Annotated in this window: 50 protein-coding genes (2 of these 50 only partly in view); 23 read left to right on the forward strand and 27 right to left on the reverse strand. The window is 74.4% G+C overall.

The window, feature by feature from the left end:
* Positions 1-1906: the 5' portion of a M15 family metallopeptidase gene (locus AC4H2H_RS00500; protein ID WP_494368851.1), read on the reverse strand. 116 nt of this gene lie to the left of the window's left edge; the window shows 1906 of its 2022 coding nt (coding positions 1-1906); its start codon is at positions 1904-1906; its stop codon lies off the left edge, out of view.
* 190 nt (positions 1907-2096) lie between these two features.
* On the opposite strand from AC4H2H_RS00500, the gene AC4H2H_RS00505 reads away from it, so the two are divergent.
* A complete protein-coding gene (locus AC4H2H_RS00505) occupies positions 2097-2615 on the forward strand; it encodes a hypothetical protein (protein WP_494368852.1) in 519 nt (172 codons plus the stop codon).
* A gap of 37 nt (positions 2616-2652) precedes the next feature.
* Here the strand turns inward: AC4H2H_RS00505 and AC4H2H_RS00510 are convergent, their stop codons facing one another.
* The 3 genes from AC4H2H_RS00510 to AC4H2H_RS00520 form a co-directional block, all read right to left on the reverse strand.
* Positions 2653-3435, reverse strand: a complete 783-nt coding sequence (locus AC4H2H_RS00510; RefSeq protein ID WP_494368853.1) for a tetratricopeptide repeat protein — start codon at positions 3433-3435, stop codon at positions 2653-2655.
* A 141-nt stretch (positions 3436-3576) separates the two neighbouring features.
* The gene (locus AC4H2H_RS00515; RefSeq protein ID WP_494368854.1) at positions 3577-4944 is read right to left on the reverse strand and encodes a sensor histidine kinase; all 1368 of its coding nucleotides are present in this window, start codon (positions 4942-4944) and stop codon (positions 3577-3579) included.
* Positions 4945-4960: 16 nt separating this feature from the next.
* Positions 4961-5650, reverse strand: coding sequence for a response regulator transcription factor (locus AC4H2H_RS00520; protein WP_494368855.1), 690 nt, complete (start codon positions 5648-5650; stop codon positions 4961-4963).
* 94 nt (positions 5651-5744) lie between these two features.
* Between AC4H2H_RS00520 and AC4H2H_RS00525 the strand changes: the two genes are divergently transcribed.
* Genes AC4H2H_RS00525 through AC4H2H_RS00535 form a run of 3 tightly spaced genes read left to right on the forward strand, consistent with a single transcriptional unit; the run spans position 5745 to position 8831 of the window.
* A complete protein-coding gene (locus AC4H2H_RS00525) occupies positions 5745-7010 on the forward strand; it encodes a LolA family protein (protein ID WP_494368856.1) in 1266 nt (421 codons plus the stop codon).
* Positions 7007-7966 carry an ABC transporter ATP-binding protein gene (locus AC4H2H_RS00530; RefSeq protein WP_494368857.1) on the forward strand — a complete coding sequence of 320 codons (960 nt, stop codon included), beginning with the start codon at positions 7007-7009 and terminating at the stop codon, positions 7964-7966. Before AC4H2H_RS00525 ends, AC4H2H_RS00530 begins: the two co-directional genes overlap by 4 nt.
* Entirely contained in the window at positions 7953-8831 is an 879-nt protein-coding gene (locus AC4H2H_RS00535) for a DUF2705 family protein (RefSeq protein ID WP_494368858.1), read from the forward strand. Before AC4H2H_RS00530 ends, AC4H2H_RS00535 begins: the two co-directional genes overlap by 14 nt.
* Here AC4H2H_RS00535 and AC4H2H_RS00540 read toward each other — a convergent pair.
* Positions 8806-9207 (reverse strand): DoxX family protein, encoded by a 402-nt coding sequence (locus tag AC4H2H_RS00540; RefSeq protein WP_494368859.1) that lies wholly within the window; start codon positions 9205-9207, stop codon positions 8806-8808. The two genes, AC4H2H_RS00535 and AC4H2H_RS00540, sit on opposite strands and share 26 nt — an antisense overlap.
* 52 nt (positions 9208-9259) lie before the next feature.
* Complete coding sequence (locus AC4H2H_RS00545; protein WP_494368860.1) at positions 9260-9700, reverse strand: MarR family winged helix-turn-helix transcriptional regulator; 441 nt, start codon at positions 9698-9700, stop codon at positions 9260-9262.
* Positions 9701-9794: 94 nt separating this feature from the next.
* On the opposite strand from AC4H2H_RS00545, the gene AC4H2H_RS00550 reads away from it, so the two are divergent.
* Both AC4H2H_RS00550 and AC4H2H_RS00555 read left to right on the forward strand, forming a co-directional pair.
* Positions 9795-10472 carry a maleylpyruvate isomerase family mycothiol-dependent enzyme gene (locus AC4H2H_RS00550; RefSeq protein WP_494368861.1) on the forward strand — a complete coding sequence of 226 codons (678 nt, stop codon included), beginning with the start codon at positions 9795-9797 and terminating at the stop codon, positions 10470-10472.
* Between the two features lie 35 nt (positions 10473-10507).
* Positions 10508-10846 carry a DUF1304 domain-containing protein gene (locus AC4H2H_RS00555; protein WP_494368862.1) on the forward strand — a complete coding sequence of 113 codons (339 nt, stop codon included), beginning with the start codon at positions 10508-10510 and terminating at the stop codon, positions 10844-10846.
* Positions 10847-11026: 180 nt separating this feature from the next.
* On the opposite strand, the gene AC4H2H_RS00560 is transcribed toward AC4H2H_RS00555, so the two are convergent.
* The gene (locus AC4H2H_RS00560) at positions 11027-11836 is read right to left on the reverse strand and encodes an NAD(P)H-binding protein (protein ID WP_494368863.1); all 810 of its coding nucleotides are present in this window, start codon (positions 11834-11836) and stop codon (positions 11027-11029) included.
* Between the two features lie 59 nt (positions 11837-11895).
* On the opposite strand from AC4H2H_RS00560, the gene AC4H2H_RS00565 reads away from it, so the two are divergent.
* The gene (locus tag AC4H2H_RS00565; RefSeq protein WP_494368864.1) at positions 11896-12564 is read left to right on the forward strand and encodes a helix-turn-helix domain-containing protein; all 669 of its coding nucleotides are present in this window, start codon (positions 11896-11898) and stop codon (positions 12562-12564) included.
* 470 nt (positions 12565-13034) lie between these two features.
* On the opposite strand, the gene AC4H2H_RS00570 is transcribed toward AC4H2H_RS00565, so the two are convergent.
* From AC4H2H_RS00570 to AC4H2H_RS00580, 3 genes are all read right to left on the reverse strand, one after another.
* Complete coding sequence (locus AC4H2H_RS00570) at positions 13035-15419, reverse strand: ATP-binding cassette domain-containing protein (RefSeq protein ID WP_494368865.1); 2385 nt, start codon at positions 15417-15419, stop codon at positions 13035-13037.
* 218 nt (positions 15420-15637) lie between these two features.
* Positions 15638-16048 carry a VOC family protein gene (locus AC4H2H_RS00575; RefSeq protein WP_494368866.1) on the reverse strand — a complete coding sequence of 137 codons (411 nt, stop codon included), beginning with the start codon at positions 16046-16048 and terminating at the stop codon, positions 15638-15640.
* Between the two features lie 10 nt (positions 16049-16058).
* Complete coding sequence (locus AC4H2H_RS00580; protein ID WP_494368867.1) at positions 16059-16511, reverse strand: helix-turn-helix transcriptional regulator; 453 nt, start codon at positions 16509-16511, stop codon at positions 16059-16061.
* 317 nt (positions 16512-16828) lie between these two features.
* Here AC4H2H_RS00580 and AC4H2H_RS00585 point away from each other — a divergent pair, with 317 nt between their 5' ends.
* The 6 genes from AC4H2H_RS00585 to AC4H2H_RS00610 all read left to right on the forward strand — a co-directional run bounded on the left by AC4H2H_RS00585 (position 16829) and on the right by AC4H2H_RS00610 (position 21888).
* Entirely contained in the window at positions 16829-17800 is a 972-nt protein-coding gene (locus AC4H2H_RS00585) for a metal ABC transporter substrate-binding protein (RefSeq protein WP_494368868.1), read from the forward strand.
* Positions 17797-18549: a metal ABC transporter ATP-binding protein gene (locus AC4H2H_RS00590; RefSeq protein ID WP_494368869.1), complete on the forward strand. Its 753-nt coding sequence runs from the start codon at positions 17797-17799 to the stop codon at positions 18547-18549. The genes AC4H2H_RS00585 and AC4H2H_RS00590 overlap by 4 nt, the downstream gene beginning before the upstream one ends.
* Positions 18546-19418 carry a metal ABC transporter permease gene (locus AC4H2H_RS00595; protein WP_494368870.1) on the forward strand — a complete coding sequence of 291 codons (873 nt, stop codon included), beginning with the start codon at positions 18546-18548 and terminating at the stop codon, positions 19416-19418. Before AC4H2H_RS00590 ends, AC4H2H_RS00595 begins: the two co-directional genes overlap by 4 nt.
* Positions 19419-19540: 122 nt before the next feature.
* Positions 19541-20041, forward strand: coding sequence for a hypothetical protein (locus tag AC4H2H_RS00600; protein WP_494368871.1), 501 nt, complete (start codon positions 19541-19543; stop codon positions 20039-20041).
* A 245-nt stretch (positions 20042-20286) separates the two neighbouring features.
* Positions 20287-20589 (forward strand): hypothetical protein, encoded by a 303-nt coding sequence (locus AC4H2H_RS00605; RefSeq protein WP_494368872.1) that lies wholly within the window; start codon positions 20287-20289, stop codon positions 20587-20589.
* Between the two features lie 201 nt (positions 20590-20790).
* Positions 20791-21888, forward strand: coding sequence for an LLM class flavin-dependent oxidoreductase (locus AC4H2H_RS00610; RefSeq protein ID WP_494368873.1), 1098 nt, complete (start codon positions 20791-20793; stop codon positions 21886-21888).
* A 168-nt stretch (positions 21889-22056) separates the two neighbouring features.
* Here AC4H2H_RS00610 and AC4H2H_RS00615 read toward each other — a convergent pair whose 3' ends face one another.
* On the reverse strand, positions 22057-23124 hold the full coding sequence (locus AC4H2H_RS00615; protein WP_494368874.1) for an NAD-dependent epimerase/dehydratase family protein: 1068 nt from the start codon (positions 23122-23124) through the stop codon (positions 22057-22059).
* Between the two features lie 111 nt (positions 23125-23235).
* Between AC4H2H_RS00615 and AC4H2H_RS00620 the strand changes: the two genes are divergently transcribed.
* Both AC4H2H_RS00620 and AC4H2H_RS00625 read left to right on the forward strand, forming a co-directional pair.
* Positions 23236-23490 carry a type II toxin-antitoxin system Phd/YefM family antitoxin gene (locus AC4H2H_RS00620; protein WP_494368875.1) on the forward strand — a complete coding sequence of 85 codons (255 nt, stop codon included), beginning with the start codon at positions 23236-23238 and terminating at the stop codon, positions 23488-23490.
* A complete protein-coding gene (locus AC4H2H_RS00625) occupies positions 23487-23879 on the forward strand; it encodes a type II toxin-antitoxin system VapC family toxin (RefSeq protein ID WP_494368876.1) in 393 nt (130 codons plus the stop codon). The genes AC4H2H_RS00620 and AC4H2H_RS00625 overlap by 4 nt, the downstream gene beginning before the upstream one ends.
* A gap of 20 nt (positions 23880-23899) precedes the next feature.
* Here the strand turns inward: AC4H2H_RS00625 and AC4H2H_RS00630 are convergent, their stop codons facing one another.
* From AC4H2H_RS00630 to AC4H2H_RS00665, 8 genes are all read right to left on the reverse strand, one after another.
* Positions 23900-24673: an IS5 family transposase gene (locus tag AC4H2H_RS00630; RefSeq protein ID WP_494368877.1), complete on the reverse strand. Its 774-nt coding sequence runs from the start codon at positions 24671-24673 to the stop codon at positions 23900-23902.
* Between the two features lie 246 nt (positions 24674-24919).
* Positions 24920-25564 (reverse strand): response regulator, encoded by a 645-nt coding sequence (locus AC4H2H_RS00635; RefSeq protein ID WP_494368878.1) that lies wholly within the window; start codon positions 25562-25564, stop codon positions 24920-24922.
* A complete protein-coding gene (locus AC4H2H_RS00640) occupies positions 25561-28008 on the reverse strand; it encodes an ATP-binding protein (protein ID WP_494368879.1) in 2448 nt (815 codons plus the stop codon). Before AC4H2H_RS00640 ends, AC4H2H_RS00635 begins: the two co-directional genes overlap by 4 nt.
* A gap of 47 nt (positions 28009-28055) precedes the next feature.
* The gene (locus AC4H2H_RS00645) at positions 28056-29162 is read right to left on the reverse strand and encodes a nitroreductase/quinone reductase family protein (RefSeq protein WP_494368880.1); all 1107 of its coding nucleotides are present in this window, start codon (positions 29160-29162) and stop codon (positions 28056-28058) included.
* Positions 29163-29210: 48 nt separating this feature from the next.
* Positions 29211-31433: a multicopper oxidase family protein gene (locus AC4H2H_RS00650; protein ID WP_494368881.1), complete on the reverse strand. Its 2223-nt coding sequence runs from the start codon at positions 31431-31433 to the stop codon at positions 29211-29213.
* Positions 31434-31454: 21 nt separating this feature from the next.
* The gene (locus tag AC4H2H_RS00655) at positions 31455-31910 is read right to left on the reverse strand and encodes a DUF6220 domain-containing protein (RefSeq protein ID WP_494368882.1); all 456 of its coding nucleotides are present in this window, start codon (positions 31908-31910) and stop codon (positions 31455-31457) included.
* A 189-nt stretch (positions 31911-32099) separates the two neighbouring features.
* On the reverse strand, positions 32100-33011 hold the full coding sequence (locus tag AC4H2H_RS00660) for a siderophore-interacting protein (protein ID WP_494368883.1): 912 nt from the start codon (positions 33009-33011) through the stop codon (positions 32100-32102).
* Between the two features lie 93 nt (positions 33012-33104).
* Positions 33105-33986: an aldo/keto reductase gene (locus tag AC4H2H_RS00665; RefSeq protein ID WP_494368884.1), complete on the reverse strand. Its 882-nt coding sequence runs from the start codon at positions 33984-33986 to the stop codon at positions 33105-33107.
* Between the two features lie 42 nt (positions 33987-34028).
* On the opposite strand from AC4H2H_RS00665, the gene AC4H2H_RS00670 reads away from it, so the two are divergent.
* Both AC4H2H_RS00670 and AC4H2H_RS00675 read left to right on the forward strand, forming a co-directional pair.
* A complete protein-coding gene (locus tag AC4H2H_RS00670) occupies positions 34029-34457 on the forward strand; it encodes a MerR family transcriptional regulator (RefSeq protein WP_494368885.1) in 429 nt (142 codons plus the stop codon).
* Between the two features lie 339 nt (positions 34458-34796).
* Positions 34797-35360, forward strand: a complete 564-nt coding sequence (locus tag AC4H2H_RS00675) for a GNAT family N-acetyltransferase (RefSeq protein WP_494368886.1) — start codon at positions 34797-34799, stop codon at positions 35358-35360.
* 81 nt (positions 35361-35441) lie between these two features.
* On the opposite strand, the gene AC4H2H_RS00680 is transcribed toward AC4H2H_RS00675, so the two are convergent.
* The 3 genes from AC4H2H_RS00680 to AC4H2H_RS00690 form a co-directional block, all read right to left on the reverse strand.
* The gene (locus AC4H2H_RS00680; protein ID WP_494368887.1) at positions 35442-37721 is read right to left on the reverse strand and encodes a carbohydrate-binding protein; all 2280 of its coding nucleotides are present in this window, start codon (positions 37719-37721) and stop codon (positions 35442-35444) included.
* Positions 37722-37980: 259 nt separating this feature from the next.
* A complete protein-coding gene (locus AC4H2H_RS00685; protein ID WP_494368888.1) occupies positions 37981-38409 on the reverse strand; it encodes a type II toxin-antitoxin system VapC family toxin in 429 nt (142 codons plus the stop codon).
* On the reverse strand, positions 38406-38705 hold the full coding sequence (locus AC4H2H_RS00690) for a FitA-like ribbon-helix-helix domain-containing protein (protein WP_494368889.1): 300 nt from the start codon (positions 38703-38705) through the stop codon (positions 38406-38408). The genes AC4H2H_RS00685 and AC4H2H_RS00690 overlap by 4 nt, the downstream gene beginning before the upstream one ends.
* A 322-nt stretch (positions 38706-39027) precedes the next feature.
* On the opposite strand from AC4H2H_RS00690, the gene hrpA reads away from it, so the two are divergent.
* The gene (gene hrpA, locus AC4H2H_RS00695; RefSeq protein WP_494369113.1) at positions 39028-43944 is read left to right on the forward strand and encodes an ATP-dependent RNA helicase HrpA; all 4917 of its coding nucleotides are present in this window, start codon (positions 39028-39030) and stop codon (positions 43942-43944) included.
* Between the two features lie 45 nt (positions 43945-43989).
* Here the strand turns inward: hrpA and AC4H2H_RS00700 are convergent, their stop codons facing one another.
* The gene (locus AC4H2H_RS00700) at positions 43990-44724 is read right to left on the reverse strand and encodes a hypothetical protein (protein WP_494368890.1); all 735 of its coding nucleotides are present in this window, start codon (positions 44722-44724) and stop codon (positions 43990-43992) included.
* 153 nt (positions 44725-44877) lie between these two features.
* Here AC4H2H_RS00700 and AC4H2H_RS00705 point away from each other — a divergent pair, with 153 nt between their 5' ends.
* Both AC4H2H_RS00705 and AC4H2H_RS00710 read left to right on the forward strand, forming a co-directional pair.
* Complete coding sequence (locus AC4H2H_RS00705; RefSeq protein WP_494368891.1) at positions 44878-46086, forward strand: beta-ketoacyl-[acyl-carrier-protein] synthase family protein; 1209 nt, start codon at positions 44878-44880, stop codon at positions 46084-46086.
* A 101-nt stretch (positions 46087-46187) separates the two neighbouring features.
* Positions 46188-46397: a PspC domain-containing protein gene (locus tag AC4H2H_RS00710; RefSeq protein WP_494368892.1), complete on the forward strand. Its 210-nt coding sequence runs from the start codon at positions 46188-46190 to the stop codon at positions 46395-46397.
* A 219-nt stretch (positions 46398-46616) separates the two neighbouring features.
* Here the strand turns inward: AC4H2H_RS00710 and AC4H2H_RS00715 are convergent, their stop codons facing one another.
* On the reverse strand, positions 46617-49631 hold the full coding sequence (locus AC4H2H_RS00715; RefSeq protein ID WP_494368893.1) for an esterase-like activity of phytase family protein: 3015 nt from the start codon (positions 49629-49631) through the stop codon (positions 46617-46619).
* A gap of 402 nt (positions 49632-50033) precedes the next feature.
* On the opposite strand from AC4H2H_RS00715, the gene AC4H2H_RS00720 reads away from it, so the two are divergent.
* From AC4H2H_RS00720 to AC4H2H_RS00730, 3 genes are all read left to right on the forward strand, one after another.
* Entirely contained in the window at positions 50034-52214 is a 2181-nt protein-coding gene (locus AC4H2H_RS00720) for a hypothetical protein (protein WP_494368894.1), read from the forward strand.
* A 211-nt stretch (positions 52215-52425) separates the two neighbouring features.
* Positions 52426-52923 (forward strand): helix-turn-helix domain-containing protein, encoded by a 498-nt coding sequence (locus AC4H2H_RS00725; RefSeq protein ID WP_494368895.1) that lies wholly within the window; start codon positions 52426-52428, stop codon positions 52921-52923.
* A gap of 154 nt (positions 52924-53077) precedes the next feature.
* Positions 53078-53401, forward strand: a complete 324-nt coding sequence (locus AC4H2H_RS00730) for a VapC50 family PIN domain-containing toxin (protein WP_494368896.1) — start codon at positions 53078-53080, stop codon at positions 53399-53401.
* Between the two features lie 52 nt (positions 53402-53453).
* Here AC4H2H_RS00730 and AC4H2H_RS00735 read toward each other — a convergent pair whose 3' ends face one another.
* The 3 genes in view from AC4H2H_RS00735 to AC4H2H_RS00745 are tightly spaced (each overlapping or abutting the next) and all read right to left on the reverse strand, a layout consistent with a single transcriptional unit that may run on beyond the window.
* Complete coding sequence (locus tag AC4H2H_RS00735) at positions 53454-54302, reverse strand: energy-coupling factor transporter transmembrane component T family protein (RefSeq protein ID WP_494368897.1); 849 nt, start codon at positions 54300-54302, stop codon at positions 53454-53456.
* Positions 54299-56080 (reverse strand): ABC transporter ATP-binding protein, encoded by a 1782-nt coding sequence (locus AC4H2H_RS00740; protein ID WP_494368898.1) that lies wholly within the window; start codon positions 56078-56080, stop codon positions 54299-54301. Before AC4H2H_RS00740 ends, AC4H2H_RS00735 begins: the two co-directional genes overlap by 4 nt.
* Positions 56080-56794, reverse strand: partial view of a DUF8171 family membrane protein gene (locus AC4H2H_RS00745; RefSeq protein ID WP_494368899.1) — the 3' portion only. The gene runs 266 nt beyond the window's last position; the window shows 715 of its 981 coding nt (coding positions 267-981); the start codon falls outside the window, past its right edge; it ends in the stop codon at positions 56080-56082. The genes AC4H2H_RS00740 and AC4H2H_RS00745 overlap by 1 nt, the downstream gene beginning before the upstream one ends.

The following is a 56794-nucleotide window of genomic DNA, read 5'->3' on the forward strand; positions in this document are numbered from 1 at the left end:
CAGGCGGGTCCGTCGGGTCCGTCGGCGGGTCCGTCGGATCGGTCGGCGGGTCCGTCGGGTCCGTCGGCGGGTCCGTCGGGTCCGTCGGCGGGTCCGTCGGGTCCGTCGGCGGGTCCGTCGGATCGGTCGGCGGGTCCGTCGGATCCGTCGTCGGCGGCGGGTCCGTCGGGGTCGTGGGCGGATCCGTCGGGGTCGGCGTGGGGGTCGGCGTCGGGGTCGGGGTGGGCTTCGGTGCCGGGGCGGGCGTCGAGGGGGTCGGCGCGACCGGACCGCCCGGCGTCGTCGGTGCCGTCGGCGTCGTGGGCTCGCCCGGCGTGTAGCGGTCGGGCATCTTGCCCGCGCCGAAGAACTCGAAGTGCCACGGCTCCGGCTTGGACCCGTTCGGCCGCGCCCAGCCCGGGTTGTCCCACCCGTAGTCGGGGGCGTGCATACGCAGCCACACATACTCGGCCGACGTCCCCGACGGCACGTTCCCGCCGATGTCGATCGCGAGGCCCCACCCGTGCTGCGAGGTGCCCGGCACGGCGGCGAGGTACGGCTTGATGGCCTTGAGGCGCACCTGGTCGTCGTACGGCCGGTACGCGTCCGTGATCTTCAGCGCGTAGCCGAACTCCTTCTGGAACTCCGCCGCGAGCGCCTCAAGCTGCTCCGCGGCGTCGCAGCGCAGCGACTTCCCGGGGGCGAAGTCGAGCTCGCACAGCGCCTCGGGCGGGATGCGCCCGTTCTCGTAGCTCGCCGTGGAGTCCGCGTACTTCGCGACGACCTCGGCGAGCCGCTCCGCGAGCGTCGTGCCCGCGAGCGGAGCGGTGGCACCGGTGCCACCAGCGGGGACGACTCCGACGGGGAGGATGTCAGAACCGAGCAGCTCCGCGAGGCGCGTCGCGGCGCCGATCACGGTCTCGAGCGTGACGGAACCGTGCCCGTGGTCGTCGTCGGCGTGCTCGTCGGCCTCGTCGTGAGATCCCTCGTCGGCGGTGCCGTCGAGCTCGCCGGGGGCGACGCCGTCCGGCGCCGGGACCGCGTCCTCGGGCAGCGTGCGGTCGCCCGGTGCGGTCGCCCCGCCCGGGTCGGACGGCGTCGCCCCGTCCTGCGCGGCCGGGCCCGGCCCGGGAAGGGTGGGCGACGGGCTCGGCGACGTCGGGGACGGCGACGGGCTCGGCGACGTCGGGGACGGCGACGGGCTCGGAGAAGCTGACGGGGCGGGCGCGGGCGACGGTGTCGACGACGTGTGCGCGGCACCGGCGGTGCTCGCCGCAGGGTCGCCCGCGGCGTCCACGGACGACGGCTCCCCGCCCGTCCGCGGGTCGTCGGTCCCCGTATCGTCGGGCACCGTGTCGTCGGGCACCGTGGGGCCGGTCGCCGGGTCGTCGCTGCCGGGCGTGCCGTCCTCGTCCTCCGTCGTCCCGCCGGTGCTGCCACCGGGCTCGGCGGGGGCCGGGATCTCGGGCACCTCGGCGCCGTCGAGCGACTCCCCCAGGTCGAGGTCGTCCTCGGGCACGACCTGGACGGGTATGCGGCGCGCGGCGTCCTGCTGCGCGAGGTACGTCGCGAGGAGCAAGCCGAGCTCGGAGCGGGCCTGCTCGACCGGGACGGTGACCTGGTCGGACTCGAGCGCGTTCGCGGTCGCGAGCACCTCGATCGCGCCCTCGAGCTGCTGGTCCTCGTCGAGCCCGGCGCCGAGGCCGCTCGAGAGGGCGGACACGGGGGTGGCGTCGGACACGCCGCCGGCGAAGAAGGATGCCCCCGCCTGCGGTTGCGCGCTGCCCGCGAGGGCTGCGACGAGCGCGATGCCGAGCGCCGACGAGATGAGGACCTGCGAGACGGTCCGGGCCCGCCTCCCGACGGGATCGGGCGTCGCGGGCACGTTGTCTCCCGTGCCCTCGTGGTCCGCCGTCGACGTGCTCACCGATGCTCCCGTGCGTCGTTCCGTCTCGCGGGCTCCGCGGTGCCGACGCGCACCGGTCCGGCGCGTCGTCGTGCATGACGCGGCCTCGGATCGGTGTGCCGTGCGCCACACTGCCCTCGTCCCGCCTACCGTAACACCGTGTCCACGAGCCTCTCACCTCGTCCACAGGAGCCCGATGGACAATGGCCCCATGAGTGCATCCACGCGTCGTCGCAGGTCAACGTCCCACGTCCTCGCCCTCTCGACGGCCGTCGTCGTAGCCGCCGTCCTCGCCGGCTGCGCCGAGGACGGTTCGGTGAGCGTGCCGGAGTTCACCCTCACGGGCGACGGCGTCGAGCAGCTCCTCGACGACGCCCGGTCCCAGGCGGAGACGATCGGCGACGACGTCCGCTCGCTCACCGACGACCTCGGGTCGCTCTCGGGCGACGCGCGGACCCGCGCCGAGGACGCCGTCACGGCGGCGCAGGAGGCGGCGGACGAGGCCCGGGCAGCGGCGGACGAGGCCGCGGCGGCCACCGAGGACACCCGCGCCGAGGCCGAGCAGCGGCTCGCCGACGCGGAGGCTGCGCTCGAGGACGCCTCCACGGAGCTGGAGGACGTCGCGGGCTCGCTCCCGGACACGGACGCGACGGTCCGCGACGGGATCGAAGACCTGCGCACGCAGGTCGACGAGCTGCGCGCGAGCCTGGACGAGTCGACCGGCTCCTGAGGCGGCCGGCACCCACGGGGCCGCGCCCCGTCCCACCTCACCCGAACCGGTCGAGCAGCTCCGCCGCCTGAAGGTCACCCTGGGTGGCGGCGTCGCGCCACAGCGCCATCGCCTCGGCGACCCGCCCTGCGCGCAGGTGCAGGACGCCGAGGCTCGTGCGGGCGCCCGCGTCGCCCACGAGCGCGGCCTGCTCCAGCAGGTCCTCGGCGTCCGGCCCGCGCCCCGCCCGGACGTAGAGGTCCGCGAGCGCCGACGCGACCCGCACCTCGCCCGCCTCGGCCCAGCTCTCGAGGAGCGCGACGGCGCCGTCGGGTCCCAGCGAGCCGGAGAGCGCGTGCTCGACGGCGGCCTCCCAGCTCTCCGTCGCCGCCATGGCGGCGACGCCCGCAGCGGCGTCCGGTTCGCCCAGGGCGGCCAGGACGCGGGCGAGCCGCACGGGCGCGCCCTCGACCCCCTGCGCGAGCTCGTACCAGCGGCGGGCGGCGTGCAGGTCGCCGCGCTCCTCGGCGACCTGCGCCGCCATGAACGCGCCGTGCTCGTCGCCCGCGAGCCCCGCGAGCTCGAAGCACCGGAACGCCTGGGCGTCGTCGCCCGTGCCGAGGTGCGCCACGCCGAGCCGGTAGACCGCGCCCGGCACGCCGTGCTCCACGGCGGCCTCGTAGAACGGGACGGCGGCCGCGGGGCTGCCGAGCACGCACAGGTCGTCGCCGATCGCGACGAGCTCGGCCGGGTCGTCCGGGTGCAGGTGCCCGACGGCGGTCCGCAGGTCCGCCAGCGCGCGCAGCACCTCCTGGTCGGCAGTCTGGTCCGTGGTCGGCATGCGGCAGCACGTCCTTCCGGCCCCTGCGTCGAATGTGGACGCACGATAGCGCACCGCGGTGTCGTCCAGGTCACACCCGCGGCCTCGTCGGCTCGCGCTGCTCGTCCCGCTGCACCGGACCCGGCGAGGACGAGGGCCGGTTCAGGGCTGCGCGAAGCGCACCTCGGCGCGCAGGCCACCGAGCGGGGACTCCCCCAGGACCACGTCGTCGCCGTGCTCGCGGGCCGTCTCGCGCGCGATCGCCAGGCCGAGGCCCGTGCCGCCCGCGTCGCGCTCGCGCGCCTCGTCGAGGCGGGTGAAGCGCTCGAAGACGCGTTCGCGGTCGGCCGCCTCGATGCCCGGTCCGTCGTCGTCGACGACGAGGCTCCCGGCCCCGGCCGTCACGCGGACGCGGGACGTGGCGTGCCGGACGGCGTTGTCGACCAGGTTGCGCAGGATCCGGGCGACGGCGGCCCGGTCGCCCCGGGCCGTGGCCGTGCCGTCCACGACGACCGCCACCGCGACCGGGCGCTTCGCCGACCCCTCCCCGGAGGCGGCGACGACCTCGTGCGCCAGCGCGCCGAGGTCGAGGTCCTCGTCGACGACGGGCAGCGCGCCGAGCCTCGCGAGGACGAGGAGGTCGTCGACGAGGGCCTGCAGGCGCCGGACCTCGTCCTCGAGCTCGACGGCGAGCTCGTTCCCGGGGTACGCCGCGGGGTGCAGCCGTGCGACCTCGATGCTCGTGCGCAGCGCCGCCAGGGGCGAGCGCAGCTCGTGCGCCGCGTCGGCGACGAACGACCTCTGCCGCGCTGCGGCCGCCTGCAGGCTGTCGAGCATCGCGTTGAGAGTGCGGGCGAGCGCCCCGAGCTCGTCGTCGGCGCGCGGCACGGGGAGCACGCCCGGTCCCCCCGACCGGGCGATGGCGTCGGCGCCCCGCCGCAGCTCCTCGACGGGGGACAGCGCCCGTCCCAGCACCGACCAGATCACCCCCGCCGCCACCAGCGTGAGCAGCGGGACGACGACGGCGAGCGAGACGCGCAGCGCCCGGACCACCCCCTCGACCTCCCGCAGCGGCATGCTCGCGACGGCGGTGACCCCGTCCGACCCTGCGACCGGGACGACCGCGACCCGCGCCGCGGCGTCGTAGGCGCTGCGGTCCGTGCCGACCACGTGCACGTCGTCCTCCGCGACGGCCTCGGCGCGCAGGGCCGAGAGCTCGTCGGCGGGCAGGACCGGCAGGGTCCGGCTCGCCGACGCCGAGGACGCCAGGACGTCGCCCGCCGGGCCGACGAGCTGCACGACCTCTCCCGGCTCGGAGACCGGCAGCACGTCCGGCACCTGGTCGCTCGCCGCGAGCCGGGCGACCAGCTGCGCCCGCTCGCGCGCGATGTCGTCCAGCGCGGCGACCCGTCCGCCCGACACGACCGAGGACAGGGCCAGGGCGCCGACGACGAGCGCCGCCGCGAGGAGCACCGATGCCAGGACCGTGAGCCGGGCGCGCAACGACCACGTCGCCCGCGCGGCCCTCACCGGGCCCCCGGGCAGGTCACGACGTCACGGGCACGGGTCCCGCGGACGTCGGGGCCACCGCCAGCCGGTAGCCGGCGCCGCGCACGGTCTCGATGACGCCCTGGCCGAACTTGCGCCGCAGGTAGCCGACGTAGACCTCGACGACGTTGAGGCCGTCCCCCGCCGCGTCCCACACGTGGTCGCGCAGCTCGCCCTTGCTCAGCACCTGTCCCGGCCGGCGCATGAAGTACTCGAGGAGCGCGAACTCGCGCGCGGTGGTCACGACCTCGTACCCGCGCTGGGTCACGACGCGCGTCGCCGGGTCCAGGGAGAGCTCGCCGACCGTGAGGACCGCCGGCCGCGGCTGCGGTCCGCGCCGCACCAGGGCCCGCACCCGCGCCACGAGCTCGACGAACGAGAACGGCTTGGTGAGGTAGTCGTCGGCGCCGAGGTCGAGACCGTCGGCGATGTCGTACTCCCCGTCCTTGGCGCTGAGGATCAGCACGGGCGTCCAGACCCGGAGCTCACGGAGCCGGGCGACCACGTCGTACCCGTTGAGGCCGGGCAGCATGATGTCGACGAGGACGGCGTCGAACTCGCCCGACGCGGCCAGCTCGAGACCCCGCCGCCCGTCGAGCGCGACGTCGACGGCGAACCCCTCGGCCAGCAGGCCGCGTCGCAGCGCCTTCGCGACACCCCGCTCGTCCTCGACCACCAGCACCCGCACGTCGACAGCATGGCACCCCACGGCCGCCGCGCGCCGGAGATGGCGAGCACGTCCTCTCAGCGTGGCCTCAGGTGCGGTGTGCGACGGTGTGGCCATGGCCTCCGAACCCGTCACCCCGTCACCCCGCGAGCCCGCCGTCGGACGCTCGCGCCGCGCCCGCTGGGCGGTGCCGGCCGTGGTCGCCGCCGTCGTCGCCGGCGCGTTCGCCGCGCCCACGCTCGTCGCCTCCGCCAGCTCGGACCTCCCCGAGCTCACGCCCGCAGAGCTCCTGGCGAGGGTCGCGGAGGCTGACCCCGTCCCGCTGTCCGGGACGGTGGTCCACACCGCACGGCTCGGGCTGCCCGACCTGCCGCTCGAGGAGCTGCAGGGCGCGAGCCCGCTCGACCTGCTGGGCGGCAGCTCGACGGTCCGGCTCTGGACCGACGGCGAGGACCGCTCGCGCGCCGCGCTGCTCGGCGACCTGTCCGAGTTCTCCGTCGTGCGGGACGGCCCGGAGGCGTGGACGTACTCGAGCCGGGACGACGAGGTCGTGCACTACACGATCGCGCCGGACGACCTCGCGGCGTACGAGGAGCTCGACGACGCCGCACGCACCGGCGCCGCACCGGACGTCGCGGGCGACCTGCCGACGCCGGCGCAGGCCGCGGACGCGCTCGTCGCCTACGCCGCGCTCTCCACGGACCTGTCGGTCGGCACCGTCACCGAGGTCGCGGGCCGCGACGCCTACCAGCTCGGTCTCGTGCCGCGCACCGACGGCACGCTCGTCGAGCGCGTCCTCGTCGCGGTCGACGCCGAGACGTCCACGCCCCTGCGTGTCCAGGTCTGGAGCACGCAGGACGCGCAGACGCCCGCGCTCGAGATCGGCTTCACCGACATCTCCTTCGCGACGCCGGACGACGCCGTCTTCGACTTCGCCGCGCCGGCCGGGGCGTCGACGAGCGAGGTCGAGGTCCCGCTGCCCGACCCGGCCGACCATCAGGCGCCGGACCCCGAGGCGCTGACGACGGCGCCCGAGGGCGTCTCGGTGAGCGGCACCGGCTGGGAGACGGTCGTGTCGGTGGAGGACGTCGACGTCGCCGGCCTGCTCGCCGGCGACCCCGCCTCGGCGACGGCGCTCCCCGGGATGGAGCGGGAGCTCGGCTCCGCCGGTGCCCAGGACCTCTACGGCGAGATCGTCGGTGAGGACGGGCAAGCACCCGGGCTGCCGGAGATCGACGCGTCGGCGCTCTACGAGCAGCTGACGCAGGAGGTCCCGGAGGGCCGGCTGCTGTCCTCGGCGCTGCTGTCCGTCCTCGTGACCGACGACGGTCGCGTCCTCGTCGGGTCCGTGCCCGCCGAGGTGCTGCGCGACCTCGCATGACGGGCACGACCGTCGAGCGGGACCTCGCGGTGCGCACCCGCGGCCTGACCAAGCGCTTCCGCTCCGGTCAGGTCGCGGTCGACGGCGTCGACCTCGAGGTCCCTCGGGGCGCCGTCTACGGCTTCCTCGGTCCGAACGGCTCCGGGAAGACGACGACGCTGCGCATGGTGCTGGGCCTGGTCGCCCCGACGTCCGGCACGGCCACGCTCCTCGGGGAGGCGATGCCCGCGGCCGGGTCGCGCGTGCTGCCCCGGGTCGGCGCGCTCGTCGAGGGCCCGGGGTTCCACCCCTACCTGTCGGGGCGCGCGAACCTCGAACGGCTCGACGCCGTCGACGCGACCGCCGACCCCCGGACCCGGGACCGCCGGACCGGCGCGGCCCTCGACCGGGTAGGGCTCACGGCGGCGGCCCGCAAGCCGTTCCGCCAGTACTCGCTCGGCATGAAGCAGCGCCTCGGCCTCGCCGCGGCCCTGCTGCGACCGCGCGAGCTGCTCGTCCTCGACGAACCGACGAACGGCCTGGACCCCCAGGGCACGCGCGAGGTGCGCCACCTCCTGCGCGAGCAGGCCGACGCCGGCACGACCGTCCTCGTCTCCTCGCACCTCCTGGGCGAGGTCGAGCAGGTGTGCACGCACGTGGGCGTCATGAGCCGCGGGAGGCTCCTCGTCCAGGGCCTGCCACAGCAGCTCGCCGCCGACGCGGAGCCGACCGTCGTCGTCACCACCACCCGCGCGGGCGTCGACGGCGCGGCACGGCTCCTCGGGGACCTCGGCCTGGTCGACGTCCAGGTCGAGGGGACGGCGTTGTCCGCGCGTCTGGGCCTCGTCGCGCCGGAGAAGATCTCGGCCGCCATGGTCGGCGCCGGTCTCGACCTCGTCGGTCTCGAGGTCCGCCGGCCGAGCCTGGAGAACCTGTTCGTCGAGCTCACCGGGGAGGGCTTCGATGTCGCTCGCTGACGTGGACACCGGTGCGGGGCCGACGACGTCACCCGCCCCGACCCGGGGCGCCTTCGCGAGGCTGCTCGCCAGCGAGCTCCGCCTGGTCCTGGGCCGCCGTCGCAACCTCGTCCTGCTCGCCGGGCTCGCCCTGGTGCCCGTCCTCATCGGCACCGTCCTCTTCGTCACCCAGGACACCGCGGTCGGCGCCGGAGGACCGCCGTTCCTCGACCGCGTGACCGGCAACGGCCTGTTCCTCGTGCTCACCGCGCTCGTCGCGTGCCTGCCCCTGCTGCTGCCGCTGGTGGTCGGCATCGTCGCGGGCGACGCCGTCGCCGGCGAGGCGCAGGCCGGCACGCTGCGCTACCTCCTGCTCGTCCCCGTGCCCCGGACCACGCTCCTCGCCGCGAAAGCGCTCGCGGTGCTCGTCTTCGCCGCCTGCACCGTCCTCGCGATCGCCCTGTCCGGGCTGATCACCGGCGCGGCGTACTTCGGCATCGGCGAGGTGACCCTGCTGTCGGGCGACACGGTGTCCGCGGCGGAGGGCGTGGCCCGCACCGCGGGCATCGTCGCGTACGTCGGGCTGTCGCTCACCGGGCTCGTCGCGGTCGGGCTGTTCTTCTCGACGCTCACCGAGGTCCCGGTGGCGGCGATGGCGGCGACCGTCGTCGTCGCGATCGTGGCCGGCGTTCTCGACGCCCTCCCGCAGCTGTCCGCCGTGCACGGCGCGCTCCTGACGCACCACTGGCTCGACGTCGGCGAGCTGTTGCGCGCCCAGATCGACGTCGGCGTGCTCGGCGAGGGTCTCGCCGTCCAGGCGGCGTGGGCGGCCGTCTTCGGCGCCCTCGCCTGGAGCCGCTTCACGACGGCGGACGTGTCGTCCTGACCTCCGGGTCCCGCGCGACGGAGAGCGCCCAGGCCACCAACGGGACCTGGAGCGGGAGCCGGCCCCACGCCACCGCCGGCCGACGGGCCCAGGCGCGCGCACCGCGCCGCGAGTCGAGGGCCATCTTCACGTTGCCGGGGAACACGCCCACGAGCAGCGCGGCGCTCGCCGCTCCCCCGAGGCGGCGCGTCGGCGGCAGCACGAGCGCGACCGCGCACGCGAGCTCGGCCACCCCGCTGCCCACGACCCAGGCCCGCGCGGAGCCGAGCGCCTGCGGGATCAGCGGCTCGAAGACCTGCGGGCGGACGAGGTGCAGCACACCGGACGACCCGAGGAGCGTGGCGAGACCGACGGCCGAGAGAGTACGAGGTCGCATCGGTCGACGGTACGGGCGCCGGCACCTCGCCGCGAGGTGAGGTTCTCGCCCACTAGGCCCAGGGATCGGTGATCTCCCGCAGGCGCACGAGCTGGCGTCGCAGGGACGCCATGCCACGCGCCCCGAGGTGCGAGGTCCACTCCTCCTCGACACGGGCGAGCTCCGCCGCAGCGACGCGGGACGCGGCCTCGCCGCGGGCCGTGACGCGCACGAGACGCGCCCGCCGGTCGGCGGGGTCGGGGACGCGCTCGACGTACCCGGCGGCCTCGAGCTGGTCGACGAGGAAGCCCGCGGTCTGCTTGGTGATCTCCGCCGCCTCCGCGAGCCCGGTGAGCCGCGTGCCGTGCGGCCCGATCCGCTGGAACACCCGGAGCTGCGCGGGCGTCGCGTCGTCGAAGCCCGCGTCCCGGACGGCGGTGTAGACGCGTAGCTCGAGCGCGCGGTAGGGGATGAACAGGAGCAGCCCGGTGTTGAGCTCGTCCTGTCCGGTCACGAGCGCCTCCGCGGGGTCGCCAAAGGGGTTGACATGACGTCAGTCAAACTGACTAAAATAGTCAGATCATCGTATCAGTTCTGGAGGCGCTCCGATGAGTGCACCTGACTACTGGATGACCGACGACGAGGTGTGGGCGGCCGTCGCGCGGGTCAGGACCACCTTCACGGGCCTCGTCGCTGCGCTCGACCCGGCCGACTGGGAGAGCCCGAGCCTCTGCGCGGGGTGGCGCGTGCACGACGTCGCCGCGCACCTCACCCTCGCGCCCACCTCGACGCGGGCCGAGCTCGTCCGGGGGCTCGTCCGTGCCCACGGCAGCTTCGACGGGATGATGGACCTCCTCACGCGCGAGGCCGGGACGCGCCCGCGCGAGGAGGTCCTTGCCGCTCTCCATGCGGCCATCGGATCCAGCCGCCTCGCGCCGGGGACCAGCCCGCGCGTCGCGCTCGTCGACGCGCTCGTCCACACGCAGGACGTCGCCGTCGCACTCGGGGTCGACGCCCCTGCCCCGCCCGTCGCCGCTCGCGAGGCGGCCGAGCGCGTGTGGGCCGTGTCGTTCCCGTTCCGCGCGCGGAGGAGGCTCGCCAGCTTCCGGCTCGTCGCGGACGACGCGCCCTGGCAACGCGGCGAGGGCCAGCAGGTGACCGGCTCCATGACCGCGCTGCTCCTGCTGCTCACCGGGCGCCCCGCGGCCCTCGCCCGCCTGGACGGGGACGGCGTCGGCCGCCTCGCCCGCTCGTTCGCGCCGCACGACCGGGAGGAGCTCCTCTGAGCACGCTCGCCCAGATCCTCGCCGTCGCCGCCGGCGTGCTGCACGTCGGCGTCGGGGTCGTCGAGGCCTTCTTCTTCCACCGCCCGTGGGCCCAGCAGTTCCTGCTGCGCAAGAGATCGTCGCCGCGTGAGGTCACGCTGTGGGCGTTCAACGTCGCGTTCTACAACATGTTCCTCGGCGCCGGAACGATGTTCGGCGTCGTCCTTGCCGCGCAGGGCCTGGTGGACGAGGGCAGGACCCTCGTGCTGTACACCGCCGGGTTCATGACGCTCGGCGGCATCGTCCTGTGGATCTCCGACCACCGGCTGTGGACGGGGACCCTGGGCCAGTCGGGGTTCGGACTGGCGACGCTGGTGGCGACGCTCGCGTCCTGACCCGCCCGCCGCACCGGCCGTCGACGCGCGTTGCTACGGTCGAGAGGTGACCCGCGCCGAGCGGCCCTTCGCCCAGGCCTCGCCCTCCGCCTCCCGACCCCGACCCTCCGGGCCTAGGATCTCTCGCGCGACATCGCGATCCGCGGCCGGAGACAGACGCTGGCGGACTTGTCGAGGAGATCAGAACGCGGACCGGTGCTCGAGCACCCAGTCGGCGAAGGACAGTGGCGGGCGGCCGAGGACCAGCTCCACATGGTCGGTCAGGACCGCGTATCGCCCGGCGGCCTGCCGCGCCATCCCAGCGAGCGCCTCGTCGGCCGCGCCCGACGCCATGCCCGCGGCGAGCATCGTGGTCCTGACCTCGTCGAGCGGCACGTCCCGTATCCCCACGGTCAATCCGAGCACGCGTTCCAGCACCGCCACCTGTTCGGGCACATTCAGCAGCTCCGGTCCGGTGAGGGTCCAGATGCGGCCGGAGTGGCCCTCCTCGGTCAGGGCAGCGGACGCCACGGCGGCGATGTCGCGCGGGTCGACGACGCCCGTCCGGCCGTTCCCGGTCGGGTTCGGCACCGGCGCGCCAGCGGCAATCATCGGCGCGTAGGCCAGTACGTTCGATGCGAAGCTCGTCGGGCGCAGCACCGTCCAGTCCAAGCCGCTGGTCCGCGTCGGCTCCTCGGCGAGGTGGTGCCAGGTACCGCTCTCGTCGCCGCTCATCGCGCCGAGCTTGACGATCCGCTCGACGCCGGCGGTTCGCGCCGCCCGCACCAGCGCCTCGTCGTGGTCGACGACGGGGTTGGGCGGCGCCGTCACCAGAAAGACTGCCGAGACGCCGTCCACAGCTCGGTCCAGCGAGGCGGGGTCGTTGAAGTCGGCCTGGACGATGCCGAGCGCGGGGCGGCGACTCATCGCACGCACGTCCTCGCCGCGAGCACGCAGCATCTGGACGACAAGGCTTCCGGTGGTGCCTGTGGCACCAGTCACGAGGATCATGCCGCCAGCGTGCAGGGACGCCCGTGTCGGCTCCTAGGAGATTCCGGCACACTGTGGGGATGCAGCAGGAACGCGCTGTCGCGCTGGCCCCGCCCCTGTCCTCGTGGGCGTCGAGCGCCACGTGGTCCTGGGCCGACGACGACACGATCGTCGTCGAACCGCCTGACGCCGCCGCATCGGTGATCCTGCGCACGGCCCCGGGCGAAGAGCCGCGGCTCCTGCTCGCTGGCCCTCGCACCCGCGCGCTCTACCAAGAGGGCGCCCCCGGCCCCTCATGCCTGCGCCTCCGCCTTCGACCCGGGCGTGTCCTCGCCCTTCTGGGCCGAGCCCCGCGCGAGATCGTGGACCGCGTGGTCCCGCTGCCCGGAAGCGCGGTGGCCCGGATCCGCACCGCCCGGCTCGACGAGCGGGACGCCGTGGTCGAGCGTGCCGCGGTCCTGCTGCGCACGATGCGCGTCGCGGACGTTGCGATGGCGCTGCATGTGAGCGAACGCCACCTGCGTGATCTGTTCGTGAAGCGCACGGGCTTGCCGCCGAAGCGGTTCGCCCGGCTACAGCGAGTCCGCGACATCGTCGAACGTGGCGCGGGCCGCCCGTTGGCCGACGTCGCGGCACAGAGCGGGTACTTCGACCAGTCTCACCTCACCACGGAGTTCCGGACCGTGATGGGCGTGCCTCCCACAGCCTGGTTCGCCGGACGCCTGGAGCCCAATACCAAGTGCAGCTAGGTGTGATGTCCATGGACGTTGTTTCCCGACACGGGGCTGAGTCTTCCGACAGGTGAGGACCTCCGGGCTGTGAAGTGGAGCTGTCGAGTTCACCGCTTCACGAGCCACGGGAGGCCCTCGTGTCCCACGCTAACGCTGTCCTGACCCCACGCACGAGGCCACCGCCGTCGGACCCGGATCCCCTGGGGTCGGTGCGCCCGGGCCGGGACGGCCGGGGACGGCCGGGGTGTGCGTCGCTGCCATGCCACCAGGACACACCGCGACGGGATCCCTGGGAGGGCGACGGCGAAGTTCAGTCTGAGATCCCAGACCGCCAACCCTCGGCGGGCACGCCGCGGCGCCTGCGGCATCGCCCACCGGGACGGCCAGGGCAGGTCGCCGCGCCGAGCACGAGCCTGCGCCGCGTCGAGCACGGGGTCGCTGTCGCCACCGGCCTGATGACGACAGCAACCTCGTGCTCGGCGGAGGAGTCAGGCGCCGACGTACGTCGCGAGGTGCTCGCCCGTGGTCGTCGACCGCGCGGCCACGAGGTCGGCCGGCGTGCCCTCGAAGACGATGCGACCGCCGTCGTGCCCGGCGCCGGGGCCGAGGTCGATGATCCAGTCGGCGTGCGCCATGACCGCCTGGTGGTGCTCGATGACGATCACGGACTTGCCCGAGTCGACGATCCGGTCGAGCAGGCCGAGGAGGTTCTGCACGTCGGCGAGGTGCAGGCCCGTCGTCGGCTCGTCGAGGACGATGACGCCACCCTTGTCGCCGAGGTGCGTGGCGAGCTTGAGGCGCTGGCGCTCGCCGCCGGACAGGGTCGTGAGCGGCTGGCCGAGGCTCACGTAGCCGAGGCCGACGTCGTCGAGCCGCTCGAGGATCGCCGCGGCGGCGGGGACCTTCCCGTCGCCCGAGGAGAAGAACTCGCGGGCCTTGGCGACCGGGAGGTCGAGCACCTCGGCGATGTTCAGCCCGCCGAGCGTGTAGTCGAGCACCGCGGCCTGGAAGCGCGTGCCGCCGCAGTCCTCGCACGGCGTCGAGACGGTCTCCATGAACCCGAGCTCGGTGTAGATGACGCCCGCGCCCTTGCACTCGGGGCACGCGCCCTCGGAGTTCGCGCTGAAGAGCGCCGGCTTGACGCCGTTCGCCTTGGCGAACGCCTTGCGGATCGGCTCCAGCAGGCTCGTGTAGGTCGCGGGGTTGCTGCGCCGCGAACCCCGGACCGGGCTCTGGTCGATCGTCACGACGCCCTCGCGCCGCGACACCGACCCCTCGACGAGCGAGCTCTTGCCCGACCCGGCCACGCCCGTGAGCACGACGAGCACCCCGAGGGGGACGTCGACGTCCACGTCCTGGAGGTTGTGGGCGTTCGCGCCCCGGACCTCCAGCGCGCCCGACGGCGTCCGCACGCTCTCCTTGACCGTCGCCCGGTCGTCGAGGTGCCGCCCGGTGACGGTGTCGCTCGCGCGCAGTCCGTCGACCGTGCCCTCGAACGTCACGTGGCCTCCGGCGGTGCCCGCGCCCGGGCCGAGGTCGACCACATGGTCCGCGATGACGATCGTCTCGGGCTTGTGCTCGACGACGAGGACGGTGTTGCCCTTGTCGCGCAGGCGCAGCAGGAGGTCGTTCATGCGGTCGATGTCGTGCGGGTGCAGCCCGACGGTCGGCTCGTCGAACACGTAGGTGACGTCGGTGAGCGACGACCCGAGGTGGCGCAGCATCTTGATGCGCTGCGACTCGCCGCCGGACAGCGTGCCCGACGGCCGGTCGAGGCTGAGGTACCCCAGGCCGAGCTCGACGAACGACGCGAGGTTGTCGCCGAGGGCCTTGACCACGGGCGCCATCGAGGGGTCGTCGAGGTCGCGGATCCAGGCGGCGAGGTCCGTGATCTGCATGGCGCACAGGTCCGCGATGTTCACGCCGTGGATCTTCGAGGAGAGCGCCGACTCCGACAGGCGCGTCCCGCCGCAGTCCGGGCAGGTGGCGAACGTCGCAGCGCGCTCGACGAACGCGCGGATGTGCGGCTGGAGCGAGTCGACGTCCTTGGAGAACATCGACTTCTGGATCTTGGGGATCAGCCCCTCGTATGTGAGGTTGATGCCCGACGCCTTGATCTTGGTGGGCTCCTTGTAGAGGAAGTCCTTCATCTGCTTGTCGGTGAACTCGCGGATCGGCGTGTCGCCCGGGAAGAACCCCGACTCGGCGAACCCGCGCACCATCCAGCCGTCGGCCGTGTACCCGGGAACCTTGATCGCGCCGTCGAGCAGCGACTTCGAGTCGTCGAAGATCTCACTGAGGTCGAGGTCCGAGACCGAGCCGCGGCCCTCGCACCGCGGGCACATGCCGCCGTGATAGATCGCCTCGCGCACGATCGTCTTCTCGCCCGTGGCCGACGTCATGACGCCGCTCGCCTTGCGCGCGGGTACGTTGAACGAGAACGCCGGCGGCGGGCCGATCTGCGGCTCGCCGAACCGGCTGAACAGCACGCGCAGGATCGCGTTCGCGTCCGTCACCGTGCCGACCGTGGAGCGCGGGTTCGCGCCGAGGCGCTCCTGGTCGACGACGATCGCCGTCGTCAGGCCCTCGAGGACGTCGACGTCGGGCCGGTCCAGCGTCGGCATGAAGCCCTGGAGGAACGCCGAGTACGTCTCGTTGATGAGCCGCTGCGACTCCGCGGCGACCGTGTCGAAGACGAGCGAGCTCTTCCCGGACCCCGAGACCCCGGTGAACACCGTGAGCCGGCGCTTGGGGATCTCGACGCTCACGTCCTTGAGGTTGTTCGACCGTGCCCCCTGGACCCGGATGACGTCGTGACCGTCCGCGTCCTGCGGCAGCGAGGTCTGCGTGTCCGTCGTCGTAGCCGTGCTCATCGTGTCTCCTCGTCGTCCAGCATCATGTCGAGCGGTGGTCGAGCGGTGGCGGGCAGCGGCCGACCGTGCCGCGGGCACCCCCGCGAGCGGCCGGGACAGCTCCGAGAAGTCTGCCCGATCGCGTGTCCGCCGTGGGTGTCGACCGCGCCCGACGGCGGTACTCACCGCTCGACGAGCAGGCCGCCGTCGAAGGTGAGCACCGCCGTCGTCGCGGTCGTTCAGCCGCGCTGCTGGATGCGGATCTCGTTGCCCGCGGGGTCGCGGAACGCGCAGTCGCGCACGCCGTACGGCTGGTCGATCGGCTCCTGCACGACCTCCGCACCCGCAGCCTCGATGCGAGCGAACGTCTCGTCGACGTCCGCCGTCGCGAGGTTGACGCCGAAGTAGGCGCCCTTGGCGACGATCTCCAGGAGGGCGCGCTTGTCGTCGTCGTTCAGGCCCGGCGTCGCGGCCGGCGGGTGCAGGACGATCGCCGTGTCGGGCTGGTCCGGCGGGCCGACGGTGATCCACCGCATGCCCTCGTACCCGACGTCGTTGCGGATCTCGAAACCGAGGACGTCACGGTAGAAGGCCAGGGAGGCGTCGGGGTCGGTCTGGGGCAGGAAGCTGTTGTTGATGGTGAGGTTCATGACCCCGACGCTAGGACGCCCGCCCCGCCCGCGCTTCTCGATTCCTGACCGGTCGCGTGACGCGCCGCGCCACGCACGCGGACACCTCGTCCAGCTGCTCCTCGGTGGCCTCCGCGACGCGCCGTCGGTACACGCTCGGCGGCACGCCGACGAGCTCGGTGAACCGCGTGCTGAACGTCCCGAGCGACGAGCAGCCCACCGCGAAGCACACCTCCGTGACGCTCAGGTCCCCGCGTCGGAGCAGCGCTTTCGCCCGCTCGATCCGCCGCGTCATGAGGTACGCGTACACCGTCTCGCCGTACGCCGCGCGGAACTCGCGGCTCAGGTGCCCGGCGGACACGTGCACGCCGCGCGCGAGGGCCGCGACGTCGAGCGGCTGCGCGTACTCGCGGTCGATCCGGTCCCGCACGCGCCGCAGCCGCGCGAGGTCGCGCAGCCGCTGGTCGTCGGGAAGGGTCGTCACGCCTCGATCGTCCCACGCGCCCCGCCCGCCCCCACGAGGTAGGGGCCTGGTCCGCCGAGGTAGAGCCGTGGTCTGGGACCGCGGGGCGCCTGCCGCCCGGGTGAGGCGACGGGCTGAGCGGTGGGGGTGGGCTCGGTGGCGAAGGGGCGTCAGAGCCGCTCTCCTCAGACCCACGCCCGAAGGCCCACGGTGACGGCGCGGCAGCCCCGAGCGCCGAGACCACCCACGCCGCGGACCCGACCCCGCGGGCCTGAAGCCCGACCACGGACCGCCCCCGGTCGTTGCGGGTGGGCGGCGCGCGGCCTAGATTGTTCGGTATGCCGAACTTTGCTTCCCGGGTCACCGGAACCGGCCGCGGGCGAGGCGTTTCCGCCGTGGTGGTCGCCGTGCTCGCGTTCGGGGGGTGCGCGACGGAGACCGTCGCCGGCGGTGAGCCGGTGCCCGACGACGGGCGGCCCGTGGTGCTGACGACGTTCACCGTCCTGGCGGACATGGCCGAGAACGTCGCCGGCGAGCACCTGCGTGTCGAGTCGATCACGAAGGTCGGGGCGGAGATCCACGGGTACGAGCCGACCCCGGGCGACGTGCGCAAGGCCGCCGAGGCAGACCTGGTCCTCGACAACGGGCTCGGGCTCGAGGCGTGGTTCGGGCAGTTCGTCGAGGGTCTCGACGTGCGGCACGTCGTCGTGAGCGACGGCGTCGAGACGATCGCCCTGGGCGACGACACCGCCGAGGAGTACCAGGGCGAGGACAACCCGCACGCGTGGATGTCCCCCGTGAACGGGCAGCACTACGTCGATAACATGGCCGACGCGTTCGCCGAGCTCGACCCGGCGCACGCCGACGACTACGCAGCGAACGCCGCGGCGTACTCGGCCGAGCTCGCGGCCGTGCACGACGAGCTGACGACCGCGCTCGACGCGCTCCCCGAGAGCCACCGCGCCCTCGTCACGTGCGAGGGCGCGTTCTCCTACCTCGCGCGCGACGCCGGCCTGTCGGAGCAGTACCTCTGGGCCGTCAACGCGGAGCAGCAGGCGACGCCGCAGTCGGTCGTCGGGGTTATCGAGTTCGTGGACGAGAACGACGTCCCCGCCGTGTTCTGCGAGTCCACCGTCTCCGACAAGGCGATGCGGCAGGTCGCGCACGAGTCGGGCGCCGCGTTCGGCGGGACGCTCTACGTCGACTCGCTGTCCGAGCCCGGCGGCCCGGTGCCGACCTACCTCGACCTCCTGCGCCACGACACCGAGACGATCGTCGCCGGCCTGACCGGTGACCGAGGTGACGCGTGATCCCCGCCGCGCGGGCGCCGTCGGGCACCCCCGCGATCGACGTGCGCGACCTGACCGTCCACTACGGCGACGTGCTCGCGCTCGACGGTGCCACGGTCGCGCTCGGGCGAGGCACCGTGTGCGGGCTGGTGGGGATGAACGGCTCGGGAAAGTCCACGCTGTTCAAGGCCGTGATGGGCATGGTCCGGCCGGACCGCGGCACCGTCCTGGTCGACGGCGCACCCCCCGCACGCGCCCGACGCGCCCAGGCGGTCGGGTACGTGCCGCAGAGCGAGGACGTCGACTGGACGTTCCCGCTGAGCGTGCGGGACGTCGTCATGACGGGTCGCTACGGCTACCAGGGGTTCACGCGCCGCACCCGGCCCGCGGACCGCGAGGCGGTCGCGCACGCGCTCGAGCGGGTCGAGCTCGCGGACCTCGCCGACCGGCAGATCGGGGCGCTCTCAGGCGGCCAGCGCAAGCGCGCGTTCGTCGCGCGCGGGCTCGCGCAGGGCGCGACGATCCTGTTGCTCGACGAGCCGTTCGCGGGTGTCGACAAGCGCACCGAGGCGACGATCACGGCCCTGCTGCGCGAGCTCGCGGGGGGTGGCGCGACCGTGCTCGTCTCGACCCACGACCTGCACGCGCTGCCCGAGCTCGCGGACGAGGCGGTGCTGCTGCAGCAGCGCGTGCTGCTGCACTCGACGCCCGCGGAGGTCCTGCGGCCTGAGAACCTCGCGCTCGCGTTCGGCGTGGAGGTGGCGCCGTGAACGGGCTGCTCGAACCGCTCCTCGAACCGCTGTCGTACGAGTTCCTGCGCACCGCGCTGGCCGTCACCGTCACGGCGGGGGTGGTGTGCGGCGTGCTGTCGTGCTGGCTCGTGCTCGTCGGGTGGTCGCTCATGGGCGACGCCGTCTCGCACGCCGTGCTGCCCGGCGTCGTCCTCGCGTACGTGGTCGGCGCGCCGTTCGCGATCGGGGCGCTGGTCTTCGGGCTGCTCGCCGTCCTGCTCATCGGGGCGGTCCGGGACACGAGCCGCGTCAAGGAGGACGCCGCGATCGGGGTCGTGTTCACCACCCTCTTCGCACTCGGCCTCGTGCTCATCTCCGTGACCCCGAGCCAGACGGACCTCAACCACATCCTCTTCGGCAACCTCCTCGGTGTCTCGCGCGCGGACCTGCTCCAGGTCCTCGCGCTCGGCGCGGTGACGCTCGCCGTCGTCGTGCTCAAGCGGCGCGACCTCACGCTCTACGCGTTCGACCCGACGCACGCGCACGCGATCGGCCTCTCGCCGCGCCGGCTCGGCGCGCTCCTGCTCGGGCTGCTCGCGCTCACGGTCGTGGTCGCGCTGCAGGCGGTGGGCGTCGTGCTCGTCGTGGCGCTGCTCATCACGCCCGGCGCGACGGCGTACCTGCTCACCGACCGCTTCTCCCGGATGCTGTGGATCTCGCCGCTCGTCGCGGCGGTGTGCGGGGTCGTCGGCATCTACGTGAGCTTCTACCTCGACACCGCCTCGGGCGGGACGGTCGTCGTGGCCCTCGGCGCCGTCTTCACGCTCGCGTACCTGTTCAGCCCGCGCCACGGGCTGATCGGCACGCGCGTCGCCGCCGCACGACGCCGCCGCCTCGTCCGCGTCTGAGGCCTGGACCGGCGCCGGCCCGGCAACCGAAAGCGAACTCCTCGTGCGCTGTGTGCGAAATCTCCATGAACTCGCCCTGGATTCCCTGGTGCTTCTCAGGTTGGACCGGGAGACTTACCGACATGTCAGCGAGGACGAGCGACCACTGCGGTACGCCGAGGACGAGGACGTCCGCCCGGATCGCCGCCGCGAGCCTGATCGCGGTAGCCATGATGCTCCCGCTCGGCACGTCCGCGACGGCCGCCGAGGTCCAGCAGCTCATCGCGGACGCCCAGATCCAGACCGAGACGATCGGGGACGACGTCGACCGCGTCCACGCCCAGCTCCCGGCCTTGCACCCGGTGCTCCGCACCGACGTGCTCGACGCCGTCGAGTCGGTCGAGGCAGCGACGGCCGAGGCCCGCACCGCACTCGGCCGCGCGTCCGACGACGACGAGGCGGCTGACGGCCGGGCCGCCGTCGCGCTGGCCGACGCGCAGGTGGCGCTCGACGCGGCGTCCGCACAGCTGCGCTACGCGACCGACCTCGCGCTCGACGCGGGCGAGGGCGTCGCCGTTGCGCTGGAGCGGCTCCAGGCCCACATCGACGGTCTCCGGGGCGAGACGAGCCGCGCGGGAGGCTGACCCTCGACACACCGAGGGGCGGAAGGGGCCCGGCTCGTCCCGACGGGTCGGGCCCCTTCCGCATACCTCGAGACGACGTCGAGAGGCTTTGCCCCTTTTGGGTGTTTTTCACGAACACTGGGGAGAACTCCCCCTGTTCAGACACACCCGACATGCCCCACAATGAGGCCCGCAGACGCGCGGGTACGCCTCGCGCCCCCGTCCGGACTCGACCTCGTCGGCCCACCCAGAAAGCAGAAGAACTCATGACCCAGCAGTACCCCGCCGCACCGCAGGCTCCCGCCCCCGGCTACGCCGCCCCGATGGAGGACCCGGGCAAGACCCTGGGCATCGTCGGCTTCGTCCTCGCCTTCGTCGTGTCGGTCGCCGGCATCGTCGTCAGCGCGATCGCCCGCAAGAAGAGCAAGGAGGCGGGCTTCGACAACCAGCTCGCCAAGTGGGGCCTCATCCTCAGCATCGTCTTCACGTCGCTCTGGACCCTCTACTGGGTCTTCGTGATCATCATCGCGATCGCTGCCGCGAGCTCGGGCGAGCTCAGCACCTACTGACGCCGACGCCGCACGTCGGCACCGCGTCACGACGGCCGTCACCCCTCCAGGGGTGGCGGCCGTCGTCGCACCACCGCCGTCGCGACCCGGCACGACGGGTCGCGGAAGATCCGACGGCCGGGCACGGTTGAGACGGCGCACGACCGCGACGCCGGTGACCACACCGGCCCGCCGACGGTCGCCCGACCGCAGGAGCAGACGATGATCGACGACCCGACCACCCCCGCCGCACCTGAGCGCGTGTCTGCGGACCGGAGCGCGGAGCCCGCGGCCGTCGGGCTGGGGCTCGACACGTTCGGCGACGTCACCGCCGAGCCGGACGGCACGCCGGTGAGCGGCGCCCGCACGATCCGCGACGTCGTCGAGGAGGCGGTGCTCGCGGACGAGGTCGGGGTCGACTTCTTCGGCGTCGGCGAGCACCACCGCGCCGACTTCGCGGTCAGCGCGCCCGAGGTGGTCCTCGCGGGGATCGCGACGCGGACGTCGCGGATCCGCCTCGGGTCGGCGGTGACCGTCCTCAGCTCGGACGACCCCGTGCGCGTCTTCGAGCGCTTCTCGACGCTCGACGCGCTGTCCGGCGGTCGCGCAGAGGTCATCCTCGGGCGTGGGTCGTTCATCGAGTCGTTCCCCCTGTTCGGGTACGACCTCGGTGACTACGAGGTGCTGTTCGAGGAGAAGCTCGACCTGTTCGTGCGCCTGCTCGACGAGGGCCCGGTCACGTGGTCGGGCACGACCCGCGCCGGGCTCGCGGACCAGGAGGTCTGGCCCAAGACCGACGGCGGTCGGCTGCGGACGTGGGTCGGCGTGGGCGGGTCGCCCGAGTCGGTCGTGCGGACCGCGCGGCACGGCCTGGGGCTCATGCTCGCGATCATCGGCGGCGAGCCGGAGCGGTTCCGCCCCTACGTCGACCTCTACCACCGCGCCGTCGAGGAGCTCGGCAACCCCGTGCTCCCGGTCGGCATCCACTCGCCGGGCCACGTCGCCGAGACCGACGAGCAGGCGCAGAACGAGGTCTACGAGCACTTCGCCGCGATGAACAACCGCATCGGGCGCGAGCGCGGCTGGCCCGCGTACCACCGGGGGCGGTTCGCGCACGACGTGCGCGACGGTTCGCTCTACGTCGGCTCCCCGGAGACGGTGGCACGCAAGATCGCCCGCACGGTGCGGCTCCTGGGCGCCGGACGGTTCGACCTCAAGTACTCGGCCGGCACCCTGCCGCACGCGACGATGATGCGCAGCATCGAGCTGTACGGCACGCGGGTGATCCCGCGCGTGCGCGAGCTCCTCGCGGAGGACTGACCGCCCCCACCGGCCCCGCCCCGCCCCGCTCCGCCCCGCGCCGAACACGATGTTGCTGTCGCCTTCGGGCCGACAACGACAGCAAGATCGTGCTCGGCAGCGGGCAAGGTCGTGTTCGACGGCGGCTGGTCGGCGGGTCGGCGGGTCGGTGGGTGGCCGGTCGGTGGGTCAGCCGATGGCGGCCGCGCGGAGCGCGGCGGCCTCGAGGTCGGGCGGGAGCCCGACGGCGGGGCGGTCCGCCCGGTGCGGCGTCGCCTCGCCCGCGGCGTCGAGCCCGCGGAGCCAGGCCCAGGTGTCGTGCACCGTCTCGCGGACGTCGCGCGTGCGCAGGCCGAGCGTGAACGCGCGCGACGTGTCCGACCCGTGCATGGCGTCGTGCAGCTCACCCGGCGGCAGCCACACCGGGAGCTGGGACCACGGCTCGATCCCGGCCGCGAGCACCGTCTCGGGCTCGACCCACACCAGCTCGGCGGGCGGGCTCCCGGCCGCTGCAGCGTCGTCGGCCGTCACCGCGACCCACGCGGCGAGCAGCTCACCCATGGTCGTGTGCCCCGGCGCGCTCACGACGTCCACCGGACCCGACGCCCCCGCGCCCGCCGCGTCGAGCGCGAACGCCGCGAGGTCGCGTGCGTCGACGTACTGGAGCGGCAGCTCCGCCGGGCCGGGTGCGAGCACCGGCCCGCCGCGCGCGACGCGCCGCAGCCACCACGGCAGCCGCCCGACGTTCTCGCGCGGCCCGAGGATCAGTCCCGCACGCAGGAGCAGCGCCCGGTCGCCGAGCGCCTCGACGGCCGCGATCTCCGAACCTCGTTTGGCGCGTGCGTAGTCGTCGAACGCCTCGTCGTCCGGGTCGCCGTCGACGAGAGGTGCGGACTCGTCGGCGCCGCGCGCCGCCGGGAACGGGTAGACCGAGCGCGACGACACGTACACGTACCGGCTGTCGCCCGGCAGACGCCCCGCGAGCAGCCGCGTCGCGTCGCGCACCGCGACAGGGCCCCACGACCACGTGTCGACGACGACGTCCCACTTCTGCGGGACGTCGCGCGGGCCCTCGACCGGGCGCAGCGCGTCCAGGCCGTCCGCCCGGGTGCGGTCGCCGACGAGCTGCCGGACGCCGTCGGGTACGGGCGTGGCGCCCCGGTTGAGGACGGTGACGTCCCAGCCGCGCGCGAGCGCGTCGTCGACGACGGCGCGCCCCACGAAGTCGGAGCCGCCGAGCACGAGAAGTCGGGTCATGCGCACAGCCTCGCGCAGCGGCGGCCCGCGCGCAGCCCGTTACGCCGCGGGCAGACACCAGCCTTCTAGCCAGGCATCCTGGCCAGAGCTCCGCCCGACTGGAGGACTCCCGTGCAGGTCAACGTGCTCGAGGCCAAGAACAACCTGTCCCAGCTCGTCGCCCGCGCCGCGGCGGGCGAGGACGTCGTCATCGCGCGCCGAGGCGTGCCGCTCGTGCGCCTCGTCCCCGTGCGCGTCGACCTCGCGCACGGCACGGGGGCAGCGATCGTCGAGTGGCTCGACGACCATCCGCCGGCGGCCCGGTCGGTGCGGTCGCGTGAGGCGGTCGATGCCGACATCGAGGCCGAGCGCGAGGGCTGGGAGTGATCTACCTCGACTCGTGCGTCGTGATCTGTGCGGTCGAGGACGCCGAGCGCGGGCCTCGCGTCCGCGAGCTCCTCGCCCGCCACAGCGCCGACGAGTTCGCGATCAGCCCGCTCGTCCGGCTGGAGTGCCTCGTCGGTCCGCTGCGCCGCGGGGACGTCGAGCTCGAGGACCGGTACCGGGCGGCGCTCGACCTGTTCGTCGAGGTGCCGCTCGGGTCGGCGGTGTTCGACCGCGCCGCCCGGCTGCGCGCGGCGTCGTCGCTCCGCACGCCCGACGCGCTGCACCTCGCCGCCGCGCAGGTGCACGGGTGCACGGCGCTGTGGACGAACGGCTCGCGGCTCGCGACCGCGAGCCGCGGGCTCGCCGTCGACGCGCTGCACGATCTCTGAGAGAGCGTCTGTGAACTTGGTCAGCGGGTGAGTCGGCGGCTGAGTTGCCATGCGGAGGCGATCCAGATCATGGCTTCGTGGTTCTCGGGCAGGGTCTCGTAGTCGCGCACGAGGCGCCGGTGTTTGGCCAGCCAGCCGAAGGTGCGTTCCACGACCCAGCGGCGGCGCAGCAGGACGAAGCCTGTGGCCGCGGCGGGTCGTTTCACGACAGCGATCGCGAGGTTCCAGATCCTGTGGGCGTCGGTGACGAACCGGCCGGCGTATCCGCCGTCGGCCCAGACCAGGGTGATCGTGGAGAACGCCTCGCGCAGCCTTGCGGTGATACGGAACGCGCCGTCTCGGTCCTGGATGGACGCGATCGTGACCACGACGGCGAGCAGCAACCCGCCGGTGTCGACCGCGATATGTCGCTTGCGGCCCTTGGTCTTCTTCCCCGCGTCATACCCGCTGGACGTCGTCGGGACGGTGTCGGCTGCGCGCACGGTCTGCGAATCGATCACCGCCGCGGTCGGCATCGGCGAACGGCCCGCGCGCACGCGGGCCTGCTCGCGCAGCGCGGCGTAGATCCGACACCACACCCCGGCCCGTGTCCACGCACGGAACCGGGCGTACACGGTCTGGTGCGGTGGGAAGTCTGACGGCAGCGCCCGCCACGCGATCCCGCCACGGACCAGGTAGAAGATCGCGTCCAGCACCAGGCGCCGGTCCCACTTCTCGGGCCGTCCACCCTTGGGGCCCGTGCTGCCCGCTGGTGGCATCAAGGCGGCGATGAGCTCCCACTGCGCGTCGGTCATCGACGAGGACGGGTAGACATGTCGCCGCCGCGGCGCCCGGCCGCTCCTGTCGTGGGCCGGGCATGACGAACACGCGCACATCGGCGATACTGACACGCGAACTCCTGGTAGGTGCGGTTGGTCTCGACAACCCCGTTTCTACCAGGAGTTCCCTGCTTCATACCGTGCTGACCTGCACCGACACCCAGTTCACAGACACGCTCTGAGTCCCTCGAGACTCGCGCTCGTCGGGCCGTCGCGCGGCGCTCACGCGCCCAGACCCGCGTCCCGAGCCCGGGCGATCGCCGCCGCACGGTCGACGACCTGCAGCTTGACGAGCACGTTCGACACCACGTTGCGGACCGTCTTCGCGCTGATCCCCAGCCGTTCCGCGATCGCCGGGTTGCCGAGCCCGCGCGCGAGCAGGTCGAGCACCTCGCGCTCTCGCGGCGTGAGCTGGGCGAACGGACCGAGGTCGGCGGGGACGCTCGCGAACCAGGCGCTCAGGCGGCTCGCGAGGTCGGGGCTGAACACCGCCTCGCCGCGCGCGACCGCCCGGACCGCGGCGAGCACGGCGACCGGGTCCGCGCCCTTGAGCACGTAGCCCCGCGCGCCGGCGCGGATCGCGCGGAAGACGAGCGCGTCGTCGTCGAACATCGTCAGCATGAGCACCGCCGTGTGCGGGGCGGCCGCGACGATGCGCCGGGTGGCCTCGATGCCGTCGATCCCCGGCATCTTGAGGTCCAGGACGACGACGTCCGGCGTGAGCTCTTCCGCGAGCGCGACCGCCTGCACGCCGTCCTCGGCCCTCCCGACCACCGTGAGGTCGTCCACCGTGCCGAGCAGGCCCGCGAGACCGTCGCGGTAGAGGGGGTGGTCGTCGGCGACGAGCACACGCACGGGGTCGGTCACCGGTCGCTCCTCCCGATCTCCTCCGCCGGCAGCTCGGCGACGACCCGCGTGCCGCCGTCGTGCGCACCGGCCGCGCCGGCCGGCCCGACCACCAGCGAACCACCGAGCTCCGTGGCGCGCTCGCGCATCGCGGCGAGCCCGACGCCCCAGCGCGCGCGCCCGAGGCCCGCGCCGTCGTCCTCCACGACGACCCGCAGCGCACCGGGCACCGCCTCGATCCGCAGGGTGCAGCGGGTCGCCCCGGCGTGCGCGACGACGTTCGCGAGCGCCTCGACCGCGATCCGGTACGCGGCGACCTCCGTCGCGGCAGGCAGCGCCAGGCCGTCGACGTCGCTGTCCACCTCGACGTCGAGCGGCAGCGCGTCCGCGTGCTCGCGCAGCGCGACGACGAGGCCGCGCTCGTCGAGCGCGGGCGGGCGCAACCGGTACGACAGCGTGCGGATCTCGGCGGCCGTGCGCGTCGCGTCGTCACGGATGGCGTCGAGCGTCGCGATCGCCTCCACGGCTCGCTCACCCCGCTCGACGAGCGCGCGCGCCGTCGCCGCGCGCAGGGCGATGCCCGCGACGGCGGGCGTCACCTCGTCGTGCAGGGCCCGGCGCAGCGCTCGACGCTCCTCCTCTCGCGCGAGGACGAGCCGTTCGCGCGACGCGCGGACGTCGGCGTCGAGCCGTTCCTCCAGCACGGCGGCGGCGACCCGGCCGGCGAGGTCGGCGAGGAGGCGCCGTTCCGCGAGGCCGTACGGCTCGTTCGGCGAGCGCCGCGCGACCCGCAGCGTGCCGAGCCGCTCGCCGTGGAGCACGAGCGGGACGGACTCGGCGACCGCCTCGCCGGACCCGCCGAATCCGGGGTTGTCCCCGGTTCGGGCTGCTGATCGGGTGATAACCCCGGGTTCGGGGTGAGTGCCGGACGACGTCGTCGCCGCGGGTCCCGCGGTGACCGGCTCGCGCCCGTCCGCCTCGACGACGACCCACGGCGCGTGCAGCGCCCGCGCCACCTCCTCGGCGACGAGCGGCAGGACGTCGCGCCGCGTGGCGTCGGCGATCCGCTCGCCGAGACGGCTGAGCACGCGGTACGGGTCGTCCCTGTCGCCGAACAGCGCCCTCCGGACGACGCGCGTGAGGCCGACCCGCAGGGGGTTGAGGGCGAGTGCGACGGCGGCAGCCGCGACGAGCGCGACACCCGTGGGCACGGTCGACGACGCGCGCGACCCGAGCAGCGCGACGACCGTGGCGTAGACGGTGACGATGCCGAGCGTGAGGAGCGAGGCGACGATCGTGCGGACCAGCACGACGTCGTGCCCGAACAGCCCGTGCCGCAGGAGGGCCACGACGAGCCCGCCGACGGCCAGCAGCCCCGGGAGCCCGACCCACGCGATCGGCAGCAGCGGCGCGCCGACGAGGAGCTGCGGCACGAACCACACCGCGCCGACGAGGGCGGACGAGGCGACCGCCGTCCCGCCGACCCACCGGAGCTGCTGCGCGGCCTCCGCCGTCGGCGCCCCGGACCGCAGCCGCACGACGACGACCGCCACGACCCCGGCGAGCACCGCCACCGCGAGGTACTCCTGGGCGAGGAGCAGGACGTGCGCCACGGACGACCACGTCGCGTCCGCCACGTCCTGGACCACCGCGGTGGACGACGCCGCCCGGGCGCCGGCGACCCCGGGCGTCGCGAGCGCCGTCACCGCCCCCGCGACGCCCGTCGCGACGAGCGGGCCGGCGGCGACGAGCCCGGCCCACCGCGCGAGGCGGACGGGCCACGGGAACAGCAGGACGAGCGCCGCGACACCGCCCCACGCGAGCAGGTAGCACCCCACGACGCCGCCCAGGAAGAGGGCGCGCGGCGCCGTCTCGAACGCCCCGCGCAGGGGCAGCTCGAGGACGTGCACGAGCGTGCTCGACGCGAGGCCGGAACCGGCGAGGAGCAGCGCGGCGGTGCTCGGTGCGCGCGGTCGCAGGGCGAAGGCGTAGACGGCGACGGCGAGCAGCGCGGTGACGAACAGGAGCGTCGACCACGCGGGGACGAGGCGTGCCGCGAGGTCCGCTGGGGTGCTCGGGACGTCCACCTCGGTCGGTGCGCCGTCGCGCACGACGGTGTACCGGACGACGTCCCGACCGGCCGCTGCGGCGTCCGGCGCAGGGTCGCGCTCGGCCTCGTCCGCCGTCGGCGCGGGGGTGGTCGAGAGCGCCACGACCCGGTCGCCGTCGGCCAGGGGGCACGGCTCGGCCACCCGCGGCGCGAGCGCGCCCACGGGCCAGTCGCGGGACGACGACGTGAGGCGCGCGCACTCGTCCGGCGACGCCGCGCGCCACGAGGTGAACGCCACCGCGACCGCGAGCGCCAGCACCGACAGCACGACGGCGACGACCTGCCACGCGCGCGCCGAGGCCCCCTGCGCGGCGCCACGCAGGGTGGGTCCCGAGCCGGTCGCGACCGTGCCCATAGGTTCATGGTGACGGCGTCCGGCGTCGCCGTCACCACGACCCGGTGTCACAAGGGGTCGAGGCGCGCGAGCGGGACGCGGCGCGACGTCCTGCGCCAGGAGCGCGCGACGCGCGGGTACGTCGTCACGAACAGCTCTCGCGCAGCCCGCTCGTCCGCTCCGCCGAGCTCCGTCCCCCGCGCGACGAGCACCTCGCGGCGGACCTCGACGCGGACGTCCGGGTCGGCGACCAGGTCGCCGAACCACGCGGGAAGGCGAGCACGTCCCCGGTTCCACGCCGCGACGACGAAGGCATCGCCGTCGCGCACGTGCACCACCGGCACCGTGCGAGGCTCGCCCGTGCGGCGCCCCGTGGTCGTGAGCAGGAGGACCGGCGCGCCCTGCGCGCGGCCGAAGAGCCGTCCGCCGCTCGCCCGGTACCCCCGGCGCACCAGGCCGTCCGCAGCCAGCACGAGACCGGGTGGGCCGGTCGGCGAGGACGCGAGCGCGAGCACCGCCGGCCAGGCCGAGAGCGCGACCCACGCGAGCACCCCGGGCGAGAGGAGCGCCATCTGGCCCGGCGAGCCGGGCGGGAACAGGGCGAACGCCGGGACCGCGAGGACCGCCCCGGCCGCGATCAGCACCACGACCGCCGTCCCGAGCCGCGCGGTCGCCCAGCCGACGAGGCCTCGGCGCTCGCCACGCCGGCTCACGAGCGCGACCCACACGACGAGCACCGGTACCTCGACCGCGCTCACGACGTACTGGACGTCGAGGCCGACCCGGCCGTCGACCAGCAGCACGGACACCCCGGCGTGGGCGACGAGTGCGAACGCCGTCGCGACGCCCCACCACCGCGCGAGCCGGTCCTTGCCGAACGCCCGGGCGAGCTCGAGCGTCGCGGGCACCAGGGCGAGCGCGAACACCGCGCCGAGCAGGTCGCTCGCGGGCCCGAGCCACGCCCAGGGTCCGTACCCACCCATGCTCCACGGGTCCGCGAGGACGAAGAACCCGATCAGTGCGACGCCTCCCACGAGGCCGGCCACGCTGCCGAGGACGGCGAGCGCGCGGACCGGCCGGGTGAGCGCCGGGACTCGGGCCACCTTCGGGCGAGACAGCTGGACGGGGCGGCCGGACGTCGTCGGCGTGGCCGGGGTGGGCACGGGTGCGGTCATGGGATCACGCTCCAAGGAGGATCGGTACGGCGGACGAAGACGGTCGCCTCACTCCGGGTCGTTCGGGGCGGGCCGGTTCCCGGGCCCGTGACCGCCGAGCTCGTAGGGCGTGGTGACTCCCGCGTACGCGAGGTGCAGCACCATGCCGAGCGCGGCGTGGTCGAGGTTGTGACAGTGGGACATCCACAGACCGGGGTTGTCGGCGCGCAGCAGCACCTCCCACACCTCCCCGGGACGCACGTCGAACGTGTCCAGGTGCAGCGGGCTGCCCCGCGGCGCGACGCCGTCGCGCGCGACGACCTCGACGTCGTGCCCGTGCGGGTGGACGGGATGCGTCTCGGTGCTGCGGTTGACCACCACGAGTCGGACGAGGTCGCCCTCGTGGACCGTGATCGGCGGGACGTGCGGCCACACGCGCCCGTTCACCGTCCACGCGTACGCGGGGACGCCGTGCACCGGGCGGAGCTGACGGTCGAGCACGAGCAGGACGTCGACGTCCGGGCGGGCCGCCCCGCCGTCGGGGTGGTCGCCCTCCGGGTGCGGGTCCGCGCGGACCGGAGTGCCGTAGTCGAGCAGGTCGAGCTCGGCGCCGTCGACGAACGTCACCTCCGCCGGGGCCGCGGTACCGGAGGCGCCCAGCACGAGCCCTGCCCCGGGCGCGCCCTCCACCGCGAGGCGCACGTCGCCGTCGGGCATGGTCAGCCCGACGTCGTAGCGCCCGCCCGCGGGCACGCGCAGCACGGTCCCCCCGCGCCCCGCGGAGGCACCGGACAGCTCGTGCGGTCCGTGCAGGTCGTCCCCGTCGACCGCGAGGACGCGGAACGACGCACCCTCCACCGAGAACCGTCGCGGCACCTGGTCCGTGTTCACGAGACGCAGCCGGACGGTGGCGCCAGGAGCGGCCTCGTGCGCGACGGGGACGTCCGACCCGCCGAGGAGCGTCGCGCCGTCGAGGGTGTGCACCGGCAGCACGAGGTCGAGGTCCGCGAGCGGGGCGCCCCGCGGCCGCACGACGAGCGTCCCGTACAGCCCGCGCTGCACGCCCCGGGCCGACGACTGGTGCGTGTGGTACCAGTACGTGCCCGCCTGGTCGGCGACGAACCGGTACGTGAGCTCCTCCCCCGGCGCGACGGCGTCCTGCGTGACCCCGGCGACGCCGTCCATGGCGTTCGGCACGTCGTAGCCGTGCCAGTGCAGCGTGACGCCCGCGGCGACGTCGGCGTTGCGGAGCGTCACCTCGACGACGTCCCCCTGCGTCGCCGTGAGCGCGGGGCCGGGCACGGTGCCGCCGGTCTCCCCGGAGGCCTCGGCGGCGGTCTCGGCCCGGGTCTGCGCGAAGGTCCACGCGTCGACGGTCGTGCCGGTCGGGAGGGTGATCCGCTCGGTCCGGGCCGTGAGGGCGTAGCGGCGGACCGCCGCGCCGTCGGGCACGTCGTCGGGTGCGAGACGCAGGTCCGTCACGGTCACGCCCGAGGAGGTCCCGGACGTGCCCGGCTCGCCGTACGAGGGGTCGCGGGCCGCATGCGCACCGGCGTCCCCGTGGAGGGCGACCGGTCCGACCCGGGCGGCGGCGTCGTCGGCCCACGCCCAGCCACCCGCGAGGACCAGCGCGAGCGCGTACGCGATCCCCGCGGACGCCCGGACCCGGCGCCGCGGCCGGACGACGAGCACCACCCAGACGACCGCGGCGGCTCCGCCGACGAGCGCGACGAGCCACACCGCCGCGAGCGGGACGACCGGGTAGCCGACCACGGTCGTCGCCGCGAGCGCCCCGAGGGACCCCGCCGCCCCGGTGAGGAGGGACGCCGAGGCGACGGCGCGCCGTCGGGCACCGACGTCGCGGCCGCGCTCCCGGCCCTGCCCCCGAGGTCGCACAGCGCGGACGAGGACCGGGCCGGCACCCACGAGGGCCACCACCGCGCCCGCCACGGCGAGGGGCAGGCCGATCGCGACGCGCTCGCCCACGAACCACCAGCCGCCGTCCCCGCCCCGGTCGCCCACCCGCGCCAGGGCGACGGCGCGGACCGTCAGCGCGAGCAGCGCCGCGAGGGCCGCCCCTGCCGCGCCGAGGTCCCGGCGGCGGACGGCGCCCGTCGTCACGGTCGTCTCAGTCCTCGCCACCTCGGCCCTCGCCCCGCTGCGTGCGGCCTGGTCGGGGGTCCCCTGCTCGGGAGACGTGGCGCCCGCGAGGACCGCCGCGACGACCCACAGGACGGTCCCGAGGACCGTCAGCGCGAGGTCGAGGCCGAGGAGGGCGACGGTGGGGTGCACGGTGCGCTCCGCAGGCCGGACTCAGCGCACCGGGGCGAGCGGCTGGGACTCGGGCGCGCGCGCGTGCACGCTGCCGGTCCGCGCGAGACGCAGCGCACGGCGGACGAGCACGACGCACGTCCACAGGATCGCGAGGCCGTTGACGGCGTGCAGGCCGAGGATCGCGCTGCCGACGACGGTCGTGCGCTCGGGCGTCGAGCCCGTCGCCCCCGCGAGGACGAACAGCAGGATCTGCACGACGATCAGGCCGAGCGGCAGGAGCGTGAGCCACACCGTGCGGCTGCCGGCGCGCGCGAGCGCGGCGGCCACGGTCGCGAGGATCGTGAGCAGCGGGATCGCGATGCGGCCGTTCGTCTGGTGCAGCACGAACGCGTCGTCGGTGGCGGGGGCGGTGAACACCCCGAACGCGGCGAAGTAGAACTGGATGACGACCGCGACGAGCAGCAGCGCGGTCAGGACGACGTACACCTTGCGCATGACGGCCTCCGGGACCGGAACGGGACGTTGACGTCTCCACGGTCGTCCGGTCGCGTCCCGGGCGTCACGGGACACCCGTCCCGCGCGGGCCAGGATTCTTGCGCGAGCGTCGCCGCCGAACCCGGGGTTCCGGGGCATCCGGCCGTCGAATCCACCCGCAACCCCGGGTTCGGCACCTGGTGGGGCCGGTCAGTCGGGGTCGGTCGGGTCGAGCGGCGCGTCGGGGTCGAGGTTCACGACGCCGCGACGCCAGTAGCCGTGGAGCCCGAGCTGGTCGGGGCGTGCGCCGCCTCGTCGCAGGTCGCGGCGCACGTGCGCGAGGTCGGTCGCCTCGCCCGCGCCGAACACGTACTCGTCAGGGTCGAGCGCACCCAGCGCGCGGACGGCCTCCGCGAGCTGGCCCGGCCCGTCGGTGCGGTAGAGGAGCTCGAGCGTCGCGCGCCCGAGCTCGTCCTCGACGAACGCCTCGTCGACGTCGTCGCCGATCTCGACGATCGCCGTCACGGGGACGTCCGGGCCGACGGCGTCCGCCCACCGGGCGAGCGCCGGCAGCCCCGTCTCGTCCCCGACGAGCAGGAGCCGGCCGACCCCGTCCGGAACGCCGCGGCTCGCCGTCGGGCCCACGAGCACGACCTCGTCGCCCGGCGTCGCGCGCGCGGCCCACGCCGACGCCGGACCCCCCTCGCCCGTGGGCGGCGCGCCCCGGTCGGAGCCCCCGTGCAGGACCCAGTCGACGTCGACCTCGGCGACGCCGTCGACGACGCGGGTCGCGCGGACCGTCAGCTCGCGCGAGATCGAGACCACGCCGGTCGGGCGCTGGAGGGCGCCGTCGGCCGTGAGCGTCGGGGCGTGCAGGACCCCGGTCCCCGGGTCGGGGAGGAAGACCTTGACGTGGTCGTCCGGGCCGAGGGCGCGCAGCGTCGAGAGGGAGGCCCCACCCGAGCCGTCGGCGTCCGGGCCGGCCGGCCGGCCGTCGTCGTGCACGGCCGAAGCGGCCTCGCGAAAGGTGATGCGCCGCAGCGCTGCGGACGTCTCCTGGACGGCGTGCACGCGGACGCGGCGCGGGACGGGGTCGAGGCGGGTGACGGGTCGGTCGAACACCGCCCCATTCTCGCGCCGAACACGACGTTGCTGTCGTGATCAGCCCGACAACGACAGCAACGTCGTGCTCGACCGCACGCGACGGCGTGCTCGTCAGGCCGCCGTCGACACCCGTCGGCCGGCGCCGATCACGGCGAGCTCACGCTCGTCGAGCCGGACCTCCGCCGCGGCGAGGTTGTGCGCGAGGTGCCCGACCGACGTCGTGCCCGGGATCGGGACCACGTGCGGCCCGCGGTGCAGGAGCCACGCGAGCGCGACCTGCCGCGGGCTGAGACCGCGCCGCGTCGCGACGTCGACGAGGCCGGGAGCCGCGTGAGGGTCGAACGACACCGGGAAGAACGGGACGAAGGCGATGCCGAGCTCACCCGTGCGCTCGACGACCGGGTCGTGGTCGCGAGCCGTGACGTTGTACAGGTTCTGCACCGCCGCGATCGGCGCGACCTCCCGCGCCGCGTCGAGCTGCGCCGTCGTGACCTCGGACAGCCCGATGTGTCGTGCCTTGCCCTCCTCGACCGCCCGTGCCAGGGCGCCGACCTGGTCGGCGAGCGGGTAGGCGTCGTCGACGCGGTGCAGGTAGAGCAGGTCGATCGTGTCGCGGCCCAGGCGGCGCAGGCTCAGCTCGACCTGCTGGCGGAGGTAGGCGGGGTGGCCGAGCGGGATCCACTCGTCGGGCGCCGGACGGACGACGCCCACCTTGGTCGCGACCGCGACCGGCCCGGCAACCCCGGCGAGCGCCTCCCCCACGAGCTCCTCCCCCGCCCCGAGCGCGTACGCGTCCGCGGTGTCCACGAGGTCGACGCCCAGGTCGACCGCGGTGCGGACGAGGCGGACGAGGTCGTCGCGGTCCGTGGGAGCCTGCCAGACGGGGGCGGTGGCACCCCGGCGTTCGCCGGGCCGGTCCGCGAGACGCATGGTGCCGAGCCCGATGCGGTGGACGGGAAGATCGCCGCCGAGAAGATGTGTTCGGTTCGTCATGGGACCGATGCTCGGGGCTCACATGCATGAGAGGGGCAAGCGATGGTGACCGACGTCACGCTGCGGGTCGGGGACGTCGCCCGGGAGACCGGGACGAGCCCCCGGCTGCTGCGCTACTACGAGGAGCAGGGGCTGCTCGCCCCTCAGCGCTCGGCGTCCGGCCAGCGGCAGTACGCGCCCGACGACGTCGAGCGGGTCGCGCGGATCCGTCGTCTCCTGGACGCCGGGCTGTCGACCGCGGTGATCGCGCAGGTCCTCGCGTGCGCGTGCGACGGGACGGGCGACGTCGAGCCGTGCCTCGACCCGGTCCTTCAGCACGAGCTGGCCCGCATCGACGGCCGGCTGGCTCAGCTCTCGGAGCACCGGGTCCGTCTCGCGGCCCTCGTGGACGGCGAGACGGCACCGACGGACGCGAACGTCTCGCACGACCCCGCGCTCCTGCTCGCGCGCCGCGGCGGCCCGCGGCCCTGAGGACCGCGAGCCGCCGCTCCGTCGTCGGATTCAGGCGAAGAACACCCGCAGGTCGGCGACGACGTCCTCCGGGACCTCGAGCGACGCGTAGTGGTAGCGCGCGGCAGTCGCGTAGGAGTTTCTCTCCTCGCACCCCACGGTCGGCACCGTCGAGCCGCTGCCCGACGGCCGGCGGCGCCTGTGTCCCGCCGAACACGACGTTGACGTCGTTCTGGGCTTCTTCCCGACACTGATGTCGTGCTCGACCGCGAGCAAGGTCGTTCTCGGCGCCCTGGTCAGCGCGGGCAGTGCCCGACGGCGACGCTCGCCCGTGTGGGCGGGCGCGCCTAGCGTGGCGGGATGGACGTGGAGGTGCGCCCCGCCGTCGGGCGGTTCGACGACTTCGCCACCGTGGTCGGGCCGAGGACGCCCGGTGTGCACGGCTGCTGGTGCATGTCGTACCGGGACTCGCGCGTCTCGAACGACGACCGGCCCGCCTTCATGGCCGACCTGTGCCGCGCCGATCCCGGGCCAGGCGTGCTCGCGTACGTCGACGGCGAGGTCGCGGGCTGGTGTTCGGTCGCGCCGCGCAGCACGTACCGGCGGCTCATGAATGCCCGGACCATCCCGTTCGTCGACGACCTCGACGCGTGGAGCGCGGTGTGCTTCGTCGTGCGGGCCGGGTACCGGCGCCGCGGGTTGATGCACGACCTGCTTGCGGGCGCCGTCGAGCACGCCGCCGCGCACGGCGCGCCCGCCGTGGAGGGCTACCCCGTGGACGCGGGCGGCGAGCGCGTCGATGTCATCTCGGGCTACGTCGGGACGGTCGCGCTGTTCGAGAAGGCCGGCTTCGTCCGAGCCGCCCCCACGACCGGCGTCAGCGGCGGCGTGCCGCGCGTCGTCATGCGGCGAACTCTGGGCTGACGCACACCGCCGGGCCTCGGGTTACCCACCGATCGTCGACCGCATCGGTGGGCAACCCGGGTTCGGCAGCGGAGGCGAGTGCTACGACACCGCGCGCCACGGGCCGTGCGCGTCGCCCGGCTCCTGGTTGCGGGTCCACCACTGCGCGATGTACGTGACGCCGTCGTGCACGGCCTCGTCGCCCGCCTCGAAGATGCGGCTCGGCGTCCAGGCCGCGGCGCCGTCGGCGGTGGTCGCGATCTCCTGCCACGGGCCGTACGCCGACGCGCCCGGGACCTGGCCCCGCGTCCACCACGACGCCTCGAACGTGCGGCCGTCGTGGGTGACCTGCTCGCCGGACGTGTAGACGGTCGCGGCGTCCCACACGGGTGCGTCCGGCTCCTCGGCGCGGGCCGTCAGCCACTCCTGGGGTCCGGTGGGGTGGTCGACCACGCGCGTCTCGCCGATGCAGCCGTTCCACCCGTTGGTGGCGCGGTCGTCGGCCCAGTCCGTGCCGAACAGCCACGGCATGTCGCTGTTGAGGCTGTGGCCGCCGGTGCCGTTCGCGTTGCGCAGCACCGGGGCGCCGTCGACGTACATCGTGGTGGTCCCCTCGTCAGAGTCGTTGACGACCGCCACGTGCACCCAGCGGCCCAGGATGATCTCGCCGGACCACGCGGTGCGGTCGCCCTTCGTGGTGTCGACCGGAACCTCGGTCCACTGGAGCTCCTTGAGGTTCGACAGGCCGAGCGCAACCGGTGAGGCGGTGAAGTCCCAGCGCGACCACGGCATGCCCTCGAGCTGCGAGCGGTTGCCGGACCGGACGATCGCCTTCATCCAGGCGTTGGCGTCCTCGGTGAACGACTCGTCGATCTTGAGGAACGTCTCGATGGTGTAGCCGTCCTCGAGCTGCGCGTCGTTGACCTCCGCGCCCGGCTCCGTGCGCAGGTAGCTCAGGCGGTTCGTCGTCTTGTCGGCGTTGGCGAAGCACACCGCGGCGCCGTCGGACGACAGCGTCGCCGCGTCGTCGGTCACGACGACGTCGCCCGGCTGGGCCGTCGTCGAGCCGCTCTCCTCGGCGGCGGCGCGTGTGAGGTCGGCGTCGCCTGCGACGTCGGGCAGGACGGTCTCCGGACCGACCTCGCCCTCTTCGCCGTTGAACCGCCAGTGCGCGAGCGTGCCGTCGACGTGGGGGTAGTCCTCGGTCGACGTGGGCGGTGCGGTCGTGACCGGGTCCGGGCCCTCGAAGCCGTCGAGCAGGAGGTCGCGTGCTCGCTGCGACAGCGACGGCAGCGTGCCGTCGCCGGCCGAGAAGTCGGGCGCGAAGCCCGCGAACCGGTCCTCGAAGTCGATGTCGATCGCGAACTGCTGGTGCTCGCCCTCGAGGAACGGCTGGTCGTACGGCGTCAGCAGCGACGGGTCCTTCGCCACGACCCACGGCGAGGCGGTCTGCACTTGGATGCGGTCGTGGTCCAGGTCGAACTCGAGCAGCCCGAGGTAGCCGTTCCCGCCGTCGTACGACATCTGGTAGTCCATGAGGACCTGCGTGACCGGGTTGCCGGCCGCGTTAAGCCGCGTCTGGCGCGTCGCGCCGTGGAAGTGACCGTTGAGGGTCAGGAAGATCTGGTCGTTCACGCTGATGAGCTCGTCCCACAGCTGCTCGCCGTAGGCGGTGTCCTGCGGGGAGACGCCGTCGTTCGCGACGTCGATCAATGAGTGCGTCGTGAGGATCACCGGCAGCTCGGGGTGCGTCGCGATCACGTCGTTCGCCCACGCGATCGTCTGCTCCGACGCGCGCCACGTCAGCGCGAGGACGAGGTACTGCTGACCCTCGGCCTCGAACACGTGGAACTGGCTGAGGCCGGTCGGGTCGCTGCCGCCGTACGTCGTCATGCCCTGCGCGCGCGACGGCCCGAACCAGTCGAGGAACGGCTCCGCGTCGAGGTCGTACTCCGTGTCCGGGCGCGAGTCCGTCGAGTCGAGCACGTCGTGGTTGCCCGGCAGGATCGAGTACGGGAGCCCCGCGGTCTCCAGGGTGCGCATCGCGTCGTCCGCGACCTGCCACTGGCCCGCCACCCCCACCTGGTCGACGACGTCGCCCAGGTGCGTGACGAACGGGATGTTCAGCTCGTCCTGGTGCTCCGCGAGCCACGCGGTCTGCACGTGGAACGGGTCGTCGCCGTAGCGCGGCAGGAACTGGCTCTGGACGTACCGGGAGTAGAACTGCGTGTCCGGCAGCACGGCCAGGGTGAAGCGCGACCCGAGCTCGTCAGCCGGGTCCGGTGCCGCGGGTGTCGCGGTCGCCGCGGCCGCCGTCGGGACGACGGAGACGGCCAGCACGGTCGCGGCGGCCAGGCCGCCGAGGGCGGCCAGGGCGCCCACGGCGCGGGTCGACGCACGGCCCCCGGGTGAGCCGCCCCGGCGTGCAGGTCTGGTGTTCGGCAAGGTCACGGAAGTCCCATCGCGTCAGCACGGTGCCCGCCGACCTGACGGGCCGCGCCCATCCTGAGCGCCCGACCTGACCGGCGGGCGAACTCCTCCTGACGCCGGCGGGAACTCCCGGCGTCGGACTACCGCCCGGGAAGCTGTCAGCGTCGGGGTTTGCGGGTTCCGGGCCCTTCTTCAGGGAACGGACGGGACGTCATGGCCTCGACGAGTCCCACGGGTCGACGATGTCCACGCCGGACCCAGCGAAGTCGCGGACGTTCCGCGTCGCGAGCGTCGCGTCGTGCACGCGACAGATCCCGGCGATCTGGGCGTCGGCGATGCTCATGGGCCGCCCCGACCGCTCCCGGAGCGCGAGGAGCGTGCCCGCGACGAACGCGGCGTCGGCGTCGTACGCGAGCACCCGGTCGGCAAAGGTCACGGTGATGTGCTCGTCGACGAGCGCCGCCAGGCGGTCGCGGCGTCGCCCCTCGGGCAGCCGAGCCACGCCGTGGACGAGCTCTCCCACGGTGACGGCGGCGATGCACAACGTCTCCGGCGCCTGGTCGTCGAGCCAGCGGAGCACACGTTCCTCGGGCGCCGGCCGGATCACCTCGGACACGAGGTTTGTGTCGAGGACGATCACGCGTCCGCGCCCTGACGATCCGAGCCCGGCTCGTCCGAGAAGTCGACAGCACGACCATGTTCCGAGCGCTCGGCCAGATCGAGCTCCACCGTGAGCCCGGCGTCGGCGAACGAGCGATGGATGAACGTCCCGAGCCCGCGCTCCATCCCCTGCGGGGATGTCACCGCGGACGTGAGGATCTCGCGAACCTCCGCCTCCATCGACCGCCCGTGCTGCGCGGCCCGTGCTCGCAGCAGCTCGCGCACGTCGTCGTCGAGCCCTCGGATCGTCAGCGTCGCCACCTCGACCACCTCCATCAGCAATGCTAGCACTCTGCTAGCACCACCGGTCCCGCAGCAGAGGCTGGCCCGTCGGGATTGAAGTTGCGGCGTCTTGAGAGAATGGACCGTCGTGAGTACCGATCCCCAGCCTGACGTGCGCCCTCCCGAGCGGGAAGGCGCCGTCGAGGGCACCCCGCGCGCAGCCCGGGCACGCCGTGGCAACCGCCGCGGGAACCGTCGGGGACGCGCCCAGGGCGACGGTGCGCCGTCGGCCACGAGCACGACGGCCGACACCTCGGGGACGACGAGCGGGGCAGGGCGCGGGCGAGGCACCCGGGCGCCGTCGGGCGTGCGGCAGGTGAGCCGCGCACAGCTCGAGCGGGCCGCGCAGGCGCGCGAGGCCGTCACGGTGCCGCCGATCACGTACCCCGAGCAGCTCCCGGTCAGCGCCCGACGCGCGGACATCGCCGCTGCGATCCGTGACCACCAGGTCGTCATCGTCGCGGGCGAGACGGGCTCCGGGAAGACGACGCAGCTCCCGAAGATCCTGCTCGACCTCGGGCGGGGCCGGGCCGGGCAGATCGGGCACACGCAGCCGAGGCGCATCGCCGCCCGCACGGTCGCGGAGCGCATCGCGGAGGAGCTCGGCACGGAGCTCGGCGGCGTCGTCGGGTACCAGGTGCGGTTCACGGACACGTCGAGCGCGGACACGCTGGTCAAGGTCATGACCGACGGCATCCTGCTCGCGCAGATCCAGCGCGACCCGCAGCTGCTCGCGTACGACACGATCGTCGTCGACGAGGCGCACGAGCGGTCGCTCAACATCGACTTCCTGCTCGGCTACCTCGCGCGCCTCCTGCCGCGCCGGCCCGACCTCAAGCTCATCATCACCTCGGCGACGATCGACTCCGAGCGGTTCGCGCAGCACTTCTCCCCCGCGCACCTCGCGTCGCTCGGAGGCGCCCCGGTTTACGTCGTCGACGCGCTGCCCGACGCCGCGCCCGTCGTCGAGGTGTCGGGCCGCACCTACCCCGTGGAGATCCGGTACCGGCCGCTGTCGCCGGACGTCGACCCCGGGTCGGGCAAGGCGAAGGGCCGCGCGAGCACCGAGGAGAAGGACCTCGTCACCGGGATCGTCGACGCGTGCGACGAGCTCCTGCGCGAGGGCGCCGGCGACATCCTCGTGTTCCTGTCCGGCGAGCGCGAGATCCACGACGCCGCCGACGCGCTCACCGGGCACCTCAAGGACCGCGTGACCGACCCCAAGCACCCGCGCCGGGTCGAGATCCTGCCGCTGTACGCGCGGCTGTCGTCGGCCGAGCAGCACCGCGTCTTCCAGGCGCACACGGCGCGTCGGATCGTCCTCGCGACGAACGTCGCCGAGACGTCGCTCACCGTGCCGGGCATCCACTACGTCGTCGACCCGGGCACCGCGCGCATCTCGCGCTACTCCAAGGCGACGAAGGTTCAGCGCCTCCCCATCGAGCCCGTCTCGCAGGCGAGCGCCAACCAGCGCTCCGGCCGCTCGGGCCGCGTCGCCGACGGCATCGCGATCCGCCTCTACTCCGAGGACGACTTCGTCTCCCGGCCCGAGTTCACCGAGCCCGAGATCCTGCGCACGTCGCTCGCGTCCGTGCTGCTGCAGATGATCTCCGTCGGCGTCGTCGACTCGCCCGACGCCGTCGCGCGCTTCCCGTTCGTCGAGCCCCCGGACACGCGCGCCGTCCGCGACGGCGTCCAGCTCCTCACCGAGCTCGGCGCCCTCGAGACGCTCTCCGCTCGCGAGTTGTCAGCACCCCAGGGCACCCGGGATCGCCCTGGCGCTGACAACTCCACGGGTCCGTCCGGCCGTTCAGAGTTGTCAGCACCGCACGGACCTCACGGTGCGTCAGGTGCTGACAGCTCGGCGCGAAGCTCGATCACGCGCCTCACCGAGGTCGGCCGCGTCCTCGCGCAGCTCTCCATGGACCCGCGCCTCGCGCGCATGGTCTGGGAGGGCTCGAAGCTCGGCGTCGCGCGCGAGATCGCGATCATCGCCGCCGTCCTGTCGATCCAGGACCCGCGCGAACGCCCCGCCGAGGTTCGCGCCCAGGCCGACCAGGCCCACGCCCGCTTCACCGACCCGCACTCCGACTTCCTCACGTACCTCAACATCTGGGAGTACGTCCGCGAGCAGCAGCACGAGCTCTCCAGCAGCGCGTTCCGCCGCCTGTGCAACGCCGAGTACCTCAACTTCCTGCGCATCCGCGAGTGGCAGGACGTCGTCGCCCAGCTTCGCGAGATGTCCAAGCCCCTCGGCATCGACATGTCCTACCGCCCTCGCGCCGCCCGTCCTGGGTCGGGAACGGCGGGCGAGGGGGCATCGGTGCACGACGGCGCAGGGTCGCCCACGGCGACCGGCTCGCCAGGGCGACGCGACGGACGAGCGGGCGGTGCGGCGTCGGATGCGAAGGGCGTCGAGGCCGCGCGCGCGAACACGCGGCCGAACGACCGAGGTGACGGCGCGGCCAGCCCGAGCACCGGCGGCGCACCGCCCGCGGACGCAACCACGGGCGACCCGACCACGGCCGCCTACAAGCGCGCCTGGGACGGCGACACGATCCACAAGGCGCTGTTGTCCGGGCTGCTGTCGCAGATCGGGATGCAGGACACGGGCGACGTCAAGGCGTCGTCGGTGGCGCACCTCAAGGGCGAGGTGCGCGCGAAGGCGCTGAAGCGCGCGCAGAAGCAGGCGCGCAACGAGTACACCGGTGCGCGCGGCGCGCGGTTCGCGATCTTCCCCGGGTCGCCGCTCAGCAAGAAGCCACCGGCGTGGATCATGGCGGGCGAGCTCGTCGAGACGTCGCGGCTGTGGGCGCGCGACGTCGCACGGATCCAGCCCGAGTGGGCGGAGGACCTCGCGGGCGACCTCGCGCGGCGCACCTACTCCGAACCGCACTGGTCGAGCAAGCGCGGCGCGGCGATCGCGACGGAGAAGGTGCTGCTCTACGGGGTGCCGATCGTCGCGGACCGCAAGGTGCTGTACGCGAAGGTCGACCCCGAGGCCGCGCGCGAGCTGTTCGTGCGGCACGCGCTCGTGCAGGGCGAGTGGACGACGCACCACCGGTTCTTCCACGAGAACCGTCGGCTCCTCGAGGAGGCCGAGGAGCTCGAGGCGCGGTCGCGTCAGCGCGGCCTCGTCATCGACGACGACGCGCTGTTCGCCTTCTACGACGAGCGCGTGCCCGACGACGTCGTGTCCGCCGCGCACTTCGACCGCTGGTGGAAGGCCGCGCGCCGCGACGACCCGGACCTGCTCACGTTCACGCTCGAACAGCTCGTGCCCGACGCCGAGCAGATCGACACCTCGCAGTTCCCCGAGACCTGGCCCCAGGGCGAGCTCACCCTCCCGCTCACCTACCAGTTCCAGCCCGGGACCGAGGCCGACGGCGTCACCGTGCACGTCCCGATCTCCGTCCTCAACCGCGTCGTCCCCGACGGGTTCGACTGGATGGTCCCCGGCCTCCTCGACGAGCTCGCGACCGCGACGATCCGCTCGCTGCCCAAGCCGGTCCGGGTCCAGCTCGTGCCCGCGCCGGACGTCGCGCGCGACGTCGTCGGCTGGCTGCGCGAGCACACGCCCGCGTGGGCGGACATGGCCCGCGCCGGCGACATGGCCGAGCGGTTCCACGTCGCGTTCACGCGCGCCGTCCGCGCCCTGCGGGACGTCGTCATCCCCGACGACGCATGGGGCCCCGAGCAGGAGGCGCGCCTCCCCGCGCACCTGCGCATGACGTTCCGCGTCGTCGACCCCCGCCGCCAGGGCGAGGTCGTCCTCGACGAGTCCAAGGACCTCCTCTCCCTCCAGCGCCGCCTCGCCGCCCAGAACCAGGCGGCGGTGCGCGCCGCCGTGAAGGGTGCGGTCGGGGCGGCTCTGCGTGAAGCGGGCGCTCGCGCTGGGGCTGGGACGGCGGGGGAGGGGGCGTCGGCGCTCGGGCTACCATCCGCATCGCTCGTTCCTCGCGATGCTCCCGCCAGGCCCACCACGCCCTTCGCCACCGACGCCCCCTCCCCCGCCTCCGCGTCCGGCTCACCGACACGCCGCGGCCAGGGCACGGCGTCCGACGGCGCAGGGGCGAGCCACGTGTCTGGCTCGCCGTCCGGCGTCGGCACCGGGCACGACGGCGCAGGCTCGCCCACGGCGACCGGCTCGCCGGGGCGAGGCGCCGGACGAGCGGGCGGTGCGGCGTCGGATGCGAAGGGCGTCAAGGCCGCGCGCGCGAACGGACGGCCGAACGACCAGGGTGACGGCGCGGCCAGCCCGAGCACCGACGGCGCAGCGCCCGCGGACCCGACCCCGGCCGCCTTGGTGACCGAGCAGACCGACCTGACGACGTGGCCCGACGACGCGCTGCCGACGGCGGTGTCGACGGACCTCGGGGGCGGGGTGGTCGTGCGGGGGTACCCGGCGGTCGTCGAGGAGCAGGACGCCAAGGGGAAGCCGAGCGTTGCGTTGCGGGTGCTGGCCGACGCGAACGCGCAGGCGCGGGAGCACGCTCGCGGCGTCCGGCGCCTGCTGCTGGGCGAGACTGCGCTGCAGACGGGCCGGATCACGAGCCGGTGGAGCTCGATGCAGTCGCTGACGCTCGCGGCGAGCCCGTACCGGAACACCGAGGCGCTGGTCGCCGACCTGCAGCTCGCAGCGGTGATCGCGCTGACGAGTGGCGGCAGCGGACCGTACGGGGCGCAGCCGGACGCCGTCGCGATCCGGGACGCGGACGCCTACGGCACGGCCCGCGCGTTCGTCCGGGCGCACCTGGAGGACCAGGTGAACCAGGTCGTCGGGCACGTCGTGGCGGCGCTCACGGCGTCGCGGAACCTCGACGCGGAGATCCGCGCGTCGAACAGCCTCGCGCTGCTCAACACGCTCACGGACCTACGAGACCAGGCCGCCGGCCTGATCCACGACGGGTTCGTCTCGCAGACGCCACCGCGGCGCCTTCCGCACCTCACGCGGTACCTGCGGGCGGCGTCGTACCGGCTGGAGAAGGCGCAGACGAACCCGAACCGCGACGCCGAGCTCGCGTGGCGCGTGCACGACGTCGAGGAGGCGTACCAGCGGGCACGGGCCGCCTCCGCGCAGGGACCGTCGGACCCGGCCCGGGCCGCCGATCTCGCAGAGGTCCGGTGGCTGGTCGAGGAGCTGCGCGTGTCACTGTTCGCGCAGCAGCTCGGCACCGACGGCCCGGTGAGCGAGAAGCGCATCCGCAAGCTCCTCGTGCCGGGCGGCTGGTGACCGGTCCGTTCCGACGGAACGGCAGCGACGCTCGCCGCGCGTCCGTCACGGCATCGCGAGCTCGCGCGCCGGGTGCACGGAGGCGTCGAGCACAGCGCGCTCGCCGAGGGGCTCGTCCAGCTCGACGGCGAACGGCGTGGGCGGGTTGCTCGGGCAGTTCGCGTCGCCCGTGCGCGGCTCGACGGCGATCGTCACCTCCACCGCCTCGGTAGCCGTCGCGAGCCCGACGAGCCGGACCCGGCCCTCGGCGTCCTGCCCGCTGTTGCAGGCCGTCTCGGTGACGAGCAGGTGCAGCTCGTCCGCCTCGGGGGTCGGCGGGTGCTCAGGGTCGAGCGTGACGGTCGCGGCACCGAGACCGCCCAGGTCGGCGCGCAGCGCGCACGTGGACGCGGCACTCAGGTGCCAGGTAGGCGAAGGGTCCAGGTTCGGTGCGTCGACCCACTCGATCGCCAGCAGCTCGTGGGTGCGGACGTCCCCCGCGCCGAGGTCGTCCGGCTCGGCGAGCTCGCGCAGGAGCACGACACGTTCCGCCGACTCCTCGACCACGGTCCAGTCGGCCGGGTCGATCTCCGGCACCTCGACGCCGTCGAGCGCGGCCTGCCCGTCCTCGCCGAGCCGGTCCGCCGTCGTGCCGGCCGTGAGCGCCTCGTGTGGGACCACGCTGTCCCAGCACCGGTACCCACCGGCAGGCTCGGCGATGCCCGTGGCCGTCGGCGGCGCGCACGCGGCCGTGCCTGCCAGCACGACCGCGGCGATGAACAGCACGGTACGACGTCGCACGGCGCCTCCTCTCCCCGTTCGTCTGTGTGCCGGGGCGACCGGATCTTGCCCTTGCGCCCGCAGCACAGGACAAACCGGGCCGGATGGCATGAGATGGGACCATCGAACTCATCCGTCGTCTCCCGAGGCGACGATCGGCGAGCGGGGGGAAGCATGGGACGCGCCGTCGTGACGGGGTACGGGGCCGTGACGCCCGTCGGGCTCACCGCGCCCGGCACGTGGGACGCGCTGCTGCACGGGGAGTCCGGGGTGCGGGCGATCAAGGACGACTGGGCGGCCGAGCTCCCCGTGCGCATCGCCGCGCGGGTGGACGACGCGTTCACCGAGTCGCTCACCGTGCGGGAGGTGCGACGCACCGACCGGGCCGAGCAGCTCACGCTCGTCGCGGGCCGCGAGGCGTGGGCGTCGGCGGGTTCGCCCGACGTCGACCCGACGCGTCTCGCGGTCGTCGTCGGTTCCGCGAACGGCGGGATCGCGACGACGCTCGACCAGTCACGCGTCCTCGACGAGCACGGCCCCCGGCGCGTGTCCCCGCACACCGTCACCATGCTCATGGCCAACGGGCCCGCGGCGTGGCTGTCCATCGACCTGGGCGCGAAGGCCGGTGCCCGCGCCCCGATCAGCGCGTGTGCGGCGGGTTCCGAGGCGATCACCATGGGCCGGGAGATGATCCTCGCCGGCTCGGCCGACGTCGTCGTGTGCGGCGGGGTGGAGGCGGGCGTCCGGCCCTTCTCCCTCGCGGCGTTCGCCGCGGCGCGCGCCATGTCGACGCGCAACGACGAGCCGGAGCGCGCGTCGCGGCCCTTCGACGTCCACCGCGACGGCTTCGTCATGGGCGAGGGGGCCGTGCTCCTGGTCCTGGAGAGCGAGGAGCACGCGCGTGCTCGGGGCGCGACCGTGCACGGTGCCGTCGCGGGCGCCGCCCTGACCTCTGACGCCTTCGACATCGTCGGCGGGGACCCCGAGAACCAGGCTCGGACGATCGCCCTGGCCCTGCGGTCCGCGGGACTCTCCCCCGGCGACCTCGGCCTCGTCCACGCCCACGCGACGTCGACGCTCGTCGGGGACGTCAACGAGTCCGACGCCTTGCACGCGGCCCTCGGCGACCCGCCCGCGGTGACGAGCACGAAGGGCGCTACCGGCCACCTGCTCGGCGCGTCCGGCGCCCTGGGGGCCCTCGTCGCGCTCCTCGCACTGCGCGAGGGCCGCATCCCGCCGACGCTCAACCTCGACGCCCAGGACCCCGCGATCGACCTCGACGTCGTGAGCGGGGCCGCCCGCGACACCCAGGCGCGGCACGCCCTGGTCAACGCGTTCGGGTTCGGCGGCCACAGCACGAGCCTCGTCGTCTCGCGCGACTGACCACCTCGCCGAGCACCCCGACGCACGGGTGTCGGCAGTCAGGGTCGGAATCGGGGGACATCCCGATTCCGCTGCGACGGACGCGCTCCTACCGTCGAGGTATGAGCACATCCGCCGCAGCATCCTCGTCCACGCTGTCCCGGCCGCGCCAGGGCCGGATGATCGCCGGTGTCTGCGCCGGGGTCGCCCGGCGCTTCGGCTGGGACCCGACCGTCGTGCGCGTCGTCGCCGCGGTCTCGATCCTGCTCCCCGGACCGCAGCTCATCGCCTACCTGATCCTGTGGGCCCTCATGCCCAACGACCGCGACTGACGGGCCCGGCCGGGCCGGACGACGCACGTGTTGCCTGCTGTCGCCCGCCGGAGGTGAGACGCGTACGAGCCCTGGTGGGGCGCCGTCGGATGCGAAGGGCGTCAAGGCCGCGCGCGGCCACCGACGGCCGAAAGACCGTGGTGACGGCGCGGCCAGCCCGAGCACCGACGGCGCCGCACCAGGGCGACCGTCACACCACCCGACCGGGCAGGCCGCCGACTACCCGGGGAGCCCGCGCATGCGGCGCCGGGCGACGACGATCGTCACGCCACCGGCGACGAGCAGGCCGGCGAGGCCCACGAGCACGCCGACCTGCGCGCCCGTCGCGGCGAGGTCGTCGGGGCCGGTGCCGTCGCCGTCCGCGCCTGTCCCGTCGGCTGCGACGACCTCGAGCTCCGTCCACAGGACGCGGCCGTCGACCTGGCCGACGATCGCGAACCGGTGCTCGCCGACCGCGACGTCGGCCGGCACCGTCACGGTCGCGGTGAGCGTGCCCGAGGCGTCCGCCCGGAACATGCCCAGCTCGACCGGCGTGGAGAACAGCGTCGCGGTGACCCACTCGCCGGGCGCGAAGCCCTCGGCGGTCGCCGTGACCTTCTCGCCCGGTCGCACGGTCGCCGGGGAGAGCGTCACGCCGCCGTGGTTGGCGTCGGTGAGGTCGTCGGCGTCGACCGTGTGCAGCGGGGCCGACGGCGGCTCCTCGCCCGCGCCGGGCGCCTCGCCGCCGGGCTCGCCCGGGGTCTCGCCGAGGTGGTCGGCGAACACGTCCGACGCCGCGCCGAGGCTCAGCAGCACCGTCTCGCCCGTCGCGTCCTCGACACCGTCGTTGTCGGTGACCGCCCAGAGTGTGCCGTCGCCGGCGACCGTCAGCCCTTCGAGCTTCTCCTGCGTCCAGCCGTTCGCGGCCTGCAGGTCGGGCAGGACGTCGTGCGCGAGCGTCTTGGTGACCTCGACCGGCGTGGTGCTCGCCGCGCCCACCGCCGTGTCCGGGACGTCGACGGCGTAGACGCGCTTCACCGTGGCGGCCGGGCCGTTGAGCTTGTCGCGCTCGATCACCGCGAGGGTGTCGTGGTCGACGACGGTCACCTCGCTGAGCCCCATCCAGTCGCCGTCCGTGGTGGTCGGCTCGAGCGGGTACGCGAACCAGTCCCAGGTCGCGCTCGCGACGTCGTAGCGACCGAGGCGCGCGGTGCCCGCCGTGCCGCCGTCGTCGGTCGTGAGGCCGCGCTGGAGCGCGACCCAGACCTGCTCGGGGGAGTCGGTCGACGAGTCGACCGCGACGCCCTCGACGCCCTGCTTGCCGAGGCCCGCCGCGACGTCGTCGGGCAGGGCCACGGACTCGACGACCGCACCCGAGGTGTCGGTGCGCACGATCGCGTTCTCCGCACCCGCCGCGCCCTCGACGCCGAGCCAGAACCCGCCGTCGGGACGTGCCGCGACGCCCTCGACGTCGAGCCCGACGGGGGCGCCGTCGCGCGTCAGGTTCACGGACCGGTCGATCACGGCAGGGTCGCCGTCGCCGTAGCCGCCCACGTCCACCGACAGGAGCTGCGTCGTGTCGTAGGCGGCGTCGGTCGCCGTCCACAGGCGCTGGGGATCGCTCGGGTCGGCGCTCAGCGCGCCGAGCGCGCCCCAGCCGATCGGCGCACCGGCCTGCGAGCCGTCGGTCGCGTCCGCGGAGACGACGCTCGGGAACCGCGGCGAGCCTGCGCCGTCGGCCCACTGCGCGCCCCGGCCGAAGACGGTGACGGCGGACCGCACGCCGGCCTCGGCGTCGTCCTCCTCGCTCGACACCACGAGCAGGTCGCGCTCGGGGACGACGAGCAGTCCCTCCGGGCCGTTGGTCGTCGCGAGGACATCGACGAACCGCGGCGCGCTCGCGTCGGTCACGTCGTAGACCGCGACGAAGTTCGACCGCTCGGAGCCGACGAACGCGTACCGTACGCCGTCGAGCGTCGCGACGGTCAAGCCCTCGGGCTCGACGCCCTTCTTGGCCGCGCGGTCCTCGGTGTGCAGGCCGACGCGCACCGCGAGGCGCTCGAGCTCCGCCCCCGCGTCCCACACGACCTCGCCCGAGGTCGCGTCGAAGACCGACCAGCCGCGCGAGCCGCCCTTCCAGTCGCCCTCGTTCGCGGTCGCGACGTGGTCGTCGTCGAGCCAGCCGATCGCGTCCGGCTCGCGCGGGACGGCGGGGATCGACCCGGTCTGGTCGATGACGCCGTCCTTCTCGACGTCGATCCCGGAGACCGCGACCGCGCCGGCGGAGAAGACGTTCTCGACCTCGCCCGAGGAGATGTCGACGACGGCGATCCCGTTGTTCTCCTGGAGCGTCACCGCGACCTTCGTGCCGGCCGGGTTGACCGCGACGTACTCGACCTCGGGGTCCTGCGGGGTGTCGAGACCGGCGGCCGCGACGACGGGCAGCGGGGCGCCGGCCTCGTCGAGGAACGACACTCCACGCGTCGACCACGCGGCGGGGTCGTCGCCCGGCAGGTCGAGGACCTGGAGGAAGCCGCCCGGGAGCTGCGGGAGGTCGCCCTCCTCCGCACCCTCGGGGGTCGCCTCCTCGTCGCGCTGGTTCTCGATCGCGACGACCGCGTGCGACCCGTCCGGCGTCACGGCGATCGAGTCCGGCTGGCCGCCGAGGTCGAGCGAGCGCACGCGCTCGCGCGTCGCGAGGTCGACGACGTCGAGGCGCCCGCTCGGCGCCGTGAAGCTCGCCGACGTGTCCACGACGACGAGGACGTACCCGCCGACGACCGCGACCGACGTCGGCTCGTCGTGCTCCGAGCCGAGCTCGGCGAGGCTCAGCGTGCCCAGGCCCTTCGGCGCGCTCGGGTCGGAGAGGTCGAGGAACCCGATGCGCCGCGCGGCCGCATCGGTGTGGACGACGGTCTTGCCGTCCTCGCTCACCGCGGAGATCTCGGCGACCGTCTCGGCCGCGGCGTCCTCGCCGGCCGGGCGGTTCTGGAACACGGGGTACGTCGCGAGGCGGTGGAACGTCTCGCCCGGCGCGGGCTGGGCCCAGGCGGCGCCGGAGGCGAGGGCGAGGGCCGCCGTCGTGCCGGACGGCGAGGGGCCACCGGGGTGCGCGGGGGCTGCGGCGAGCGCGGGCAGCGCACCGAGCGTAAGCGTGAGCGTCGCGCCGGTGGCGACGAGCGCGGCGAGGCGCGACCGGCGGGCGGTAGTCCGCCCGGCGGTGCGCTCGGGAGTGCGCTCAGGGGTCGATGACATGTCTCTCCTTCGACGAGGGTCGAGCAGAGAGTGGTGGCACCCGGTGGCGCGACGGCGACGCGGTCCCGGCCGGTAGGTGGCCACGGGATGAACAGTGGGCGGCGGTGGGCGCACCTCGCCGGAGGGGTTCGTGTGCCCGAGCGACAGGTTCGGTGGCGGAGTATCTGATACTTCGCCGCCGTGACCGAATCGTGACGGCGCAACTACCTAGTACTCGCTGTTCGTGCAGCCTCCGCGGTTGCTAGCGTCTTTCGAGATCTACCTGATACTCCGCGTCCCGCCAACGAGGGCGGCCGCGGCGCCGGCTCCACGCCGGTCCTCCCCCGAGCTCGCCGGAATCCCGCACGCTCCCCCTCTGCCGACCGCCCGGCGACGACGCCGGGCGTGAGGAAGGACCACCCGATGACGCAGCACGCCTCTCCCCGACCGTCGCGCACCCCCGCCGTCCTCACGTCCGTCGCGCTCGCCGTGCTGGCCCTCGCGGTCGCCGGGCTCGTCGCCTTCCTGCTCGTGTACAACGGCAGGGTCGCCGACGGCGCGACCCGCCTCGACGACGGCGCCGCCGAGCTCCAGGCCGGCGCGGCGACGCTCGCCGACGGGACCGCCACGGCGCAGGACGGCGCCCAGCGTCTCGCGGACGGCGCGGTCGACCTCGAGGACGGCGCGGGCGACCTCGTCGCCGGGGCGCAGAAGGTGTCCGACGGCGCGGCCCAGCTCGCGACCGGCGGCACCACCGCGCTCGACGGCGCCACTGAGCTCGCCGCCGGAGCCGACGAGCTCAACGCCGGGGCGGCGCGTCTGTCGGCGGGCACGGGCGATGCCGCGACCGGCGCCTCGCTGATCGCCGACGGCGCCGACGAGCTCAGCACGGGGGCCGCCGAGCTCTCCGCCGGGACGACCCGCGCTGCCGACGGCTCCGCGCTGCTCTCCGCGGGTGCCGCCGAGCTCAGCGCCGGCGCGGGCCGTGCCGCGGACGGCGCCGGCCAGATCGCCACGGGAGCCGGGACCCTGGGCGACGGTGCCGCCCGCGCCGCCGACGGCGCCCACCTGATCGCCGGTGGGAACGCCGCGCTCGCCCGAGGGACGCTCGACGTCGGCGAGGGCGCCGGCGTGGTCGCCGCCGCGTCGAGCGCGCTCGCGGACGGCGCCGGGACCGTCTCGTTCGGTGCGCGGAGCGTCGCCGCGGGTGCCGGGACGCTCGCCGCCGGTGCGGCGGACGTCGCGACCGGGTCCGCCACCGTCGCGCACGGGGCGACCGGCCTGAAGGACGGCACGGCGGCGGTCGGGGACGGGGCGTCGGATGTCGCTGCCGGAGCGACGACGCTCCACACCGGCGCCGGTTCGCTCGCCACCGGCCTGGCCACCGCTCGCGACGGGTCGGCACACCTGCTCGCGGGCTCGCGCTCCGTCGCGGACGGCACCGCGTCGGTCCATGGCGGTGCCGCCGACCTCGCCCAGCAGCTGGCGGGACTCGCCGCCTCGGTCGAGGACCCGACGCTCCGGACCCAGCTCGACGCCCTCGCCGGAGCAGCGGGATCGCTGCGTGACGGCGCGGACGGCGTGCGTGCCGGCGCCCAGCAGGTCGAGGCCGGCGCGGAGGCGCTCCATGCCGGGCTCGACGGCGACGACGGTGTCGCCGCGGGTGCGGCCCGACTCCACGCCGGGCTCGGCGGCCTGAGCGAGGGGGCGGCGCGGGTCGCCGCCGGCGCAGAGGCGGCGCGCGTCGGCGCGGAGTCGCTGGCCGGCGGCGCGGCGAGGGTCCACGCGGGCGCGGCCGCGGTGTCCGGCGGTGCCGACGAGGTCGCCGCAGGCGCTGCGGCGCTCGCCGGCGGCGCGCAGGCCGTGGCGGACGGCAGCGTCTCCCTGAGCGCCGGCACGGCGACGCTCGCAGCGGGGACGGAGCAGCTGGTCGTCGGCAGCTCGACCCTCGCCGCGAGGTCGGGCGAGCTGGCCGTCGGCGTGCGGGACGTGCACGAGGGCAGCACCCGCCTCGCGACGAAGACCGCCGAGCTCGCCGTCGGGGTGCATGACGTGAGCGACGGCAGCGTGCGCCTCGCGAGCAAGACCGCCGAGCTCGCCGACGGCACGGCGCTCCTCGCGCCCGGCGCCCAGCGGGTGAGCGACGGCACCGCCACGCTCGCCACCAAGACCGCGGAGCTCGCGGACGGCACCGCGCGCCTTCAGACCGGGGCGGGCGACCTGTTCGCCGGGACGACGCGCCTGGAGGACGGGACGCTGCGCCTGCAGGGCGGGCTCACGACGCTCTCCACGGGCGCGACGACGCTCGCCGCCGGGAACGCGGCGCTCGCCGACGGCTCGACGACGCTCCACGAGGGCACGACGACCCTCGCGAACGGCGCGGCCGACCTGCGCGACGGCAGCACCCGCATCGCCGAGGGTGCCGCCACGCTCTCCGACGGCACCGGGACCCTCTCCGACGGCACCACGGAGCTCAGGGACAGCGTCGAGAACAGCCCCGTCGGACGGGTGTCGCTCGGCCTGTCCGCCCTCGTCGGCGGGGCCACGCTCGCGGGTGTCGCGGGCGTCGGGCTCGGGCTGCGCCGTCGGCTCGCGGCGGCCTGACTGGCCGACGCGCACTCCCGGGCGGCCCCTCCTCGCCGCCCGGCCCGCTGCTCGGGAGCGGCTTCACGTCGACGGTGCCGCTCCCGCGGGCGGCGGTCCCGGAGGACAGGACTCCGGGGCCGTCGTCCTATCCTCGTGCGCCGCCGCGAACCCGATGGGCCGATCGCGCCACCCTTTGCGAATATTGCGTTATAGGTAGGAGGATGGTGCCATGACGCTCGCAGTCCGACGCCAGCTCCCGGTCATGCCGCCTCAAGACCACGATTCCATCGATGGCCTCTCGGTGCTCCTGCATGACACCCGGCACCCGGCAGCACTCATCGGCCCCAACGGCGAGCGCGTCGCTCTCCCAGCCGAGATCCACGGACTTCTCGTCGAGGTCGTCGACGCGATGCAGGCCGGCAAGGCGATCACGGTCGCGCCGGTCGACCAGCGCCTGACGACGCAACAGGCGGCGGACCTTCTGGGCATCAGCCGGCCGACGCTCATCAAGCTCCTCGACGAGGGTGCACTCGAGTACGAGACTCCGGCAGGGGGTAGGCATCGCCGCCTGCGACTCGAGGACGTGCTCGACTACCAGCACGAGCGCCGCGTGCGCCGCCGGTCGATGCTCGACGACATCACTCGCGCGGCGGCCGGGGACGATCTCTACGCGACAAGCGCCGGGGACTACCGCGACGCTCTGCGGGACGTGCGGCACTCCGACTGATGGCGGGATTCCGGGTTCTCCTCGATGCCTGCGTACTCGTACCCGTCTCCCTCGCCGACACGCTCCTGCGGGTGGCCGAGCGAGGCCGGTTTCACCCGATGTGGAGCACCGAGATCCTCGGCGAGGTGCGTCGCGCACTGGTCAGGGGCCACTCGTGGACGGCATCAGCCTTCCCGACCCCGACGACCGGCATGTCGTTGCCGCCGCGCTTCGCGGACGTGCAGAGCTGATCGTGACGGCCAACGTGTCCGCCTTTCCGGCGGAGACGCGTCGCGCGCTGGGTCTGCACGTCACAACTCCCGACGAGTTCCTGCTCGACCAGCTCGACCTCGCGCCCGAGCTGGTCGTTGCCGTTCTCTACGAACAGGCGGAAGCGACGCGCAACTCGTCATTGACGTTCGAGGACGTCCTGGATTCACTCGAAACCGCCGGCGTTCCCCGATTCTCCACCTGTATCACGGCACGGAGCGGATCCTGATCTTCCCGAGCTGCGCCGATCGTCCTGCGATAGCCGCTCGATCCGCTCGTCGTCACAGCAGGACGAGCACCGCCGTGACGACGACGACGGTGAGGCCGATCAGCACCGCGTCGCCCGCCGTGTACCGCAGGTGGGCCAGGCGCAGGCGGCGACCGGCGCCGTCGCGAGCCGCCGACGTGAAGCCGCGCGTCTCGAGCGCCTCGACCGTGGTGCGGGTCCGCTTGGCCGTGTTGAGCACGAGCGGGTAGAACGCCTGGACGGCGATGCGCGCGCCGCGCAGGACCGTGCGCCACCCGAGGAACCCGTGCCCGCGCGGCGGCGCACCGCGCATCCGGTGCCCGTCGACGATCGTCTGGAACTCGGCCACCAGCACGGGGACCATGCGGTACCCGTAGCTCACCGCGAACCCGAGGATCGCGGGCAGCCGCAGCGCGAGCAGGGCGTCGGAGATCTTCTCCGGGTCCAGCGACACGAACGCCGCCATGCTCACGAGCGAGACCGTGCTCAGCTTGAGGAACGCCTGGGCGAGGCCCACGAGGGCGCCGAGGTCGCCGTCGAGCACGAACGCGAGGACGAGCACGTACACGAGCTCGCCGACGGTCCCCAGCACGAACAGGCCCAGGAGCAGCGGCCCGATCCGCGCGGCGAGCGCGCAGCCGAGCGCCAGCACGAAGAACGCCCCGAGGACCCGCAGGTCGTAGGTGAACCACGGCACGACGGCGCACACCGCGTACCAGAGCACGACGGCGCGCGGGTCGCGCCGGGCGAGGAAGCCGCCGCGCGTCGCGTAGGCGACGCGCATGAGCTCCATGACGACCCACTCGACCGAGGCGCGGTCGAGACCGCTCCGGCGTCGGCCCTCGCGCACGGTGGCCGAGTCGGCAGTCAGGGCGGCGGTCATGCGGGTACCTCCGCGGGGGCGAGGCGGGCGACCAGCTCGTCCACCGTCAGCGGGACCGGGTGCACGCCCAGGGCGGCGCCTACCTGCGCGACCTGCGGCGGCACGAGGCGCGCGGCGTCGAGGGCGTCGGGCGACGAGAAGAGGGTCGCGGGGTCGGTGTCGGCGAGCACGCGTCCGTCGTGCAGCACGACGACGCGGTCGGCCCACTCGGCGACGAGGTGCATGTCGTGCGTCGCGACGACCGTGCAGCGGATGTGGTCGGCCAAGGCCGCGAGCATCGCGATGACGTCGTCGCGCGAGCGCACGTCGAGGCTCGACGTCGGCTCGTCGAGGAGCAGCAGCCGGGGCCGCATGGCGAGCGCGACGGCGAGCACCGCGCGCCGCTGCTGGCCCCCGGAGAGCAGCCGGCCGTCCCGGTCCGCGACGGCGGTGAGCCGCACCTGCTCGAGCACGCGGTCGACGAGCTCGTCGGCGTCCGGGACGCCCCGGCCGCGTGGGTGCATCGCGACGTCGCCGCGGACGGAGTCCTGCAGGAACATCTCCTCCGGGCGCTGCACGAGGTAGCAGACGGCGTCGGACAGCTCGGCGGCGGTCGTCGTGCGCGTGTCGCGGCCGTCGACGACGACCGTCCCGGCGCGCGGGAGCGCGAGCCCCGAGAGCAGGCTCAGCAGGGTCGACTTGCCGGCGCCGTTCGAGCCGACGAGCGCGACCCGCTCGCCGTCGTGCAGCGTGAGGTCGAGGTCGTCGAGCACGGTCGTCCGCGGCCCGGAGACCGTGCGGTAGCCGTGCGTGACGCCCCGCAGCGACGCGACCGCCTCCCCGCCGAGCACGGGCTGGGCGACCGGATCCTCGCGAGAACGCTCGCCGACGACGACGGCGGCGGCCGGGGCGACGCCCGCGAGCGCAGCTGCGCACGCCTCGACCGTGAGGGGCGGCGCCCCGCCGGCACGGACCACCGGGTCCAGCGCGCTCGCGAGCGCCACGACCTGCGGGGCCGGGATGTCGGCGGCCGCGAGGTCGTCGGTCCTGGCCAAGGCCTCGGCGACGGGCAGGTGCCAGCGGGCGACGCCGTCGGCCATGAGCACGACCGACCGCGCGTGCCGGGCGACGAGCTCGGCGTGGTGCTCGATGACGACGACCGTCACGCCCCGCTCGTTGAGCAGCGCCAGGTGCTCGTAGATCGCGGCGGCGCGGCGGGGGTCGACCTCGGCCGCAGGCTCGTCGACGACGAGCAGGCGCGGCGCGAGCGCCATCGCGCCGGCGAGCGCCACGAGGTGCTGCTGCCCGCCGGACAGCTGCCACGTGTAGCGGCCGGCGATCGGGCCGAGCCCGAGCACGTCGAGCGCGGCGTCGGCGCGCGCGGCCCAGTCCTCGCGGCCGAGGTTGAGCGGGGCGAACGCGACGTCGTCGCGCACGGTGGGGCGGACGATCTGGTTGCCGAAGTCCTGGAAGACGTAGCCGACGTCGTCGGCGAGGTCCGCCACGGACAGCGTCGCCGTGTCCCGGCCGAAGACGCGCACGGAGCCGCCGAGGTCGCCGTTCCAGAAGTGCGGCACGAGCCCGTTGAACGCCTTGCAGAGCGTCGTCTTGCCCGAGCCGTTGCCGCCGACCACGGCCACGAAGTCGCCCGCCTCGATCCGCAGGTCGACGCCGCGCAGCGAGTCGTCCGAGGCGCCCGGGTAGCGGAACGTCAGCCCGGTGACCTCGACGGCCGCCTCGCTCGCGCCGTCGGCCTCGTGCTCGACGGCGGCCCCTTGGCCCGTGGTCGGCGCGCCCATCAGCGGTCCGAGCCCGAGGCGTGGTCGTCCGCGCGCGTGGCGGCCGCACGGTCGCGGCGCCGGGCGACGAGGGCCGCGATCGCGACGACCACCGCGAGGCCGACGACGAGCCCCACGACGGCGGCGACCCACCCGACGTTGTCGCCGTAGGTGTCGACGAGCCCGGCGTCGAACGAGCCCATCGTCGTGACGGCGTCCTCGCGGCCCGCGTGGTCCTCCCACTGGCTGAGCACGCCCACCGCGGCGGCGAGCGCGACGCCGAGGGCGGCGACCAGCCAGAAGCTCACGCCCCACGGACCGGCGAGACGCGGCGGGTTCTGCGGGTCGCGGGGCCGCAGGCCCATGAGCGGCTCGATCTTGCCGTAGAGGCGCGGGGCCAGCCACATCGCGGCGAGCCCGCCGAAGAGCACGCCCGTGATCAGCAGCGCACCGAGCAGCTCGAGGCCCTCCGCGAGGACCACGGCGCCGAGCGTGCCGCCGGACTCGTCGAGCGCATCGGGGTCGACGCCGACGACCACCTTGACGACGTCGATGAGCGCGGAGCTCACCTTGTCGATCGACACGAGCGCGATCGCGGCCCAGAAGAGCTGACGGCGGTTGCGCGGGTCGCGCACGAGGCAGCCCGCGACGTACGTGCCGACGAAGATCTGCAGGAAGCCCTCGAGCTCCCCGAAGCCACCGAAGCTGCCGAGCAGCATGTCGGCGATCAGCGCC

The organism is Cellulosimicrobium sp. BMG9.22 (assembly GCF_059159975.1).

Excerpts from the sequence above, each read along its gene's own strand:
- AC4H2H_RS00715 (WP_494368893.1), bottom strand. The coding sequence starts at position 49,631 with ATGTCATCGACCCCTGAGCGCACTCCCGAGCGCACCGCCGGGCGGACT.
- AC4H2H_RS00740 (WP_494368898.1), bottom strand. The coding sequence starts at position 56,080 with ATGGGCGCGCCGACCACGGGCCAAGGGGCCGCCGTCGAGCACGAGGCC.
- AC4H2H_RS00640 (WP_494368879.1), bottom strand. The coding sequence starts at position 28,008 with ATGGGCACGGTCGCGACCGGCTCGGGACCCACCCTGCGTGGCGCCGCG.
- AC4H2H_RS00610 (WP_494368873.1), top strand. The coding sequence starts at position 20,791 with ATGATCGACGACCCGACCACCCCCGCCGCACCTGAGCGCGTGTCTGCG.
- AC4H2H_RS00535 (WP_494368858.1), top strand. The coding sequence starts at position 7,953 with ATGTCGCTCGCTGACGTGGACACCGGTGCGGGGCCGACGACGTCACCC.
- AC4H2H_RS00540 (WP_494368859.1), bottom strand. The coding sequence starts at position 9,207 with ATGCGACCTCGTACTCTCTCGGCCGTCGGTCTCGCCACGCTCCTCGGG.
- AC4H2H_RS00550 (WP_494368861.1), top strand. The coding sequence starts at position 9,795 with ATGAGTGCACCTGACTACTGGATGACCGACGACGAGGTGTGGGCGGCC.
- AC4H2H_RS00605 (WP_494368872.1), top strand. The coding sequence starts at position 20,287 with ATGACCCAGCAGTACCCCGCCGCACCGCAGGCTCCCGCCCCCGGCTAC.
- AC4H2H_RS00560 (WP_494368863.1), bottom strand. The coding sequence starts at position 11,836 with ATGATCCTCGTGACTGGTGCCACAGGCACCACCGGAAGCCTTGTCGTC.
- AC4H2H_RS00600 (WP_494368871.1), top strand. The coding sequence starts at position 19,541 with ATGTCAGCGAGGACGAGCGACCACTGCGGTACGCCGAGGACGAGGACG.
- AC4H2H_RS00690 (WP_494368889.1), bottom strand. The coding sequence starts at position 38,705 with ATGGAGGTGGTCGAGGTGGCGACGCTGACGATCCGAGGGCTCGACGAC.
- AC4H2H_RS00710 (WP_494368892.1), top strand. The coding sequence starts at position 46,188 with ATGAGCACATCCGCCGCAGCATCCTCGTCCACGCTGTCCCGGCCGCGC.
- AC4H2H_RS00575 (WP_494368866.1), bottom strand. The coding sequence starts at position 16,048 with ATGAACCTCACCATCAACAACAGCTTCCTGCCCCAGACCGACCCCGAC.
- AC4H2H_RS00565 (WP_494368864.1), top strand. The coding sequence starts at position 11,896 with ATGCAGCAGGAACGCGCTGTCGCGCTGGCCCCGCCCCTGTCCTCGTGG.
- AC4H2H_RS00585 (WP_494368868.1), top strand. The coding sequence starts at position 16,829 with ATGCCGAACTTTGCTTCCCGGGTCACCGGAACCGGCCGCGGGCGAGGC.
- AC4H2H_RS00670 (WP_494368885.1), top strand. The coding sequence starts at position 34,029 with ATGGTGACCGACGTCACGCTGCGGGTCGGGGACGTCGCCCGGGAGACC.
- AC4H2H_RS00570 (WP_494368865.1), bottom strand. The coding sequence starts at position 15,419 with ATGAGCACGGCTACGACGACGGACACGCAGACCTCGCTGCCGCAGGAC.
- AC4H2H_RS00655 (WP_494368882.1), bottom strand. The coding sequence starts at position 31,910 with ATGCGCAAGGTGTACGTCGTCCTGACCGCGCTGCTGCTCGTCGCGGTC.
- AC4H2H_RS00705 (WP_494368891.1), top strand. The coding sequence starts at position 44,878 with ATGGGACGCGCCGTCGTGACGGGGTACGGGGCCGTGACGCCCGTCGGG.
- AC4H2H_RS00505 (WP_494368852.1), top strand. The coding sequence starts at position 2,097 with ATGAGTGCATCCACGCGTCGTCGCAGGTCAACGTCCCACGTCCTCGCC.
- AC4H2H_RS00665 (WP_494368884.1), bottom strand. The coding sequence starts at position 33,986 with ATGACGAACCGAACACATCTTCTCGGCGGCGATCTTCCCGTCCACCGC.
- AC4H2H_RS00645 (WP_494368880.1), bottom strand. The coding sequence starts at position 29,162 with ATGACCGCACCCGTGCCCACCCCGGCCACGCCGACGACGTCCGGCCGC.
- AC4H2H_RS00510 (WP_494368853.1), bottom strand. The coding sequence starts at position 3,435 with ATGCCGACCACGGACCAGACTGCCGACCAGGAGGTGCTGCGCGCGCTG.
- AC4H2H_RS00530 (WP_494368857.1), top strand. The coding sequence starts at position 7,007 with ATGACGGGCACGACCGTCGAGCGGGACCTCGCGGTGCGCACCCGCGGC.
- AC4H2H_RS00725 (WP_494368895.1), top strand. The coding sequence starts at position 52,426 with ATGACGCTCGCAGTCCGACGCCAGCTCCCGGTCATGCCGCCTCAAGAC.
- AC4H2H_RS00630 (WP_494368877.1), bottom strand. The coding sequence starts at position 24,673 with ATGACCGACGCGCAGTGGGAGCTCATCGCCGCCTTGATGCCACCAGCG.
- AC4H2H_RS00615 (WP_494368874.1), bottom strand. The coding sequence starts at position 23,124 with ATGACCCGACTTCTCGTGCTCGGCGGCTCCGACTTCGTGGGGCGCGCC.
- AC4H2H_RS00525 (WP_494368856.1), top strand. The coding sequence starts at position 5,745 with ATGGCCTCCGAACCCGTCACCCCGTCACCCCGCGAGCCCGCCGTCGGA.
- AC4H2H_RS00720 (WP_494368894.1), top strand. The coding sequence starts at position 50,034 with ATGACGCAGCACGCCTCTCCCCGACCGTCGCGCACCCCCGCCGTCCTC.
- AC4H2H_RS00735 (WP_494368897.1), bottom strand. The coding sequence starts at position 54,302 with ATGACCGCCGCCCTGACTGCCGACTCGGCCACCGTGCGCGAGGGCCGA.
- AC4H2H_RS00675 (WP_494368886.1), top strand. The coding sequence starts at position 34,797 with ATGGACGTGGAGGTGCGCCCCGCCGTCGGGCGGTTCGACGACTTCGCC.